Here is a 57,671-nt window from a genome sequence, read left to right as displayed (position 1 = left end):
ATCCGAGAGTTGCTGTTTGAATGTATCGGGCGTGCGTCCAAGCCAATCGACAAAGCCCTGCCGTATCTCTTCAATCTTCGCATTCGCCATCTGTATGGCGTGCCCGTCCCGCACCTTAATCGTCTTGGTCTCTCCTGTTACGGAATCCCTTACCTCCTTGCTCTTGTTGATGTCGGGAATGGTATTGTGCAAGGCGTGCTTCAGCAGGTTGATACCATCGTATCGACGGAACTCACCCCGTACCGCATACTTGTGCCATATATTGGCATTCTTGCGGTCACAGACAATGGAATACTCATCCATATTGGCATGATAAGTAATCCCAATCTCCGCTCCGAAGAACTCTGAAGCAAACTCCCCATAGACCTTGGAAGGAATCCAGCGTTCCCCCAAGTTGAAGTCAAGGTCGGCAAAGGGGATGGGAGTCGGACGAGCTGCCATTAGAGCAGCGAGACTTTGCTTGGCTTCTTCGTGTTCGGGGTGATCTAAAAGCCAAGATGCTATTCGCTCTTCCTTTTCAATGACATTGCCCGATATGAACTTATCCGAAACTTCATAGGCATCTTCTTCGGGATTGTAGTAAATGCGTCCTTCCAAAGCCGAAATGATGTCGCTTTCTTCCATGTCGGGAAGCAGGGAACTCATATAGTCAAGTTCCACTGTTCCATATTTGCTGAGCGATGCTCCGAGTGCCTCCATCGGGTCTGCTGCAACGGTCAGTTCGGTGGAAGAAAATGCCGTCGGGTGGTCAAAGATGTCCGCCTTGATGTACTTGCCATTCTCGGAGCGTTCCAAGAAAAGCATCTCCAATCCTGTGGCATCCATCTTGATGACATCGGTGTTCGCTTTTTGGTTGAAATAACCCCAGCGACCGACATAATCGTCGTAAAGGCGGTTGAGTTTCTTGCGTTCCTCGCTGTCTTCCATATGATTGCCTGCCTCATAGTCATACAGACGATGGTAGCTTTCACGGATCTCGATGTAGGCTTTCAGGCGTGAGAGTTGGGCGTGTGGCAAATCCATCGGATTGAAGGTCGCCTGCCGTTTCAAATCAGAAAGGAAACCTATCTGTCCATTTTGAAAGACAATAGAGCCATCCCTCAGATGTGAGGTTGGCGAGGAGAGAAAGGGACGTGGTGAAGCATCAAACTCTTTCTTGACCTGTTGTATGGGCTGTGGCGCTCTCTGCTCCACCTCTTCCATCATATCAAAAAGAGTGGTTTGATAATACCTCGTTTCAGCCTTCTTCTTGTTTCCTTGCGTGCGTTTCCCACCGGAAACTTTGTTGGATGAAGCCGTTGGAGCAGTTTGTGGAAGAACTTCTTGAGTGGTTTTCTTCGGGCGCTCCTCCTGTTCTTTTATCTCCTGATTGACTCTGGTTACTTCCTGATTCCAGAGATTGTACTCTTCGGGAGCAAACAGAAGGGGTTTGGTTGGGCTGTTATCCGCTCTTGCATCCATCACGGGCACGGGATGATGGTCATCGTCGAAGAAGACCATCTGTCCGTTCATCTTGCGAGGGGCTTCTAAATCGGTACGTATTACAGGCTCTTCCTCCTTGTATTGGCGATGAAGTGTCAGTGTCGGTACACCTTCGGGAGCAGACTCAGAAAAGGAAGGTGTTTGTTCCTGCTTGGGCTTTTCCGACACGACTATTTCCTCTTTAGTAGGAGGTACGTCCGAAAGAGATTTTTCCAAAGCCTCTTTCTCTTGAACTACTATTTGAGGAGTTTCCACAACCGTAACTTCGGGAACTTCTGCAACTACCTCTTTAGTATATAGTCCTTGGACTATCTCTTCCAATTCGGCTATCTCATGCAGCTTGGTGGGAGAGAAGTACAGATCTCGTTCAATGCCCAAGCCATGTATTTTGACTTCCTCCATTTCGTCCAAGGAGATATAACCGAGTTCCCACCCATAACCCATCGTCACGGCACCGAAACCGATACGGGTCTTCGGGTCATACTCCAAGAGATAAGCCGTGTATGCTCCCATCGGAAAGAAATAGCGTGCGTATGCCGTCTTATCGCCAATGAGCTGCTTTTCCGTAGCATAGAGTCTGGGAAGTTGTTTGCGGATGTTGTCGGGCATCAGAATGTAAGCATTCTCGGTTTCTTTATCCTCCGTTGGCTTTTCTTCGTGCAAGTCCACCGTTACACCGAACCCGTGTAGCTCCTTGGCAGCTTTGGCTTGTCGCTCTTCCTCCGTCATCGGTATGCCCGTCTCGTAGAGTTTTCGGTCAAAGTGTTTTCCTACATCTTGCGATAGTTGAATCCGAAGACTGTCCGCAATATCGTCAATGCTACCATCAAAGCGGTATTCCCATGCAGGCTTGCCGTATGGGTCTGTCCCCATCGTGCGTTCCGTTGCAATGGTTCTATGGGAAATCTCGTTCCATTCCCCCTCAAAGAGTGAGTTATGGTTAAAGGCAATGGAAAAGCCATCGCCTTTGGAAACGGCGGTGGTTTGAATAAACTGCTGCTCGATACCCTCTTTGATTTCCTTTCCCGACTGCTTTTGCAGGACTATGAGGTCGCTGCCGACCTCTGTGCCTGCATTCTCGCTGAACATTCCCGATGGCAGGCGGATAGCAGAAATAAGTCGGCTGTTCTGCATCAGATAACGGCGGATGGCTTCGTTCTTCGGGCTGTCCAATCCGCCCTGCGAGGTAATGAAAGCCAAAAGTCCTCCTTCCTTGATGCAGTCCAAGCCTTTCACGAAGAAATAGTTGTGGATGGCTCGTGTGGATTCCCGTTTGAGAATATCCTTTCCTTTGCTGTATTCACGGTCATAGACCATGAAGTCCCCAAAGGGGATGTTGCTGGTTACAAGGTCGTACTTGTCTTTCTCCTCCAATGGAGCAATGGCTTCAAAGGGCTGGTTCTGTACGATGATGTTCCCTTGCCCATAGGGATGTAGGGCTTGGCTGATGCGTGCCGTAAGGAGATCCTTTTCCATGGCATCGACAGCACCGCACTTCCCTGCAAAGGTTTCAGCAAACGCTCCCATACCTGCCGATGGATCCAGACATCGCCTAATATGCACCCCTGACACAGAGAGTGCGTCTGCAATGGCAGACACAATACGGGTGTCGGTATAGAAGGAGGTCAGCACACTCGCCTTGATGCTCTCCCAATACCACTTGGCGGTATTGGCATCGACGGCTTCACGGTAAATCATCTGCTTGAGCCGTTGAGTAGGCTCAAACAGATGCTGTTCCGACGCGCTCCAATAACGGATGTCGTCAGGATTGTCCGTGCGGTTCAATACACACTTCAGACCACCGAAGCCTTGATAACCACGCAACAGGATTTTTTCCGCTTCGGTGGCTTCCCTGCGCTCCTTTTCCAATCGCAAGACCACACGGATGGCTTCCGTATTGGCTTGCAACACTTCTTTCTTATTGTATGCCATAATAGAGACGGTCGGTTAAGGGGATGTCGCTTTCAACTTCCCTGTTTCTTCTTTTTCTGTTCAAACTCAAAGGTGGTGGTACCATCTTCCTGCAAGACCAATCGGGCATTGAATTTCTTTCCAGCCTTACTGGTCAAGCCTTTGAGGATGGGTGTCCGTTTCGTAAAAATCAAATCCCGGATATTGTCTTCAGAGAGGAACGTGCCACACACCTCACGAAAGATGTGGAAATCGCACCCCTCGTTCCTGCACTTGGCTATCTTGGCATAGATACCTACGCTTTCGCTTCCACATTTGGGACAGCAAAAGGTCGGATAGGATTTCTGCACACCGGTAAGCGCGAGCAGTTCCTCACAAATAGTACCCACATAGGCATTGATACCCTGCGTGAATTTCTCTGCCTGCATCTGTCCTGCCTCTATGGCTGCAAGAGTCAGTTCCCACGCTCCCGTCATCTCCGCATTGGCAATCTTCTTATCCTTGACGATCTCATAGACCGACAAGCCCTTGTCCGTAGGAACGATGGACTTCTTTTCCCTGCGGATATAATCACGGAGTATCAGTGTTTCGATGATGTTGGCTCTTGTGGCAGGTGTGCCGATACCGCACTCAGCCATCGCCTTGCGCTTGTCTGCTTCTTCCACCTCTTTTCCTGCATTCTCCATAGCAGACAGTAAGGTTGCTTCAGTATAGAGTGGCTTTGGTTTGGTCTTATGCTCGGTGATTTCAGAGGAGAGTAGCAGTAGCTCTTCACCCTCCTTCAAATCAGGAAGCATCGCAAGGTCTTGCTCTTCATCTTCTGACTTGCCCTCTTTCGTTTCATTCTGCACCGACTTCCAGCCTAAGGAGATGGGACGGCAAGCCTTCCACGTGAAGGTATTGGTGCCATCTGTCAGTTCCACCTGCATACGCTCTTCTTCGGAATCGGGAGAAAAGGCTTCGACAAAGCGGGTTACTACCATATTATATATGGTTGCTTCATCCGCCAACAAGCCGGAAGGTGTTTCACCTGTGGGGATGATGGCGTGGTGGTCGGTTACCTTGGCATTGTCCATCGAATGGCGATTGAGCGGAGTTGGGAGTGTCTCTCCTATCTTGCGGAGCAGGGTGGGTATTTCCTCAAAGACATCCTCGCTGATGTATCGACTGCCTGTGCGGGGATAGGTCGTGATTTTCTTCTCGTAAAGGCTCTGGGCAATGGAGAGGGTCTTGTCGGCAGAAAAGCCGTTGCGTCTATTGGCTTCCTTCTGCAAGGCAGTAAGGTCATACAAGAGTGGTGGCGGTGTGCCGCCCACCTTTCTTGCGACCGATTTTACCGTAAGCCGGCTCTGACGACGAAGTGTAGCGAGAGCAGTCTGTGCCGTGGCTTCATTGTCAAATGCCGTATTTTCCACGGCTTTCAACGATATGCCCTCTTTCTCCGTAATGGCAGATAGTTTCCAATAAGGAACCGAGGTAAAATCACGGTTCTCTATGTACCGACGGCAGACCATCGCAAGGGTCGGGGTTTGTACACGCCCCAAAGAATAACCACCCCCGCGTGCAATGGACAAGGCACGGCTCGCATTGATGCCCACGAGCCAATCGGCTTCTGCTCTCGCTTGGGCAGCGTGATACAGAGAATCGTAAGCCGAACCATTCTTGAGCGTTGCCAAGCCCTCACGGATGGCTTTGTCCGTGAGGGAACTTATCCAAAGACGTTCAAAGGGCTTTCGGCAATTCAGATAGGAATAGATATACCTGAAGATGAGTTCTCCCTCTCGCCCTGCATCGGTGGCGACAATGATACGGTCTGCCCTGTCAAAGCAGGAACGTATCACTTTGAGTTGTTTGAGTGCTGCAGGGTCTGATATATACTCCTTGTCCTTGCGTATTTGGCGAACGATGAGTTGGAAAGGAAGGGGACGGATAGGTAGGTCTTCAGCTTTGTAAGCGGAAAAACCGTATGCTTCGGGCATGGCAAGGGCAATGAGGTGTCCCATTGCCCAAGTAACGATATAGCCGTTACCTTCCAATTGAAAATCGGCGGACGGAGTGGAAGCCAAATATCCGTCCTGCTTGATTGTTGCTCCGACAATGCGGGCAATATCTCGGGCTACCGAGGGTTTCTCGGCAATAATACAAGTTGTCATAATCGGTAAAGGGATTAAAGGCTACATCTTACGTCCACGAGACTTCTTCTGCTTGTTCTCCTCCTGCTTCTGTTGTTGGGCGGCAGTGGGCTGTGTCTGTCCCGTCTTCAGAGGCTCTTTCACGTGCTTGGTGGCTTCATTGGTTTTTCCGTGGTTATTCACGGCTACCTGTGTCTTGTGTTCTTCAGCCACGGCTTCGACCTTGCCATTCTTCTGACTCTTGTCCGGGTTCCATTTATAGAAACGGGGGCGGTTCTGCTCCTTGTCCATACGGACATAGGCATTGAAGGACTTGCCCTCCTTATCGACCATGTTCTTCAAATAGAGCGTGCGGCCACTGTCCAAGGCTTCACGCTGTTTCTCGGAAAGCTCCAGACCGCAGAGCTTATGGGGTGCACCCTGTTGTTGGGTTTGTTGCTGTTGTTCCTTCAATCCGCGACTATTGTCAAAGATGAACTCAATGCCTTTCTTCTCGGCATTGACCTGAAGCGTTGCATCAAAGGACTTGCCACTCTTGGCGGTCATACCTTCCACCTTCACGGCTTTGCCTTCCACAAGGTCTTTGTACTGGGCATCAGAGAGCGTTACGCCCTTGATCTCCTTGGGGATGTTCACTCGGTCGGCACGCAAGGCAATAATCTCATTGGTCTGTGGGTCAATGGAGACGTATGCAGAGAAAGGTTCGCCATTCTTGGGTGTTACCTCGATGGTCTTGCCCAGATTACCCGTAGTGAGGAGTTGCTCCTTCTCTTCGGGAGAGAACTTATAGCCCATATAGGGATAGTCCAGTTGTGGTTCTTTGCGCATGGAGTGGACTGCCAAGCCGATGTTGCCATTCTCGTCCGTGCGGAAAGCAAGACGGGCTTCGGTGTAGATGGTGGTGTCACCAACGGGTACGGCAATCGTCACGAGGTTACTCTTCTGCCAGTTGAGCAGTTTCTCCAGTTCTCTGCTCTGCTCCAATCGCTCACGGGACAGCCCGAGGCTGTCGAGCGTCTTCCAATCCACCTTTTCGGGGTCGATGGCAGTGGCGTTCTTCTGTCGGGGCAGATAGTCCTCAAAGGGTACGCCCATTTCTGCCAGTTGTTGCTTGTTTTCGGGCTTCTCACGGCTTTGGAGCATGGTACGAAGATTGTCCACGCCTTGCTCCACGTTGTTGGATAAGACCTTGTACAGCCCGAAGCGGGTCGGATCGTTGAACTGTTTGAGAAAGTTGTCCATGAAGTTCTTCAGCAGTCCGTCCTTGCTGTTGAACTTCAAGAACGAAGCCTGATTTGTCGCTTTGGCTTCGGTGGTTTTGAGATTGCCCTTCTCGTCAATCCCGGAAACGACGGAGAGCTTACCAGCCTCCTGTCCGTTCTTCACTTCTGTGCGGTCTTCCAAGACCAATACATAGTTGTTCGATTCCATAATTATTTGTTATTGAGTGAGTAATTCATCATCGAACACCAAATATATAGGCGAAAACATTACAAAGTTACAAGTAGAGAGAAGTCAGGGAAAATAAGGATAAGGCAAGAAATTGCAAATGTTGTATGCAAAAACATTAGGGCTCAATAAATTCTATCATGCTAATTATTAGGCAGTTATGATTGTCTCTGAGACAATTCGAGAAAAAATCAGCGTGAAAATTTGGTTATTTAAACCTTAATTTGTACATTACGCTCACGTAAGAGGAGTCTCCGTTTCATTGTGAGACTTTCTCGGAACTAGCCGGAACCCGAAAAGGCGAATAAAAGAGTAGGGAAAATATTTTTTAGTTCTGTGTTATGAAGAAAAATGAATTTGATGGTCTTGTGAAGATCAACAATGAAGGGATGAAAGCTGTGAAGGGAGGTTACACTCTTCACACGGTAACAGTGACTCCAAAAAGTGAGGCCTTAGAGCCCGATGATCCTGATTGCCCTGAACATGGAAATGGTTGTGATGGGGATGATGGTATTCATAATGATTGATTTTACAATAATCAATCTTAAACGTTAAAAGTTGCACAAGGGTGGATGGAAGAATTACTATAGAAGTGTTTTCTGTCTGCTCTTGTGCATTCTTTTTTGTAATTTTCGTTTATGGTATTAATTCTTTCTAATTATGGAGATTACTCCTCGGATATCGTGATGGATCACATCAAGATATTGGGGGGAGAATGCATACGTGTTAATTCCTTTGATTTATTGAACGACTCAATAAAACTTTCCATAAACGATGATTTCTTGGAGTGTAATGGTCGTGTTATTGACCCTCAAAAGATTGGATCTGTTTGGTTCCGAAAGTTTGGATTTTTTAGAAAAAGTCCTCAATATCAGAAACTGCAACGAATTCTTGAGCCAACAGCACAATCGTATATCGCTACTGAGTTCTCAAAAATTATAGAGGCTTTTGAGTATTATTTTAGATCTTCATTTTGGCTAACTGATCCACGGAATATCGCATTGAATAAATTTGTAGTTCTGAAACAGGCACAACGTGTAGGGCTTTTAGTTCCAGCTACATATGTTGTAAATAGGCTAGAAAAACTCATAGAGATTAGAAATATTGAGGGGGATCTTATATCGAAGTCAATTTATGACCCCCTTGTAATTTATTCAAAGGGGAAGAACTATAGTATGTATACAACATTGATAGAGGAAGAAGATCTTTGTAAAATGCCAGATTCATTTCTCCCATCAATGGTTCAAAAAGCCATCCCCAAACAATTTGAAGTTAGGGTGTTTTTTCTTATGGGAGAATGTTTTTCCATGGCTATAATGTCTCAGGATGACGAAAATACAGAAACAGACTATCGAAAGTATAATTTTGACAATCCTAATAGATTTCTTCCATTTCAATTGCCAAAGAATATTGAGGACAAAGTTGTGGATCTTATGGCAGAATTGTCTCTAAATACGGGGTCTATAGATTTCATATTAACACCAGAAAATGAGTATATTTTCCTAGAAGTTAACCCGACAGGTCAGTTTGGAATGGTTGACTATTCCTGTAATTATGGATTACATGAAAAAGTGGCAAATATTCTCATTGCAAAAGATAAGGAATATCATGAAAAGATTTCTTGAGCGGTTTAATTCGGAGAAAGATTTTCTCTCTTCACTTTCTCTGAATGCTCTTCTTGCAGAAGAAATAGATGAAAATAAGGAGGTCTCTGTTATGAAAGTTGAATACAGGTCTTTATCTTGCTCCTACTATAATAACAAAGATCATGTGTCGTTTTCTTACTTCAAAGACATTATAATTCCAGATATAGATTGATCTATTAGGTGTATGTCTCTTTAGTGTATTAAAATACGGATAGACAAGATACTAACTAGGGCGAAATCAGTATAAAAATGAAGGAAAAAAGAGAAACCGTCATATTGGCTCCTTGTTGTGTTATTGTAAAAGGAAGGAATAATTCTTGTATTTACGATCTACAAAGAAATGGGATTTATCGTTTTCCTAATAAATTTCTTTCAGTATTTGAAGATGCTGATAATATGGGAATTTGGAAAATATCAACTGACAATTCTAGTTCTCAAGAGAAGTTTTTCGTAGATGAACTCCAGAAAAATCAATTGTGTATAGTAACCAGCCAAGATTGTTTTTTTCGCCCACTAAGTACAGAACATCATACCGAGAGAGTTTGTGAAAATGCAATCATAGATAGAGGAGCAGATTCCTCTTATTCTATGAAAAGTTTGGCAGAGAAACTCAGTATAGTTTCTTGTGCAGCCGTAAGCCTTAGATATTTTTATCCAGTAAAATTGGATTTTATGGAACCCGATATAATGGCTTTTGCAGATTCAACTGTGAGGTCTATAGAAATTCATTGTAATTGCTTAGATGAATTAAACTCATTGGATTTCAGGGAGTTTAAAAAGCGAAATGGCAGAGTGTGTTCTTTTGTTTTATACTCAGAGAAAGAGAGCAAGGTCTTTAATGTCGGCAGTGATTTAAGCGTCCATTTAAAGAAATTCCCGATGAATGCCTGCAACATGTGTGGTTGTGTTTCTGAAACGAAAATGCGAGCTCAAACTCAATTATATACTGAATCAAAAAATCACAATAATTGTCTATATCGTAAGATTTACATCGGGAAGCAAGGAGAGATCAAAAATTGTCCAGAAATGCCTACTTGTTATGGATTGCTTGACGATTGTGCACTACAACTAAAAAACATACTTAATTCTCCAGAATTTAGGAAATATTGGTCTTTAACCAAGGATATGGTGGACGAATGTCAAGATTGTGAGTTTAGATATGCTTGCCTTGATTGCCGTTGCTTTCTGCATGAACCTGAGAATATATACTCCAAACCATTAAAATGTTCATATAAACCGTAATGAAGTTATGAAGAAATGTGTGATTTTATCGGTCTTTGTGTGCTTACTTGTGGGTATTGTGTCTTCATGTGTAACATACCGAAAATTACTTTTTGCTGAAGGATTTGTTGTAAGGGCAGAAAATAATTCTATTGAAAATAATGAATTACCTATACTGAAAATAAATCCTTCTGCATTGAATCTTAAAGAGAAGAGATTAACCTTTAAAAAAGACCGATTGTCAGAGGAGTTGGAGGTGCATGTTTCCACGATCTTGCAGGAATGCAATTCAGCCCAAAATGTTGTTATTGCAGTTTCACAGGATTTTATCATTGTAAAAAATAAGAACAACTGCCAATTAGATGCTAGATATGTATACCAATTCGATTTCGAATCAGATCAGTGGGTGTGCACGTATCTAGATATTCCAACCAACACGCTTTCACATATGAATGATTCTTGGTCTTTTTCTAGAAGTGTATATGTGGTAAAGCGAAGAAATAGGATGATCATCAAGGACTATTTTGGAGATATTTCTGTTATCTACGTTATACAAGGGAAGGATTACAAAACCCCTTTTTATGCGACTGCCATGTGGAGTCCATCTGATTTCAAAGATTTTATAACAATATCAAATTACATCAACAAGGAGATAAATCCGATCAGCTATAGTATAGCAAGGAGTAAATGATTTGATTAACAACGAATAGCGTCAATTATGAAGAACTTATTAGTTGCAGCATTTTTTTGCTTTATATCTCAACCCTTGGTTTTTTCACAGGTATTGTATTCAGGACAAGTGCTTTCCGAAGAGACTGGAGTTCCTATCGAATTTGCTAATGTGATTATACTATCTCAAGATTCTTCTTTTCTTGCAGGAGGTGTTACTAGCGAAAATGGGATGTATTCTTTTAACTTAGAGCAAAAGAAGATTGAAGGGCAGTTTCCTCAATTGATAAAAGTTACTTCTGTTGGATATGAAAGTCTGATTAAACCATTGGCTTCATATCCCCGAGAAAATGCTCGTTTGTTATTAAAGCCCCATGTTGAACATCTTCAAGAGGTGACGGTCATAGGGAAACGTAGAGTATTCTCGTTGAAGGATGGAGCTTTTATCGCCAATGTTGCGGCTGTTCCTTCGTTGAAGAACAGTGGTTCTATGGACGATTTATTGAATCGGATACCTTTTGTTCAAGGAGGTGGGGGCTCCTATTCTGTTTTGGGGACTGGCGGTGATGCGACACTTTATCTTGATGGACAAAAGGTGCAAGACGCTAGCATTCTACAACAATTACGTTCTCAAGATATTGCAAGTATCGAAGTTATTAATACACCAGGAGTTCAATATAAGGCCTCCACTAAATCTGTGATTAAGATAAATACTATCAAAAAACACAACAGCACAAGTTTATCGGTCTCTCAATATGCCTTAATGCAAAATAAACTTAGCACATATTCGGGGGGCAATGTTTCACAAAGCAACAAGCGAACTTATTGGAACTTTAATGTTGGTTATAGTCATACAGGTATGTCAAATCGAAGTAGCGATTACTATGCTTTGAGTAATGATGGCAGTTTATCAGAAACCTCTAGTACTGCAAATATAATCAACCAGAGTGATTTCCTTATAGGAGGATTTAACTTGAACTTATCCCCATCGAAAGAGACCAATATAGGTGTTATTTCTAATTTCAATATAGGGAATGCGAAATTTGATATCCATTCAAGTGGTCTAATACATTCAGAGAATGGGGTTGAACAATTGAATACTCCATTTTCATCTCAGTTAAACACAAAGCCATATAAATCAACTTCTAGCTTGTATTACAACGGAAAGATTGGGAAAACAAGCGTGAATGTTACTGATGAGTTTCTCTTTGGACGCAGTACCAAACTTTTTTCGTACGATGAAATTGAAACTTCATCATCTATAGAGACTACAGGCAAGCAAAGTTTTGCCATGAACTCTATAATGTTGTCTTTTCAAACCCCAATAAAAAGCGTAATGCTGGGGTATGGTACCGAGATGACGGTTAGCTTCAATAGGAATAGCCTTCTTAAAAATGAAGAGGGATTAACGACAGATGTTGCAAATTCAAATATAAAAAACAAGCAAACCCTTTTGGCTTCATTCTTGGACTTAAGGACTAAATGGAAAAAAATGTCGTTGTATGCAGGGTTACGTTATGAATATGAAATGTCGTCTTACATACAGAACGGCATAAAACCCACCTTTCAAAAGTCCTCTCCTCATTTTGTGAGTCCAACCCTTTCTTTATCCTATTTTGAGAAGGACTTTCAGATGACTCTATCTTATAGGATGAACATCAACAGACCTGCATACTCCTCTTTAAATAATTTTGTGATTATTGAGAATCAATATATTTACCAGCAAGGAAATCCTTTTTTGCTCAATCAAACAAAAGATGTAGTACAACTCATCGGTACGTATAAGAAATTCTCGTTTAATCTGAGCTGTAATTATATACAAAACACCACAGCAACAGTATTGACGAAGCATGAATCCAACGAGAATGTTGTATTGAAGCGTGTGATTAATATCCCCAATTACTCTATGTTTTTTTTCGGTTTAAATTGGAAAGATTCGTTTGGCCCTTATTCTCCATCAATAGGCCTAAACTGTACAAAGCAGTTTGTAGAATATCATGGACATTCATATAACCGCCCAATGATCAGACTTACGAGTGAGCACTATATTGATCTTGGGAGAGGTTGGCGTTCTAGCCTCTTTGCTAGCTATTCTACTAGGAGTAACAATCTCTTCCTAGACCTCTCTAGGAGATGGAATTATAATGTTATGCTTTCAAAAAGCTTTAAGAACTTCACTTTCGATTTTACCCTACAGAATTTGTTCCTTGACAATAAGCTTTATAGATTGAGGGAAATGTCGGGGATAGTTTCCAAAGAAATAGAGGAACAGGATTTTTCAGGAGTGAGTTTGAATATTTCATACCGGTTCAATTCCGTTAGGGCTAGCTATAGAAATAGAAAAACCAGTAATGAGAGCAAGCGTTTTTGACTATTTCTTTCGTAAGAGGGTATATCCCTATCGGCAATATGATTCAATGGATTGTGGTCCAACATGTTTGAAAATAATTGCGAAATACTATGGAAAGGATGTAGATATTGAGACTATTCGGAAGTTTTCAGGTATTGCACGAGACGGAGTCTCACTGTTTGGACTAGACGTGGCAGCTAAAAGGTTGGGGTTTGAAACAACCCCTGGGTTGATTTCTGCGCATGATTTGGTTCATCATCTGGATGGACCGTGTGTTATTCATTGGAACCAAAAACATTTTATGGTTTGCTACAAGATTACATCTAATCGCTCCACCACCGTATTTCATGTTGTTGATCCAGCGCAGGGCCGTTGTAAATTTTCGATGGATGAGTTTCGCTCTTTATTTGAGACCAATGAAGGAAAAGGTGTTGTATTACTCTTGTCTCCAAGCAAAAATTTTACGGAAGGACTCTCACAAAAAGATAAATTAGAGGTATGGAGGACACTTCTTCCATACACACGGAAATACAAGTTGTTCTTTATTCATATTCTTGTTTTCCTCCTTATTACTAGTGTTTTGGGATTTGTGTTTCCCATTCTTACTCAAAAAATTGTTGATAGTGGTATTCAACTAAAGGACAAGAGTTTAATTTGGCTTATCATTCTTGCTCAATTGGGTATTCTCGTATCTCGATTTTCAGTGGATTTTTTGCGTTCTTGGGCTTTGCTCCAAGTTAATTCTCGAATAAATATACTATTTCTCTCTGATTTTCTTCATAAGATAGTACGACTTCCTCTTGCTTTCTTTGATAGTAAGAATGTAGGAGACATTATGCAAAGAATCGAAGACAATTCAAGGATAGAACGATTCCTCACAGGAGAGTCTTTTCTTGCAGTGTTTTCCGTGATTAATATAGCTGTTTTTTCTGCGCTACTAGCTTATTATAAATTACAATTCTTGGTGATATTTATTGTGGGAAATACTGCCTATATTATATGGGTAATGCTTTTCTTAAAATATCGTCATGAGTTGGATAATCGTAGATTTGCTCAAGCATCGGGGGAACAATCTAAATTAATTCAACTTATAACAGGAATAGCAGAACTCAAAATCAACAGAAGTGAAAAAAAAGAGATTTGGGGGTGGGAAAAGCTACAAGCTAATTTATACACAATTGGAGTCAAGAGTCTATTGCTTTTTCAAATTCAAAGAACCGGGGGGCTCTTTTTCGGTCAATTTGTGAATTTGATCATTACTTATCTTGCCGCAATTTCTGTCGTTGACGGTCAATTGACTTTAGGAGAAATGATGTCTATAATGTATGTCATAGGTCAATTGTCTGTTCCAATAGAACAACTCATTCAGTTTGCTCGATCTGCACAAGATGCTGCAATTAGTATTGAAAGGATAAACGAAATTCGAACGATGCAAGACGAATATGACACAAAGAATGTTCTTTTAGATAATCATCAAGAGGATATAAGGGTAAGCAACCTTTCATTTTCGTATAACTATCCAGAAGAAAAAATGGTTATTTGCGGTCTTAACATGGAATTTCCCAAAAAAAAGGTAACTGCAATAGTCGGAGCTAGTGGCAGTGGGAAAACCACTTTAATGAAACTATTGTTAGGCTTTTATACCCCTACATGTGGAAAAATCACAATTGGAGGCAGTGATGTTAGTACCATCAACCCATTCCAATGGAGATCAAGTATTGGTGCCGTATTGCAAGATGGCTTTATTTTTTCAAGCACTATTGCCGAAAATATTGCTCTCTCTGATTTGACTGGAGTTAATTTAGACTTAGTCACTGAAGCTGCAAAGATTGCTTGTATTCATGACTATATAGAGACATTGCCATTGAAATATAACACTCGAATTGGCATGGAAGGGGCGGGATTGAGTCAAGGTCAAAAACAACGAATACTAATAGCTCGTATGGTGTATAAAAATCCTAGTATTATATTTCTTGATGAAGCAACAAATTCTCTTGATGCTAATAATGAAAAGCAAATAATGGAGAATTTAAAGTCATTCTGCAGAGAAAAAACAGCTATTATTATTGCACATAGACTTAGTACCGTAAAAGAAGCTGATAATATAATCGTAATGGAACGTGGTCGTGTAGTTGAACAAGGAACCCATGAGGAACTAATCCGTCTTAGAGGGAATTATTACACGCTCATTAAAAATCAATTGGAGCTAGGAGGCTAATCATCTTTATATCTAAATTCACAAGTCATATACTACTATGGAGCATAGTCCAGAGATCAATCGAATTTTGTCAAAAAAAACGTCATCTTACTATAAAATCGGGGTGTTGTCTATTGGTGTTTTACTCATAGTTTTAACTCCGTGGATCTTATCATTGACAAAAGAACGAAACAGTGATATTGCCAGCCAAATTAGTTTTCATATTGAATTAAAAGATCATGTAAAATTTGTTTCTCATGAAGAGACTTTTTTTTCTTCAGAAAAGATATCTCCAACACAATTTTCACACATGTATATATTGTCCGAGAAGGATAGTGATGGTGGGAATACAAAGAATAACATCAACATTGTGTTAATAAAAAATGGGAAAGCATTTGTTAGTAGTGAATTGTCAAGTAAGGATATTACTATACAGTGCGAGTTTTCTTATCAAGGAAATACAGAATCTATATTTGCTAATTGTGACTCTATTGTGCTGAAATATAATGAACATATAATTCCATTGCTGGTTTCTAGTGTAAAATCCGTATCTGATATGAAGTCAATTATTACAGCTTATTTTGATTTTGCTTATCATTCAAGATTTGTATATATTCCGCCTTATATCCCATTTGCAGAGATTCTAAAAAGAAATTAATTAAAGCGCATATATGACCCAACTAACACAAAAAGAGGAGTTAATTATGGCTACTATTTGGAAAATTGCATCGCCTTTTTCTATAAGAGATATCTCATCTCCTTGGCCATATACAACGGTTGCATCAATCGTTGGAAAACTTCAAAAAAAAGGATACATCTCTAGTACGTCACGTGTAAAAAACAAAGGTAAATATTTATATAGCATTATCATACCCAAAGAAGACTATGTTTTTAACAAGCTTGATAATCTATTTGTCGATATTTGTAATTCCAACTATTCAATGTTTACTGAACTCGTAGCACAGGTTATCTCTGAAGTTAATAAAGAAGTAGATACTTAGGCTGGATATTGTTCTATTCTGCATATTCCATAGATAAATGCAATACTAAGTCAAATTTAGGAAGAAAGATTCAAAAGAGGGGGGATGGTTTAATTTTTTTTCAGGGACTATGGTTTAGTTTATGTTTTATCATAGCAATCTGTTTAGATGTTATATCAATGAAAGAAGAATGTTTCGGTAGATATTGCCGAATGAGTGCATTCAGGTATTCGATGTGTGGTTTGTCCGTAGAAGTGTATGGTCTGGCGAAATACACCGGCACCTTGAGGCGCTTTTTAATCTTATCAAAAGCCATAAACTCTGGTCCGTTGTCCGTTGTGATAGAATGTAGTTGTCCTCTTCGTTTGAGATAGGCCAATCTCTTGACCAGTTCTTTGACTAAGGGCTTTGCTTTGCGTCCGTGAGGAAGTGCCTAAATAATGTCAAAGTCTGTTTTCCGATTAGTGAGCGTTAGGATAGCCTTGCTTCCACCCCTGCCGATAATCAAGTCCATTTCGAAGTCTCCCGTGCGCTCTTGGGTATTAATACTTTGAGCGTATTCTACTACTTTAAACCAATAGACTTAAGATTTACAACCGTGTTTTATGAATTTCCAAACGATTCAGTTTTGAGCAATCTTCTTAGAATATTTAGAGATATTGAGTTGTAAGATAGATTACTCTTTAATTAAGTGGGAAAGAGTAGCATCACCTTTGATACGGGTTACTTCGCTGTTGACTAGAGCAAGGACTTCTTGTTTCACATGTTTATAGTTGGCTTCGATGGTCTCTTTGAGATTGTCGGAGCCATCTTCATTTGTAAAGTCCGCTATCACGGGTATGGGTTGGTAGGCTTTCATCTCGGCAGAGACCTTGGCACTGTCCACCACTATCTCTGCGTGGAAAATCTTTTGGTCGATGCGTTCATCAAAATTGTCAGACACAGCCCCCACGAACATACCTTGCGTGAGGTTGGAGATTTTACTTGCAGGGATAAGGCTATCCATTTGTGTAGAGATAGAGGTGGACTTGTCGTTGCGGTTGATGGTCATCGACTGCCGTTGCTGAAGCACCTTGCCGAAACGTTCGGAGAGTGTCTTGGCTGTTTCGCCAACCACCTGCCCACTAAACATATTTCCTACCGTATTCTGAATTACTTTACTCTCCTTATCGCCATAGTCACGGGTAAGCTGTGAGAAGTCCTGAAAACCCAAACACACCGCCACCTTGTTGCTTCGTGCCGTAGCGATAAGGTTGTCCAGTCCACGAAAGTAGATAGTCGGCAACTCGTCGATAATCACCGAGGATTTGAGTTGTTTCTTCTTGTTGATGAGCTTCACGATACGGCTATTGTAGAGTCCGAGTGCAGCCGAATAGATATTCTGACGGTCTGGGTTGTTGCCCACCACAAGGACTTTCGGCTCATTCGGGTTATTGATATCAAGCGAGAAATCATCGCCTGTCATCACCCAATAAAGAGCAGGTGAAATCATACGGGATAGCGGTATCTTGGCAGAAGCTATCTGTCCCTGCAACTGGTCTTGGGCGCCCCCCTCCCAAGCATCCATGAAAGGAGAAAGGTAATTGGCAAGTTCATCGTAGGAAGTGAGTATTGGGAATATCTGTGCGTAGGGTCGGTTCAGAAACTCAATGGCATGAGGGAAGGTACAATACTTCCCATTCTCATAGATTTTGAGGAACCAGATAATGGCTGCCAGCAAAATGATTGGCGACTCTACGAAGAAGTCCCCTTGCTTCTGTATCCATGAGCGGTTGAGATTAAGCATAATGGTATAGGCACTCTCGTACGCGTCCGATATATCTGTCATAAAGGCTGGGTTAATGGGATTACATCGATGTGACTTCCTCGGATCATCGAAGTTGATCACATAGAACTGTGGCTTTACTTTGTAAGCGTCCAAATGATGGAGCAGGTGATTGTAGGCAATCTCTGAGAGGTCGGGGAACTTGTAATCGTAGATATACATGGCAAAGCCTTTCTCAATTTGCTGCTTGATATAGTTGTTTACGATGGCATACGACTTACCCGACCCCGGAGTACCCAGCACCATCGAGGCACGAAAGGGATTGACCACATTGATCCAGCCCTTGTTCCACTTCTTTTTGTAGTAGAATCGTGTAGGTAGATTAACCGAGTATTCATTTTCCATCAATCGTGTTTCCTGCATAAAGCTCTCGTTCTCTGTATTGAAAACATCGTCCATCAGGTTGTTTTTGAGTAGTCGGCTCATCCATACGCCACCCATCAAGAGACAGATATAGCCCACGGAGAGCGTAAAGATATAGAGCGAAGCGGCACCGACCTTACCGATGGGCAATGCCAGCACCCACCAATTGAGAAAGAAAAAGACGAAGCCTGAGAAAAGCACCGTCCAAATCTTTGGCCACGTGATTTTCTCTTCCTTCACCCCTTTCGTCCCCAAACAAGAAAGGGCAAGGAACACCACACAAAAGAGTTTCGTCCAAAGGATGGACGAGAACAAGCCCGTAGTCCGCTCAAAATTCATCAGTATTTTGTTGATGATGCTCAATGTGAAATGCCATTGCTGGAATGCCTCGTAACAAAACCAATAACAGTTGGCAAGTAGGAATATCACAGAAATCCCCCGCATAAAATCCATAATCTTGCCCAATGCCCTTAAATCATCTTCTTGTGCCATAATCGTATTGTTGTTGTTTAATCGTTGTTTGAATACTATTCGTTTATCGTTTACTTCGTCTGAGTTTGACCTTATTTGCTTTTCGGATCTTGCGTTGCCAAGTCGCCTCCTTCCAATCATCATTACCCGTTGGGGCGAAAGGTTCGCCAACAAGTTCCTCCATGAGTTCATCGACGATATTGTCGCTTTCCTCCGTGTTCGGCTGCATCGGCAAGACAATGTTGGTTTGTTCGGAACGTAAGGACGGATTGCCATACAGCGTTTCGTCCAAGAAGGGATTATGATTAGGATTGTCGAAGTAGGCATTAAACGCATTGGCGGCATATCCCTTGCCCAATCGTGAGCCATTAAGAGCAACGCCCTCTTTATCATCAATGAATGTGATACCATAGATGCGTCCGCTCTCATTCTTTCGGATAACCGTTCGCAAGCCTTGTTCCTCCATTCGTTGTTGCAGAGCTTCCTCTGTTTGAGGGGAAGTACGCATAACTTGCAGGACTTTCTCTCTTACGGCAGGTATCAGCGGTTTGATGCCTTGCTTGGATTTCTGTATCCTATTCTGTAGGGCAGTATAGCCCACACCACGACCGATGTCCGAGGCATGGATGGGTGTGCTTACCTTGTCTCCCTTATCATCGGTTGGAACATAGACCACTCCGTCATACTTCTTTCCACGAAACTCTGTCTTCACCTCTTCTACTGTAATATAGTATTGGGAGAGAATGGCATTGAGTTCGCCCAAAGAACAGAAGCGGTAATGCTTCAGAACCCTGCGGACAACGCTTGCCACTTGCTCCTTGATATTTCCTTTTGTGGTATCTATCTTGGGCGTTTCTATTACCGCTTTCTCATTAACTTTTGAACTTGGAATCAAGTTGTATTTTCGCTCCAAGGCATCAGTAATCAGCTTACTTCTTTTGCCCTCGAACTTGTCATTGATTTTTCTTCTATTACTATCTACCCGAAGCGATACGATATGTATATGCTCACGGGCGATGTCGTTATGCTTGAACACGATGTAGGGTTGCTTGCCATAGCCGAGTGCTTCCATATACTCCTTGGCAATCTGCGCAAGAAGTTCATCAGAGAGTTTCTCGTCCGGATGCGGATTGAGCGAGCAATGAAACACCGTCTTTTTTGTTCGGCACTTCTCCGGGATAAGTGCTTGCATATCGGCAAATACCTCTGCCATCGTATAAGTTCCCTCTTTGTTTTGATACAAGCCTTGGGCAAGAAGAATGCTTGCTTCCTCTTTTTCCACCTTTTTGAAGTTATATCCCAGTGCTCCTCCAAGGTTCTCCGTTGCTGAAATCTTGGCAATCATTTCTTACGGTAGTCTATGGTAAGACTGATAGCTTGTTCCTGCAAAGTGATAATTTGAGCTGATAAATGCTCCAACTTTTCAAGCAGTATCTGTGCAGTTTTTACGCTATGATAGCTGTTGATGGCACGCACAGTCTGGTTATACAGCACGCCAATCTTGTGAATTTGTGCCGTCAGTTCGGACAGTTTTCGATAGTATTCCACGGCGGATTTATCCACCGTAATCACCTTGAAATGCTCTCCAAGAATACGACCACGCACGAAATCCGACTTGGTTTCCGCACCTGATTTATGGAACAAATCAATCGCCCGTTGCTGGTCTTTCGGGTTGGGCAGACGTACATGCCAGTTATCCCATCGAGGCTTTTCAGAGGCTTTTTGCCCATTATTCTTTTCTGTCTGTTTATTCATCTGTTGTTTCTTCTTTTAATTACGACTTTGGAGTAATTCTCTCCCCTTCGGGGCAAGGGTCTTTGTGGTACAAACTGCGGTTTGTGTTACAAAGACACACCTTGCCGGTATCAAGAGTTGATGCGATTGGAGCATCCACCTTTCAGGGTGTCCGCTTCGGGGAGGTTACCTCCATGTTTTCTATCTGCTTGCAAAGTTACGGCAGGAATGTAATTCGCTCACTATAAGCGATATTCATTCTTTTTCCTTCCTTTTCCCTGCACTTCCTTAAGGCTTGTGACCGACTGATTTACTGACTTAATTTGCAGCGGATTTAGGTCAGAAACGACTGACTGACCGACCCATTTTTCGATGATCTAAGTCGGTTAAAGAGTAAATCGGAAGGTTGGTTAGACGGACAGAAAGTAAGAGAGTCCATCACTCAAAGAGTAAGTAAGTCGGCTGGTCAAAAAGTCAGTTGAACAGTAGCTCGGAGAGTCAGCCAATCAATCGGTCAAGACTGACTGATTGACCTCGTAAAACAAAGTTTATAACGCAATGTGCAAATGACAATGAAACAAGAGACAAAAAAACAGCCCATCTTTCTGGGCTTTGCCTCCCAAAAGGGGGGCGTGGGAAAGAGTAGCCTTGCCGAAGTGCTCGCATCCGTTCTCTATTATGAGAAGGGAGTATCCCTTTTGGTCGTGGATTGTGACGGTACGCAAGAGTCGTTCTTCAAACTGCGACAAAGGGAGCGAAGAATCATCGAGGGGAGTGAAGAGCTTACAGCACAGATGGGACAGTTCTTCAGCAAATTTGGCAAACCTGCCTATCCCATCATCCGCTCCACCCCGAAAGAGGCGATTCAAGATGTAGAGGAATACCTGAGTTCGCACAATACGAAAAGAAGCCTTGTCATCTTCGATTTCCCCGGTCATGCAGAGACGGAAGATTTGCTCGAACTCTCCATTGAAGTGGACTATATCATCACGCCCATCGAGGCAGATCCCCAATCCTTGGTCTCCAGCTTTGCCTATGCCAAGGCGATAAGGGACTTGGGAGTCAGTCTCAGCGATGCCCGCATCAAGGATTTGCTTCTGCTGTGGAACAAAATCAATCGTAATGCGAGCACCGTCGTTATGGATTATTACACACAATATGCGAAGGATGAGGAAATCAACCTCTTTGATGCCCGTATCTATCATTCGGTGAGGTTCGCCAGAGAGTTGGGGCAAGGAGGAGTGAAAGGCGTCTTCCGCAGTTCCTATCTCCCTCCTGCACTTGCCTTGCGCCAACCTACAGGTATTGACCTTTGGGTGCAGGAAATGATGGATAAATGTCAGATTAGCCCCGACAGCCTATGAGTTCCATTACTGAAGAACGGCAGAAAATCCTGAAAAAGAAACTCAAGGAGATGGGTAATTACGGTGTACAGGTACGCACACCCGAAGAGTCTCCTTTCTATGACCAGCCCACAGACTACGAGCGGGAATTGGAGCGGATGCAGGTCGAAGAGCCGGAAGAAGAGGAAAGTCATGTCCAACCGTCCAAAGAATCATCTGTGGAAGAAAAAGCAGCAGAGGAGCGTCCAGTAAGAAAGTCAAGAGTCAAAGGAAACAAGGAGGAAGGTATGCCGGTCGGGCTATCTTTTGAGGAGTACCAAGAACGCTACTTTGTCCGCTTGTCAGACCGTAATGGCAAATCCGGATTTACCATCAACAGTGAGATATTGCAACTCCTCAAAGATGTTCTTCGTGATGTCCGTGCCAAGACCACCATCACCTCCTACATCGAGAACATTCTTCTTGAACATCTGAAAGAACATCAAGCCCTGCTGAACAAGACAGCGGCACAGTATAAACGCAATCAAACACTCAACTTATGATGGAAAAGATATTACTGAATATCCTCTTGTTCTTAGGCGTGGTCTGGATGCTCTTGGGCATCGTGTACTTCTGTTTTCAGTGCTTCCCTTTCCGTAAGAAAGGGGAGAAAAGGAAAGAGGTAAGTGCAACTACTCCATTACCACAAAGAGAGCCGAAAAAGGAAGATGACTCCCATATTCTGGTAGGGCGAAGCAAGGCGTTCATTTCCTCTTCCATCCCTCGAGTTCCCGCTGTTTCCTCATCTGAAAAAGCGATTGAAAATCCCAATACTTTTGCGATGCAAAACGCTCAAACAGAGCAACAAACAGCCGATGACACGGAAGTATCGGAAGAAGAGGAAAGCAATATGGAGGAGGGTGAGAATGAGATGCAAGTTGCCTACACGATGGACGAGACGGATGAAGACTCCATTGTCCGAGAGGAACTGCAAATCGCAGACGAGGCTATACCCGAGACAACACCTACCGCCATTCTCTCCCGTGACTTGGCAAGGGTCAGCCGATGGAGCCGAAAAGACGACGCTTTAGATGAGGAGGACGAAGCCGAAGTTCACGAAACGCTCCAATCCATACGGGGTACTGACCTGATGGAGTATATGAAGAAGGTGACGCTCCAGCAAGAACCGGATCATCAGCAACTTCTCGCCGCCATACGCAAGGCAGAAGAAGCGGAACAGGCGGAGGATACGATACCCGCTTCCTCCGAAAAGAGCGGTGAAGACAACGACGAAGATATGGAGGAAAGACCGCTTTCCTACTATCTCTAAGACAACGGATGCGGAGTATCGGAAGGGTGGCAAATAAGTAAAACAATCGTACACGCCCTGAAGCCACCCTTGCCGACTCCGATAAAACGCAATTATTTATTAACAACTCAATAAAGCAATAGTACAATGAACAGAAAGAAAATTGCAATGATGATGCTTCTTGTCCTCGCCACTACCGCAGGAGCATACGCACAGGGAAACGGTATGGCAGGTATCAACGAAGCCACGAAGATGGTCACAAGTTACTTTGACCCGGGCACAAAGCTCATCTATGCCATCGGAGCCGTGGTGGGCTTGATTGGGGGAATAAAGGTGTATAACAAGTTCAGTTCGGGCGACCCCGACACGAGCAAGACGGCAGCCTCTTGGTTTGGTGCTTGTATCTTCCTGATTGTAGCAGCTACCATTCTTCGTTCCTTCTTCTTGTAACAATGGCAGAGTGGGAAATCAATAAAGGTATAGGTCGGACGGTGGAGTTCAAGGGGCTGAAGGCACAGTACCTCTTTCTGTTTGCGGGAGGCTTGCTGGCTGTCTTCATCCTCGTGGTCGTACTCTATCTCTGCGGAGTCAGCCAGATAGCCTGCTTGGTCATAGGCGTAGTGGGTGCCACCCTCGTGGTGTGGCAAACGTTCGCCATGAACCGCAAGTACGGGCAGTATGGACTGATGAAAAAGGGAGCGGTGCGTATGCACCCACGCTACCTTGTAAATCGCCACACGACCTGTCACCTTATCCGTAACCTCAAAAGAAAGAAGAATGAGAAACAACAGTAAGATAACAACCTTGGAGTCGAAGTTCCCCCTGCTCTCCATCGAGCAGGGATATATCGTAAGCAAGGATGCAGACATCACGGTGGCTTTCCGTGTGGCGTTGCCTGAACTTTTCACCGTCACTTCCGCCGAATACAAAGCGATGCACTCCGCTTGGAACAAAGCAGTAAAGGTTTTGCCCGATTACAGCATCGTCCACAAACAGGATTGGTTCATTAGGGAAGACTATCAAGGAAAACTCTCCGATGGCGGACTGAGCTTCCTTGCCCGCTCCTCCGAACGGCATTTTAACGAGCGTCCGTACCTGCACCACTCGGTCTATCTGTTTCTTACCAAGACGAACAAACAGCGATTGGCACAACAGAGCAATTTCTCTTCACTCTGCCGTGGACGTCTTCTGCCTAAGGAGATTGCCAACAAGAACGAAGTGATGAAATTCTTGGAAGCCGTGGGTCAGTTCGAGCGTATCATCAATGATACGGAGCAGATAAGGATTATCCGCATGACGGAGGAAGAATTGGTCGGCACAAAGGAAAGGAGTGGTCTGTTAGACCGCTACTTCTCTCTTTCTGAAGAAGGACATGCCTCGTTGGAAGACATCCGCTTGGGTGCCGACCTCGTGCGTGTAGGCGACAACCTTTTGTGTCTGCACACACTCTCCGATACCGATGATTTACCCACAAGTGTGAACACTGACAGCCGTTATGAGCGACTATCGACAGACAGAAGCGACTGCCGTCTCTCCTTTGCTTCTCCCGTAGGTCTGATGCTCCCCTGCAATCATATCTACAACCAATACCTCTTCATTGAGGATAGCGATGCCAACTTGGAACGCTTCGAGAAGCAGGCAAGAAACATGCACTCGCTGGCACGTTACAGCCGTAGCAACCAGATTAACGAGGAGTGGATACAAGAATACCTGAACATCGCCCACTCGCAAGGGTTGACTTCTATTCGTGCCCATTTCAACGTGCTGGCATGGAGTAATAACAAAGAGGAACTGCGGCAAATCAAGAATGATGTGGGGGCAGCCCTTGCCTTGATGGGGTGTAAGCCTCGCCACAATACCATCGATGCGGCAACGCTCTACTGGGCAGGCATACCCGGCAATGCCGCAGACTTTCCTGCGGAAGAATCGTTCTATACATTCATCGAGCCTGCCCTCTGCTTCTTTACGGCAGAGACCAACTACAAGGACTCGCTCTCTCCCTTCGGCATCAAGATGGCTGACCGTCTTTCGGGCAAGCCTATCCATTTGGATATTTCTGACCTGCCGATGAAGAAAGGTGTGATTACCAACCGAAACAAATTCATCTTGGGTCCTTCGGGAAGTGGCAAGAGTTTCTTTACCAACCACATGGTACGCCAGTATTACGAGCAAGGGGCGCACGTCCTCTTGGTCGATACAGGAAACTCGTATCAGGGATTGTGCGAACTCATCCACCGCAAGACCAAAGGCGAAGATGGGGTTTATTTCACCTACACAAATGAAAGCCCGATTTCCTTTAATCCCTTCTACACCGACGACTATTTCTTCGATGTGGAAAAGAGGGAGAGTATATGCACGCTGTTGCTTACGCTCTGGAAAAGTGCCGATGAGCATATCACCAAGACGGAGGCGGGCGAACTCGGTTCTGCCGTGAACTCGTACATCGAGCTGATATGTGCAGACCATAGTGTTACGCCCTGTTTCAATACCTTCTATGAATACCTGCGAGACGTCTATCGCAAGGATATGGAGAAACGGGACATCAAGGTAACACTCTCGGACTTCAATATCAACAATCTCCTGACAACCCTCAAGCAATACTACCGAGGGGGACGTTACGATTTCCTGCTGAACTCGGACAAGAACATCGACTTGCTCAGTAAACGCTTCATCGTCTTCGAGATTGATCAAGTGAAGGATAACAAAGACCTCTTCCCCGTGGTGACGATTATCATCATGGAAGCCTTCATCAACAAGATGCGAAGACTCAAAGGTATCAGGAAAATGATACTCATTGAAGAAGCGTGGAAAGCCATTGCTTCGGCTAACATGGCAGACTATATAAAATATTTGTACAAGACGGTGAGAAAGTATTTCGGGGAAGCCATTGTCGTGACGCAGGAGGTGGACGACATCATCCAGTCGCCCATCGTCAAGGAAAGTATCATCAACAACTCCGACTGCAAGATACTGCTTGACCAACGCAAGTATATGACCAAGTTCGACGGCATACAGGCGATGCTCGGCTTGTCTGAAAAAGAAAAAAGCCAAATACTCTCCATCAACCAGAACAATGACCCGAACCGACTCTATAAAGAAGTGTGGATAGGCTTGGGTGGTATGCAGAGTGCGGTCTATGCCACAGAGGTGAGTATGGAGGAATACCTAACCTATACCACCGAGGAAACCGAGAAGCTGGAAGTCATGCAGCGTGCTGAATTGCTCGGAGGCGACATCGAGACAGCTATCCGTCAGCTTGCCAATGAGAAAAGAAATAAGAAGAAATAAGTACGAACAATCAAAACATAGCAATAATGAAGAAGTATTTAGTCATGGCTCTCTTCGGATTGAGCCTTTTCGTTCCTAAAGCCCATGCCCAATGGGTAGTGACAGACCCCGGTAATTTTGCGGGCAACATTGCCAATACGGTCAAGGAAATCGCCACCGCCTCAAAGACGGTCAAGAATACCTTGGACGGATTCAAGGAGGTGGAGAAACTCTACAACGACACCAAAAAGTACTACGATGCTCTGAAGAAGGTGAACAACCTTATCGGGGATGCCTATAAGGTCAAGGAGTGCATCCTGATGGTGGGCGACATCTCGGAGATTTACGTGACCTCCTACAAACGTATGCTCTCGGATAAGAATTTCCGTCCCTCTGAACTGGCGGCGATGGCTTCTGGGTATGCCAAGCTGTTACAAGAGAGTGGTGAGAGTCTGAAGGAGTTGAAGTCCGTTGCCAAATCGGGTGTTCTCTCGATGAATGACCACGAGCGTATGCAGACGATTGACCGTATCTATACTACACTTAGAGAATATCGCTCGCTGGTGTCCTACTATACCCGTAAGAATATCTCCGTGAGTTATGTACGTGCCAGAGAGAAGAACGACCTTGCCTCGGTCAAGGCTCTTTACGGCAATATGGAAAGTCGTTATTGGTAAATCTGATACGTTATGGATTTTGCCAGTTTACACGATTTACTCCGCTCGACCTATGAGGAGATGATGCCGCTCTGCTCAGAGATGACGGGGATTGCCAAGGGAATTGCAGGACTCGGAGCACTCTTTTATATCGCCCTGCGTGTATGGGCATCCCTTGCCCGTGCAGAGCCTATTGACGTCTTTCCCTTGCTTCGCCCCTTTCTCTTGGGCTTTTGTATTATGTTCTTTCCGACCATCGTACTGGGAACGATGAATGCCGTCCTCTCGCCCGTGGTGCAGGGTACGGAACGGATGGTGCACAAGCAAGAAAACAACTTGGCGGAGCTGACTGCCAAGAGAGATAAATTGCAGGAGGAAGCCTATCTCAGAAATCCCGAAACGGCTTACTTGGTGTCCAATGAGAAGTTCGACCAGAAGATTGAAGAGATGGGTATCATCGGTCCGGAGGATGCGGTGACAATAGCAGGAATGTACGCAGAGCGTGCTGCCTATCAGACCAAGCAGTGGCTTATGAAACTCATCCACGACCTGATGGAGTTGCTCTTTCATGCGGCAGGACTGATCATCGACACGCTCCGCACTTTTATACTTATAGTTCTCTCAATTCTCGGTCCGATAGTCTTCGGTATCGCAGTGTGGGATGGCTTGTCGGGTTCTCTGACCGCTTGGTTCTCCCGCTATATCTCAGTCTACCTGTGGTTGCCCGTTAGCTCCATCCTGACGGCTCTGCTCACCAAGATACAGGTCTTGATGGTGCAGAAAGATATTGCCGCTCTTAGTGATCCTAACTACCTGCCCGATATGGGGTCGTGGTACTACATCGTCTTCTTCCTCATCGGAATCGTAGGCTACTTCTGCGTACCAACTGTTGCGGGTTGGATTATCGAAGCCGGTGGTGGCATCGGCTCCTATGGTCGCAATGTCAATCAAACGGCACAACGTGGTGCTCAGGGAGCATACACAGGCAGTAAAGCTGTCGCAGGTGGAGCAGGTGCCGTTGCAGGTAATGCTATCGGACGAATCAAGGGAGCATTACTCAAAGGAAAATAATCATCAAAACAGCAAATAAATGGAATTCAAATCACTTAGAAATATCGAAACTTCATTCAAGCAGATACGGCTCTATGCCTTCGTTTTTGCCATCGTATGTATGGCAGTCAGCGGCTATGCCGTCTATGCCTCGTATGCCTTTGCCAAGGAGCAACGGGAGAAAATCTATGTGCTCGACCAAGGGAAGTCGCTGATGTTGGCATTAAGCCAAGATGCAGCGAACAATCGTCCCGTGGAAGCTCGAGAACACGTCCGTCGCTTTCATGAACTCTTCTTCACCATCGCCCCCGACAAGGATGCCATCGAAAAGAATATGGAGCGTGCCTTTCTCTTGTGCGACAAATCGGCTTTTAATTACTACAAGGACTTGGCAGAGAAGGGCTATTACAACCGAGCAATTTCTGGTAATGTCAATCAGCGTGTGGAGATAGACTCCATCCACTGCAACTTTGACCTTCATCCCTACGAGGTGACGACCTATGCAAGGATGTTCATCATCAGACAGAGCAATGTCACGGAACGAAACCTCATCACGACTTGTCGATTGCAAAACTCCGTCCGCTCGGATAGCAATCCACAAGGTTTTCTGATAGAGCACTTTCTCGTGCGAGAAAACAGAGACCTTCAAACCTATAAGCGATAAGACAATGGCAAGGAAAAGAAACTATTTGCTCGCTCGCTACTATCTGAAGCTGCACCTGTGGCTTCGCCATCGGTGCGACAGGCTCACGACCGAGCAGCGCAAGTTCATCATCTACGGGTTAAGTCTTGTCTATTTGGTCTGCTCCGTCTGGATGATTGCGCAGTTCTTTCTTCCCCAAAGGGAGGAAGTGCTGCCCTTCCCCACGAGCGAGGTGGTGGACAGCCCCATACAAACGGACAGCCTTCATCGTATCACAGAAAACATTCATCAATTAGTATGTAAAAACAATGGAAAATAAACAGAAAGAACAACTCAAAAAGGGCTTGGTCTTCGGAGGACTCGGACTGCTCTTTGCCCTTTCGATGTGGTTTATCTTCGCCCCATCGGGCAAGGATAAGACCGCTGCCGAACAGGGCTTGAACGACAGTATCCCACAGGCAACAACCGAGCAACTGACGGGCAATAAGCTCAAAGCCTATGAACTGGGGGACAAGATGCAGCAGGAGGAGCAAGCCCGAGAGGAGTTGGGTAGGCTATCGGACTACTTCGCCGAGAACACCGAGCCTTCTGATGCGGAGCGTGCACAAGCGGCTGCCACGACAGCCAAGATTGAGAACTCGATGCAACGCTACGAGGAGAACACACGCCTCTTGAACTCCTTTTACGCCTCCGACCCTCATGAGGAGGAGCGTGAGGCGATGCGCCAAGAGATTGATAAACTCAAAAAGGAACTGTCTGAGCAGAGCTACAAAGAAGAGGACGAAGAGCGGAAACAACTTGCCCTGATGGAAAAGAGTTACCAAATGGCTGCGAAATACCTGCCTACGACGACCACAAGTGGTATGCCCCCCAACGCTTTCACGACTGCTCAGGAGCGTCCAACAACGGAGGATAAGTCCGGAACAGCGTCCCCCGCTTCCTCTGCCCCCTCCATGGAGGTCTTGGCAGAGCGTAAGCAGGTGGTTTCCTCCCTCGAACGACCAATGACAGACAAAGAATTTATCCAAGAGTACGGCACAAAGCCCCGTAACTTGGGCTTCCATTCGCTCACGACTGCTACATCATCTTCAATACGCAACACACTCAAAGTGGTGGTGGACAGAACGACAGTACTCAAAGAGGGCGACTATGTGGCTCTGCGATTGATGGAAACGGCAAGAATCAAGGATTTACGTATTCCTCGCCAGAGTAAACTCATCGCACAAGCCAAGATAGAGGGCAACCGTATGCACCTTCTCATTAGGCGCATTGAGGTGGACGGGCATATCATAGCTGTCAAGCTCTCGGCATACGATACTGATGGGCAGGAGGGTATCTACATCCCTGGCTCGGAGGACTTGGGCGCTCTCAAAGAGATCGGTGCGAACATCGGTGGCTCGATGGGGACTTCATTTACCTTCGCTTCTTCCGCCAAAGACCAGATTATATCTGAAGCGGCTCGTGGCGTGATGCAGGGGGCAAGTCAGTTGCTCCAAAAGAAACTGCGTACTGTCAAGGTAACGCTCAAAGGGGGCTATCGCCTTTTCTTGGTTCAGACAAAATAAATCGTAAAACAATTAAATCAATAGCAACAATGAAAAAATGGATTTTATCTGTGATGCTCCTTACTTCTGCAATGGGAGCAGCCTTTGCTCAAAACACTGACAGCAATGTTTCTCTCACCCCAAATCGTCCACTCTCTTCGGGCGAACTCTTTCAAGGCATGAGTCGTGCCATCCCTAATGGGCGTGTCGTCCTGCCATACGGCTTAGAGGTCGCCTTTGAGAAAACCGTACATCTTATTTTCCCTGCCCCAATTCGCTACGTGGACTTGGGTAGCAATAACCTGATTGCAGGGAAATCGGAGGATGCGGAAAACGTATTGCGTGTAAAAGCTGCCGTGCAGGACTTTGAAACGGAGACCAATATGAGCGTGATTTGTGAGGACGGCTCCTTCTATGCTTTCAACGTGAAGTATGCTTCCGAACCGGAGAAGCTCAACATCGAGATGAAGGACTTTCTGTCGCCAACAGACGGACGATTACCGAGCAACCGTGCCGACATCTACTTTAAGGAACTCGGTAACGAGTCGCCCGTCTTGGTCAAGCTGATGATGCAGACCATCTATCAGAACGACAAACGTACCATCAAGCACATTGGGACGCAGCAGTTCGGCATGAAGTTCCTGCTGCGTGGCTTGTATGCCCATAACGGCTTGCTCTACTTCCACACCCGTATGGAAAACAGCACGAATATGCCGTACTCGGTTGATTTCATCGCGTTCAAGGTGGTGGATAAGAAGGTGGCAAAACGCACCGCCATTCAGGAGCAGGTGCTTCAGCCTTTGCGTGCCTATCATCAGGTAATGCAGGTAAGAGGTAAGGATAGCGAACATTCCGTATTCGTGTTGGAGCAGTTTGCCCTCTCAGAGGACAAGCAATTGGAAGTAACGCTATATGAGCGAAATGGGGGACGCACGCTGACTTTTTACGTTGAGCAGGAAGATTTACTGCTCGCCAAAAAGATTGATAACCTTAAACTCAAATGGTAATGAAGAAGTTTCTGTTATTAACAATCTGTGTCGTGATGGCGATGGCTTTTGCCGTGCCATCGCACGCACAGCGACTAATCCCGAAGCAAAAAGGGATTGAAGTTGTGGGCAGTGTACCCCTTATCAAGGGAGAGAAACTTTTCGCCAAGGATAACTTCGGAGTGGGGGTATCACTCACTCGTTATCTGAAACGTGAGAACTATGCTTTTGCCTTGGCAGAGTATGAACAGCAGAACATGCCATATAGAGAGTACGAAGTGAAACTCAAAGATGCTCTCTTACAAGTCGGCTATATGCACCCGATACTATCAGACAATGGCAAGAACGTGTTTCTCTATGGCGGCATATCCGCTTTGGGTGGCTATGAAGAACTGAATGAGGACAAGAAACTGCTACCCGACGGAGCTACGTTGCTCGACTGCTCCCATTTCGTTTATGGAGGTGCCGTGCATAGTTCGGTGGAAGTGTTCCTCACGGACAAGATTCTCTTTCTTGTCAAGGCACAGGGACGTTTCCTTTTCGGAACGGATGTCCATCGTTTTCGTCCTGCCCTCTCAGCTGGATTCAGGTTTAATTTTTAAGCAACAAGAACAATGAAGAAAAGAATACTGAATACGATTTGGGTAATGGGGGTACTCTCCCTCGCCGTGTTTTGTCTATCTGCTTGTACTCGGGAGTTGGATGTACAACAGTCTTATGAGTTCACGCTCGAAGCGATGCCCGTTCAGAAGGACGTCGTAAAAGGGCAGACGGCGGAGATACGTTGTACCCTAAAGCGAGGAGGAGACTTTGCCGACACTCGTTACACCATCCGATATTTCCAGTCCGATGGCAAGGGAACGCTGAGAATGGATAATGGTATGGTCTTCAAGCCCAACGACCGCTATCCGCTCAACAAAGATTTGTTTCGTTTGTACTACACTTCACTCTCCACCGACCGCCAGACGATTGATGTGTATGTAGAGGATAATCACGGTAGGATGCAGCAACTGACCTTCAGTTTCAATAATGAAAAGGAGGAGAAATCCGCTGTACCTGCCATACATCGAACAAGCAATGTGGATGGCTAAGCGCTTGATAGGATTTTGTATGTTGTGTATAGTCTGTCAGCCACTCCTTGCCCAGCGCAAGGTGCGGTTGGCAGATTTGCCTCCTTTTGAGAGGGTGGTCGTCTGCGTGAAATACTTTGAGGGACTACACGGGAGAGAGCATTATCCATACGTTGGATATGGGCATAGGCTATTGCCGGGAGAGAACTTTACTATCAATATGACGGAACGGCAGGCGGACGCCCTGCTCCGTGCCGATTTGATGAAGCGATTTGAATACTTCAAAGGGTATGGAAAAGATGCCTTGTTGTTGACCTTGCTATCCTATAATGTAGGTGTCGGTCGTTTGCTCGGTTATGGCAAACATCCTAAGAGCCGACTGCTTCAAAAGATAGAAGCAGGGGACAGGAACTTCTATAAGGAGTATGTTTCGTTCTGCCGATATGAGGGGAAAATCCTGCAAGGGTTGGTGAGACGGAGACAGGTGGAGTTTGCGCTGTTTTACCTCCCATAATTTGAGAATGACCAACTTAAGGAGTATCCTTTCTTTGCGACTTTCTTTTGCTTCTTTTCTTTTGGTCGCCTGGCTTGGTTCAAAGACAAAGAAAAGAAGCCACGCAAACCGAAATTTGCGTGGCTTTTGCCTTTATTCTGCACCTTGTAAACTGTCCTCTTTATAACCTTAAAACTCCACCTTTAATAATCTGTATCTCTTTGGCTCTCCATTGGATACCTTGCGGTGTGTGAGCCAAAAGTGATGTGCGCCATAGCCGTATGCAAAGAACTTATCAAGTTCCGTTTCTTCGGCTATTTTGTTGATAGCCGACCTTAACTCCTCTTTGTTGTCGGATAGGGTTATCGCGTTGATAACCCTGATGAGTATGTGCGGTATCTCGTCCGCCCAATTAATAATAATATTTTCAATCTCGGTTTTCATATCTCTGATAATTTAATGGTTCATACTTTATGCTGTCGCTCTCATTCTTCGGCTTATAAGACCTCGATTGGCATTCACAAGGTTTACTATCTGCTCGTGGTATTCCGTATTTTTATTACATACTCCACGACTTTGCATCACTTGGAGCGTATCCAAATTTACCTCTATCGTTTCTACTCGCTTGCCCTCAATCGTGGCAGAGAGAATAAGCGAGTTCGGTTTGAGGTAGTATTCGTTGGAAAATACGCAATGGTGCATTGATACTCCCTCTTCCAAATGTTCCTGCACACTTTCCAATACTCTCACTTGGATAGTTCCATCCGAAAAGGCTATCCCAAAGAACTTGGATTTGAGTGCTTGGAAGCGTTCCTCGTCCTCGATTGCCTTCTGTCGCTTCCGCTCTATTTCCTCTTTTTCTCGTTGTCTGCGAAGTTCGCTTTCTCGTTTGTTGTGTTCGGCTATAAGGTCGGGAGGGCAAACAAACTTCGGATTGTGCGTGTCTTTGCCCAATCTTTGGAGCATATCCACATAGTCGCACCAAAGGACAATATCGCTTACCTTATAATTGTGGCGAAGCACTAATTTATACACGTCCCAATAGTTATCAATCCCCTTGTTTTGGGAAAGAAAGTACTTCAAATCCTCATATCGTTCGGCTTTCATCAGCGTTTCTACTCGGCAGTCGGAGAGAAGGGCAGGAATAAGTCTTATCGGAGCAATGCCGTGAAAATCGTCCTTAAACCCATTTCTGTGTAGCGTGTCTATTGCCTTGAACTTAGGATATATCGGAGAGTATGATATATGGCGGTAGGCTTCATTATCGTTTCTGACTGCCATAGGAGAGCAATAGGAAAAGGTGTCGATGTATCTGCCCAACACTCTCTGAACGGCAACTATCGTCTTTCGTCCTTGTGCATTCCACCAATATTGACCTATTTCAAAGGTATAATGTTGAGCCTTGCAACCTTTCTCAATTTCTGCGGAAAGGAGGAACATTCTTAGTACTTGATACTCTCCACAAGTGGTTAGAGTAGTGAAATACTGCTTCTGTTTCAATTTACGCTCAAAGGTTTCTTTGACTTGCAACCTTGCCCCGCAATGGGGGCAGGTGCAAGTGTCCGTTGTTTTTTCCATTGTCCAACTATGCCCACAATCCATACAAGTGGTGCGACCTTTGGGCAAGCGGTAGGCGTAATGGAAGATACACTCACGAAATGCCCACTTACATTGTGTCTTGGTTATAGGGCGGAGGTTCTTGCTTTCATCAAGTACCGCTTTTTCAAACTTATTTCTCGGTTTCATAGGCTACAAATCGAATAGTGAGGTTTGCTGTTGGGGTGCTTGGGGCTGTACTTTCTTGGGGCGTTCGTTCCGCTTCTGTATCTTGGCAAGTTCCTCTCGCTGATATTGCTTAATGGCTTCCTGCCGTGCTTCTGCTTTCTCTTCCTCCGTGAGTTCCACTACGTGATTGACTGCCACTTGGCAGTTGATAGGCTTTCCTATCTCTATATTATCCTCATCGTAATAGTGGACTGCCATAGAGTAGATTTCATCGTCATCAAAGCCATTGCAACCGCTTTTCTGTACTTCGTTCAAAATGTAGGTTACACACTCCTCAATGTTCTTGTGGGGTTTCTTCAAGTTGGGTGCAAACAAGGGGTCTGTCATAGCACGCTGGTTCAAGTACTCGGCTATCGTTCGGGTAAAATGTTCTGTTCCTTTCATCGTCCTTTAGTATTTAGGGATTTCTACTATCTGATTGATGCGCCCATATAGGTAGGCTCTTAGGCTGGTGCGGTCGGGAGCGTAATACTCTGACCATTGTCCATACTGATTGACAAGATATTTCTTCAATACATCGAAAAAGTCAAACCTCCATCCTCGTAGTGGTACGGCGGTTCTGAAATAGGTGTTTGAGTTCACCGCTTCACAAAGCCAATCCTTTTCCTCACGGCTCATACGCTCGCCACGATTGAGTTTCGCACGCAGGAGATAAACAGGACCCTCTCTAAGGGTCTCCAATAAAGGTACATCCCACTGCACGAACTTGGTAGCCACCACTTGCTCACTTTCTTTAGCCACAGGGTTAATGCGGTAATGAGAGGAGAAGCTATATCCTTTTTCTTTCATCGAAGATGTTGTATTTACTTTCTGCTTATCCATAGCGACATTTTTTTTATGCGTCCAAAGATCGGAGTATGCTGATTCCTTTTATAGCAATATCAAGGTAGCGGGGTGGGACTGGCACAAGGTTTTGGCGGAAAATACGACCCGCAGGTGTGGAGATTTCCAAACAAACCTTTAGGCTCGACCTTGTGCAGTCCATCATCCCCGTAACTACCTTTGCGAACAAAAAGGAACAGCACTAATCTTGAGCTACACCGCATAATGTGGAGCTGTGGGCTGGAAGCAGAAGTGCTATGCCATAGTAGCAAAAAGAAAAGGTGGCTATCTCCGTGAGAGATAACCACCTGATGAAATAGAATGAAAGCCTTACAGAAACGTGCTATTCAAAGCACACAGAGCAGGATGGCGCAGAGTATCGCCAGCCAGAAAAGAAAGCTCAGAAGCGTAAATGTCACTTTTAGGATTATCCGGACTATAAAGCGCAGTATCAGGAAACCTGCAATGACCGTTACGGCTGTTACGACTTGGGGTGTGACTAACTTGGAGAGAAGATAGACCGCACCGACAATGATAGCGATAAGCAAAGTCAATTCGATAATGCGAGACCATCGTATATGAAGCATAGGTGTCATGGGAGAACCTTGGGGTTCCTCCTTACGAGTATCATTGGATTGTCCTGCCCGAATGAAAGCGGGATTGTGAACGTCTGTATTCATAACTTGTATATCCATATCAGAAGCATTTTAGAGTTTCAAGAGCGTGGACAAGATAGTGCGCGACACAAAGACAAGAGCTTGTCCCTTGTCGTGTGAAGCGGAGTACATATCTTGGCTCTTGATACTGAAACGCTTCCGATGTTGGGTGATTATACGGTATCGTTCCCTCCGCCTATTGTAGGCAGGTGATTGCTTTCGATAAGGAGGACTATCGTGCCTGTCAGTTCGGTGTAGAGGTGTTCGTATTCCGGACTTGCCTCAAAGTCGTCTGTAAGGTCATACTTGGCAAATACGCTTTGTATCGCCTTGTTTTTTAGCAGTATCGGAGCGAGTTTTTCGGGAAGAGGTGACGGCAGTTCCTGCTCGAACTCCCGCTCCAAGACGGAAACAAGGGTATCGTATCGGGAGAAATGCAGCCCTTGATACAGGACTTCGCTTGCCATACTCTCGGCTTCGGGATGAGAGAAGCCTTGTGCCACGGCATCACAGTAGGCAGTCAGCGCTTCATCCGACCGTGCTGTAATGAATGGATTGTTTCCCGACATTTCGGGAAAATGCTCGTTGAGGTAAGTTTCCAACTTCAAACGGAAGTAGGACAGTTCTTTCTTTTCTGTAGATTTCATAATGATGTCTGATTTTATAGTTGTACAATCTGATTAAACGCCCATCGCTGTATTGAACTTTCCGAGCTTGTTCGCAAGCTGCTCCATGTCATGCTCAATCTTCTTGTTGGTGATACGAGCATATATTTGCGTAGTTTTAATATTCGTGTGACCGAGCATCTTACTCACGCTTTCCATCGGTACACCCTTGCTGAGCGACATCGTCGCAAAGGTGTGTCGGGCAAGGTGGAAGGTAAGGTTCTTCTTGATGCTGCAAAGGTCGGCTATCTCTTTGAGGTAAGAGTTTGTTTTCTGATTGCTCAGAATGGGAAAGAGCTTGCCATCGCGATAGGTCTTGTGGTTGTATTTGGCAATGATGCTCTTGGGAATATCCAGTAGAAGGACATTCGTCTCCACGCTCGTCTTCTGCCGTTTGGTCATAATCCACTGCTTGTCGTCAAGCGTAACGATATGCTCGGGCGTAAGGTTGGCCACATCGATGTATGCCAAACCTGTGAAACAAGAGAAGATGAACATATCCCGTACTTGTTCCAACCGTTGGATACCCAGTTCCTTGTTGGCAATCTTCAGTATTTCCTCATCTGTGAGGAAACCTCGGTTTACCGGCTCTAAGTGGAAGCGGTGATTGAGGAATGGGTCGTGCAACAGATACCCACGCTTCTGTGCATAGATAGTTATGGTTTTAAGCGTCTTCATCTTCTTGACCGAGGTGTTATAAGAGCATCCGGCAACGGTACTCAAATATAACTCAAAGTCTTGAACCACGGCAGGTGTGAGTTCTGTCAGATTGATGTCCTTGCGAGCGTACTTATAGGATAGAAACTCCCGAAAGTGTCTTCTAAGGACACTGTACTTCTGCAAGCTGTCTTGACTGATGGTATGCCCAACACGCTGCCTGATGTCATCATTGAACTTGTCGAACACAGGAAGGAAAGTAGTGTATTCTCTGTCTTTTCCGACAAAGTACGAACGGATCTTGTCCAACGACAGGGTTTCATCATTCTCAAACTTGTGGAAAATACTATTCAGTGTAGTGGAAATGGAGTCCAATGCGGCATTGACCGACAAGGCTTCGGTGGTGCGACCTTTAAGACGACTACCTGTGTTATTCCACAATGTTTTGTCCACGAAGATTTTCGTGGAACCGAAATTTGCCATCTCTCCATTCAGAAATACACGGAGCATAACAGGCGACTTCCCTTCTTTATTCTCATAGTTTGAGCGTAGGTAGAAGGATACCTTGAAATTCATTCTCATAATGCATCATTCTTTAGTGTAGCACTCGGCTACAAAGTTACTATCTAAACCATTGAAAGAGAAAGAATTGATGCCGTCAAATTGGTATTCAGAACCTCGTCACTGCTACATTTTTTGTTGCTACAATTTTTCTGTAGCACTATGTGTAGCAGAATATGACCGAGAGATGATTGTCAAAAGTGGATTTATGCCATCAGGCAATGGGGCTATATACAAAGAAAAATCGTTGTAAAACCTTGATTTTACAACGATTATCTGCTTTTTGAAGGCTAATTTGAAGACCCTTGTGAAGACCTTCTGAAACCTTCCAGCGGAGAGAGAGGGATTCGAACCCCCGGTACCTTTCGGTACGGCGGTTTTCAAGACCGCTGTAATCGACCACTCTACCATCTCTCCATAGGTTTTTTGCTTCCAAAAACCTGTGCAAAGATAGTTGTTTTTTTCTGTAGTTTTCTACCGGCAAAATTATTTTTGCACATGCGCAGATTCAAGGATGAAATGCAACAGCGTTTTGCAAAGATGCGAAAGATTTGTTTTTGAGAGATTCGAAGTTTGATTTTTTACACATTTTAATTATATTATACTATATTCCACCTATTTAACCGACGATACACGAAAGAAGCAATATTGCACGGCAGGATAAGCATTGTGCTTTTTTAACACTTCAACTCTTTTGCCGCTTTCCTACATGGATACAATTAACATTGAACACTCTTTTACTATCCGTTTCATTATGCTTATCAAACGTTTCTCTTGAGGATGGATATAGCTTGACAAGTGTGTTTGTCTATTCATTTAATCCTCTTTCCCATAAAAAAGAGAGATTGGTAAAGCAAATCGAACAATAAAACCTTACGTACAGCTTTGCTTGAACAATGTAAAAATTGTGTACCTTTGTCCTTTGGGGTTAAATGATTTTTCTTTTTCATCGGTCAGCACTAAAGTAAAGTTTTTGATCTAAAGATAGAAGGGAAAAACCTTTTATCTTCTTTACTTCGTGTTGCATGTATTAATTTACATTTGAATTTTAAATTGGTTGGGTTTACGTATGCAGGCACTCTTTCCGGATTTCTCTTTTGCGCAGGGTATGGACTCCGATACACAGAAGAAGATCATTGTTTCTGTAGTCATTATCTTATTGGTATGGCTCATACGGATCACCATCCTGAGATTCGTATGGAAGAGCACGAACAATCACAAGAGCCGTTATCTGTGGAAACGGATCATGTCGTTCGCAGCTCCAACGACCGTGATTCTCCTGACCGGTATGGTCTGGGCTAATGTTTTTCATCACGTAGGAACATTTTTAGGATTACTCTCCGCAGGGATCGCCATTGCACTCAAAGACCTGTTGGAGAATATGGCCGGATGGCTCTTTATCATGGTGCGAAAACCTTTTACGGTAGGTGACCGTGTACAGATCGGCGAAGATAAGGGAGATATCATCGACATACGGCTCTTTCAATTCACGATTCTCGAAGTGGGTAACCGTATTGATGCCGAACAAAGTACGGGACGCATCATCCATATTCCCAACCGACGGGTATTCACGATGCCGCAAGCCAACTACGATCAGGGCTTCAAATACATCTGGAACGAGGTACAGGTACGTATCACGTTCGATAGCAACTGGACGAAAACGAAAGAGATTCTTCTGCAAATTCTCAACCAATACGGAGCAGATGTGGTTCAATCGGCCGAAGAAGGGCTTTGTGAGGCAAGCAAAATGTATTATGTGCACTATCAATACCTCACGCCGATTGTGTACCTCACGCTTGTCGAAAACGGTATCCGTCTGACGGGGCGCTATCTCTGTGAACCGCGAAAGATACGAAGCATCGAATCGGCCATCTGGGAAGATATCCTGACGGCCCTCGAAGCACACGACGACATCCGGTGGGCTTACCCCACACAGCGGTTCGTCTCTTATAATATACCCCCGGACATTCCGGCCGATCATCTCGATATCCCTATAAACTAACTTGTATGCTTATGAAATGTAACATATCCGATTTTGAGATCATGGCTCCTGCCGGCTCGTACGAATCACTGATGGCAGCCATTCAGGGCGGAGCCGATTCGGTATATTTCGGCATCGAGGGGCTGAACATGCGTGCCCGCTCGTCGAATAACTTCACCACAGACGACTTGCGCAAGATCGCTTCGATCTGCGATGAACACGGCGTAAAAAGCTACCTGACGGTGAATACCGTGATTTACGACGAAGACCTGCCGCTCATGCGCACCATCATCGACGCGGCGAAGGAAGCCGGCGTTTCCGCGATCATAGCGGCCGATGTAGCGGCGATGGCCTATGCCAACAGCATCGGGCAGGAAGTACACCTCTCGACCCAATTGAACATCTCGAATACGGAGGCGCTGAAATTCTACGCTCGTTTTGCCGATGTCGTCGTGCTTGCACGCGAGTTGAACCTCGAACAGGTACGCACCATCTACGACGCCATCGGCACACAGGGAATTTACGGTCCGAAAGGTGAGCCGATCCGCATCGAGATGTTTTGCCACGGTGCGCTCTGCATGGCCGTTTCGGGCAAATGCTACCTGAGCCTTCACGAGATGAACGCTTCGGCCAATCGTGGCGCCTGCATGCAAATCTGCCGACGCGGGTACACGGTGAAAGATCGGGAAACAAATATCGAACTCGATGTCGAAAATCAATACATCATGTCGCCCAAAGATTTAAAAACGATTCATTTTATGAATAAGATGATGGATGCGGGCGTGCGGGTGTTCAAGCTCGAAGGGCGAGCGCGCGGACCGGAATACGTGCATATCGTCACATCGTGCTACAAGGAAGCCGTGCAGGCATATTGTGAAGAGTCGTTCACCGACGAGAAGATTGCCGCATGGGACGAACGGCTGAAGTCGGTCTTCAACCGTGGCTTTTGGGACGGGTATTACCTTGGGCAGCGGCTCGGTGAATGGAGCAGTCATTACGGATCGAGCGCTACGAAACGCAAAGAGTACGTCGCACGAGGTATCAAGTATTTTACGGGGCTTGGCGTGGCCGAGTTCGAGATGGAGAGCGGAGAGCTGCGTGTGGGCGATGAGGTTCTGATCACCGGCCCTACGACGGGTGCGTTGTTTCAGACGGTTGAAGAGATACGCGTAGACCTGAAACCCGTTCCGTCGACCGGCAAAGGCGAACGCTTCTCGATCAAGACCGCCGAGCGTATTCGCGCCTCGGACAGAATGTATAAGATGGTACAGGCGGAACGAAAAAAATAACCTGCCTCCTTCTTACTTACACCCCTGAAGAGGGTACGTCCAAACACTGCGTTTTGCCCCCCTCGGTGCGGCTGAAGGGACTCGAACCCCCACGCCGTGAAGCATCAGATCCTAAGTCTGACGTGGCTACCAATTACACCACAGCCGCGTTATTCTGCGACAAAGATACGAAAAAACAGGAATAATGATTCCTCCACACAAAAAAATGACGCTGTTTCTTGTTTTCAGAAAAAGGCAGTGAGTCGCAGGCCGATACCTAAATAATCAAACGTCTGCTCGGCTTCAACCCGGAGCACCTCATCTTCCGTTTCCCTCAAACTTTCACTGAGGTTGAAACGGATTGTCGGCCTCGAGTAATTATAATTAGCATAAAACGAAAGCCCCAACTCATCATGAAATTTATAGGTGATTGATGAGCCGGCACATCCTCTCCAGGCCGTATGAGGTTTATAGGAAAGTATCTCTGCTTCTCTCTCTATTCCGGGATACTCTTTTTCCAGTTCATAAAGGATTTTTCCTTTTGCTCCGAAAGCCAATCCGGTCTCAGCCTTAGTCATAAACAGCCATCGACGCCCCAGTTCGAGTGCATAATGAGGACCTATGCCAAGGTTTAGCGTGCCAATGGATTCGGTTTTTAGCTTTACCTTGCCCAGATCGGGAGAATCTTCGTCCAGCAAATCCGATGGACTGACCGGAAAGCTCATAAAAGCAAATTCGCCTCCTATCCCCCAATGCTTGCCGATGAACCAGGCTCCTTCAAATCCGCTTTCGAATCCCGGCTTTGTTCGCGCACCGTTCTCCAGCAATCCCATCAGGTTGCGCATTGCTGTGGCGTTGCCTAACTTGACCGAGAGGTACGAAGGGTGACCGTTTCCTTTGACATGAGACAGCAGCCCGATATAATCACCTTCGTTCCCGTATAGTTTATCGATAAAAAAATAGCCGAGTTGAGTCGACAATATCCCGATTCCCGCACCGGCCAGTATATCGGGCATCCAATGTCTGTTATTCAGGCTGCGTCCCAGAGCCGTAAAAGTCGCCCCCGAATATCCCGCAATGCTGTACAGCGGATTGACGATCCCGTATTCTTTGTGCATGAAGGTGGCATTTGTAAAAGCCATAGCGGTATGTCCCGAAGGGAATGAATTTCGTGTCGATCCGTCAGGCCGTTCCACTTGGGCCGTATACTTGACGGAATTGACAAGTGCTCCCATAATAACCAGACTTGCCCCATGAGAAAGGAGGGTGCGCGACATGCTATTGCGCCCTCGTACTTTTGCAAGTTTCATGCCGTAAACAGCCGCTGCCGGAGCGTATTGCATATAATCATCGAAGACATTCTTAAAGCCCGGGATGTAACGATTCCGTTTTCTCCGAATGCTTTCCCGCTCTCCCCACGTGAGTGCCGAGGCTGTGAAAAATATCGTCGGAGCCAATCCAATCCTGACCGCCTGACGGTCGAAGAATGTTTTTCGTCCTTTCCATATCATGAAGGACAGGGTATCGTCAGCCAGAGATCGGGGTGAGGCAGGAACGGCCTCAAGCGCTACAGGACGAAACGTCTGTTGAGCAAACGTTTCGGACGCACAGAAGCAGCATAGGATCAAAGTAATACTGCATTTAATCAACCGGATTATGATACGATGAAATGTTCGTACTTCGTTCATTATAGAAGTCCATTATAGAGTTGCTCTTATTAAAATAGGCGCCGCAAAGATAGGTGATTTCGAGCATCCGACCATATAAAAAAGTTTGCATTCAACTTTTTCATAACCTAAACCAGATTATGCATGAATGCGTTCGCCTACAATCTCTCGACGATTTTTTCGAGATGCATCCCGTGAGAGCCTTTAATCAGAATATGATAACCGTGTAATGGATTAGTTGTAAGGTAAGCCTCCAACGCTTCGACCGATGGAAAACCGTCATACGTCTTCCCACCGGCGGTCATAAACTGTTCGCCACAAAGAAACACTTTGTCGAAGTGACAGGTTTTCAGCTGTTCGATCACATCGGCATGCAATGCCTGACTTTCTTTGCCCAGTTCACGCATATCGCCGAGGATAACGGCTTTGGGGGCAACATCCCATGCGACAAAGTTTTCAAGCGCCACACGCATGCTGCTCGGATTGGCGTTATACGCATCGATAATCAGGGTATTGTGCGCTGTCTTCTTCCACTGCGATCGGTTGTTTGTCGGCATATATCCGGCAATCGCCCGATTGATTTTCTCCGCAGGCACATCGAACGTACGTCCGGCAGCGATAGCCGCTAATGCGTTCCACAAGTTATAATCACCCACCAGCTGCGTGTTGACGGTATGTAGATATCCGTCCTTTTGCCACCATTGAAACGAGAGGAACGGATGACTCGCGATCACTCGTCCCGCTACGAATGTGTCATCGTGCATTTCGCGACCGTAAGCGATTTTCTCCAGTCCGTGCGCTATTCCCTGCAACCATTCGTTCTCCTGATGAATAAATATCTTTTTGCGTCCCGCACGCATGAAGTCGTACAGTTCGCCTTTTGTTCGCACGACATTTTCGAACGAGCCGAAACCTTCGAGGTGTGCTTGCCCGACGTTCGTAATCAAGCCGTAATCTGGCTGCACAAGCTGTGTCAACGCACGTATTTCGCCCGGGTGATTGGCGCCCATCTCAATCACGGCCACATCATGTTCGTCCGTAAGGCGAAGCAAGGTCAGCGGCACACCGATAGGATTGTTGTAATTCCCGAGCGTATGAAGCGTCTTGTATTTTTCCGAAAGTACCGTGGCGAGTAATTCTTTTGTCGTTGTTTTGCCGTTTGTTCCCGTAATACCGATAATGGGAGTCCCGAGCTTTCGGCGATGAAGCGTTGCAAGGTGTTGCAGGGTACCGAGTACGCTGTCCGTTAAAATCATTCGGTCGCTCTTCTGCTCGGCCGGATTATCGACAATGGCATAAGTGCATCCCGACTCCAAAGCCTGTGCTGCAAAACGGTTCCCGTCGAAGGTATCACCCTTCAACGCAAAGAAGAGGGAGTCCGGAGGACAATTCCGGCTATCGGTCGTAATGCAAGGGTGTTTTCGGAAAAGAGCGTATAAATCATCTAAATTCATCTTCCTGTTCAATTATCACGCAAAAGTAATATTATTTCCGTACTTTTGTGGGGAAACTTTTGAAAAAGGAAGCCTGGATGAAGGAGAAATCAATCAATTTGAACGGACGGCTGTTATCGTTGAAGTCGCCGGTTGTCATGGGGATTCTGAACGTCACGCCCGATTCGTTTTATGCAGGGAGCCGTCAGGCAGACGAGGCAGCCGTAGCACAGCGCATCGAGACGATATTGGCTGAAGGTGGAGCAATCGTCGATATTGGAGGATATTCGTCACGCCCCGATGCGGCAGAGGTTACGGAGGAGGAGGAATGGCAACGGATTAAGCCTGCTCTGAAGCGGATGCAGAGAGACTTTCCCGAGGTTCCCGTTTCGGTCGATACGTTTCGCTCGGCGATTGCGCGACGTGCCGTCGAAGAATACGGGACAGCCATGATCAATGATATCTCGGGCGGTATGCTTGATGCACGGATGTTTGAAACAATTGCGTTACTTCAGGTGCCATATATCTTGATGCATATGCGCGGAACGCCTCAGACTATGCAACAGCATACAGACTATGACGATCTGATGGAAGACATCATGCTCTATTTTGCTCAAAAAGTCAGGGCGCTCCGACAATTGGGGGTGAATGATGTGATTCTCGATCCCGGCTTCGGATTTGCCAAAACCCTTGAACAAAACTATGAACTGATGCGATCGCTATCCGAATTCTCGATCCATTTTGAAACGCCCCTGTTAGTCGGGATATCTCGAAAAAGCATGATATATAAATTATTGAATGCAACTCCCGAGGACAGCTTGAATGGCACGACCGTGTTGAATACGTATGCCCTCCTGAACGGCGCCGACATCCTGCGTGTGCACGATGTAAAGGCCGCTACCGAAACCATAGAAATCGTAAAACGGCTCATGCAATCTTAATCAAGCGTTATGTGGGTCTCTTTCGGAATTAAAGATGCATTGGATGTTTTACTGGTAGCGTTTTTTACATACCAGATTTACAAGTTGATGAAAAGCTCGGGGACACTCACGGTCTTTAGCGGGATTGTATCCGTCGTAATCGTCTGGATCTTGGTCTCTCAGGTGTTGGAGATGCGACTGATGGGAGCTATTCTTGATAAGTTTATCAGTGTAGGCTTCTTAGTATTAGTTATTCTTTTTCAGGATGATATCCGTCGCTTTCTGGTCGCACTCGGTTCGAACCGCGGGTGGAAATTCCTCGCGAAAATATTCTCGCGAAAAGACACGCAAACGGAAGAGCAGCAAAAATATATTGCTCCGGTTGTATTGGCCTGCATGAATTTGGCACGCAAAAAAACGGGAGCGCTGATCGTGATCCAGCGTGAGATGGATTTATCTGCGTATATTCACACCGGCGAAATCTTTACGGCCGATGTCAATACCCGTCTGATCGAAAACATCTTTTTCAAGAACAGCCCGCTGCACGATGGCGCCATGATTATCGGAGACGGGAAAATCAAGGCGGCCGGTTGTATCCTTCCCGTCGTACAGAGCTTGAAGCTATCGAAAGAGATGGGGCTTCGCCATCGTTCCGGCGTCGGGATGTCGAAAGAAACGGATGCCATTGTGATTATTGTTTCCGAAGAGCGGGGAATCATATCGGTAGCGCATAACGGAAAGATCGGTATTAACCTCTCGGCCGAAGATTTGCAACAAATCTTGTCGGGAGACAAAGAGGTTTAAGATGTTAAGAAGAACTTACGTAATAATAATATAAAAGTATTTATTCCATGGATTTAATTCAAAGTATCGTAGAGCGTGCCCGAGCGAACAGGCAACGCATAGTGCTTCCGGAAGGAACGGAAGAACGTACATTGAAAGCCGCCGACCGACTGATTGCCGACGGAGTAGCAGATATTATCCTGATCGGCTCGCCGACAGAGATTCACCGGTTAGCCAGTGATTTCGGGTTGAAGCATATCGATAAGGCGACTGTCGTCGACCCGAAGAATCATGTGAAGAAAGAAGCATATGCAGCGTTACTGCTCGAATTGCGTCGGTCTAAAGGGATGACGCCCGAAAAGGCGGCTCAATGCGTCGAAAATCCGCTATACCTCGGCTGTTTGATGATCAAAGCCGGCGATGCGGACGGTGAAATTGCGGGAGCCCGGAATACGACGGGCGATGTGCTGCGTCCGGCTCTCCAGATCATCCGTACAGTCCCCGGCATCAACTGCGTGTCGGGAGCCTATCTGATGTTCGTCAATGATTCGTCATACGGGAAGGATGGTTTGCTGATCTTCGCCGATTGTGCGGTAATCCCGAATCCGACGGCGCAGGAACTGGCGCAGATTGCAATTTCTTCGGCACAGACGGCGCGTGCCATGGCCGGCGTAGAACCGGCCGTTGCGATGTTAAGCTTCTCGACGAAAGGCAGTGCCTCGCACGAGATGGTTGATAAAGTGGTTGAGGCAACAAGGTTGGCCAAGGAGATGGAGCCGACGCTGAAGATCGACGGAGAGTTGCAGGCCGATGCGGCGCTCGTTCCGGCAGTGGGTGCACATAAAGCGCCGGGTAGCGCGGTAGCCGGAAAAGCCAATGTGCTTGTGTTCCCGTCGCTCGAAGCAGGCAATATTGGGTACAAGCTCGTACAGCGTTTGGGCGGTGCACAAGCCGTCGGACCGATTTTACAGGGTATGGCAGCGCCGGTCAACGACTTGTCGCGCGGCTGCTCGGTTGATGATTTGTATTACATGGCGGCGATTTCGTGCAATCAGGCCATCGCACAAAAGAAGGAGAAAGGCGTATGAAAACATTAGTGCTGAATTGCGGCAGCAGTTCGATCAAGTATAAGCTCTTCGACATGACCTCCGGCGAGGTGATGGCGCAGGGAGGACTCGAAAAAGTAGGTCTCGAAGGTTCGTTCCTGAAGTTTTCGGACAAGAACGAAGAGAAAGTCGTACTCGAAAAAGACATTCCCGACCATGAGGTAGGGATCGAATTTATCCTGAATACATTAACGGATGCTACTTATGGGTGCATTCAGAGCTTCAAGGAGATTGACGCCGTGGGTCACCGTGTCGTGCACGGAGCAGAAGAATTTGCTTCGAGTGTATTGATCACCAAAGAGCTGCTTGCTAAAGTGGTAGAATGTTCCGCTCTTGCTCCGCTCCATAACCCGGCGAATCTGCTCGGTATCGAAGCGATGGAGAAAATCCTCCCGGGTACCCCGCAAGTGGCTGTGTTCGACACCGCTTTTCATCAGACGATGCCCGATTATGCCTATATGTACGCCCTCCCGTACCGCATGTACACGGAATACGGTGTGCGTCGCTACGGCTTTCACGGGACGAGTCACCGATACGTTTCGCGTCGTGCCTGCGAGATCCTCGGCGTACCTTACGAAACCCAGCGCATCATTACGGCACATATCGGCAACGGTGGATCCATCACAGCCGTTAAGAACGGTAAGTCAATCGATACATCGATGGGAATGACGCCGACCGAAGGATTGATGATGGGTACACGTTGCGGTGACGTCGATGCCGGAGCGCTTTCGTTTATCATGAATAAGGAAGGGCTTGATGCCGACGGGCTGTCAACCCTGATAAATAAGAAGAGCGGGGTAGCCGGATTCTCGGAAATGTCGTCCGATATGCGCGATATCGAAAGCGCGATGTATAACGGTGATCCGCGTGCCATCCTGACCCTCAAGATGTACAATTACCGTATCAAGAAATACGTCGGCGCGTATGCGGCGGCGATGGGCGGGCTCGACATCCTTGTATTCACCGGTGGCGTAGGTGAGAATCAATGGTCTACACGTGCCGAGGTTTGCGAAAATATGGAGTTTCTCGGCATCGAATTCGATACGAAGAAGAACGAGAATGAGCGAGGCCGTGAAATCGTTCTCAGCAAGCCGGAGAGCCGGGTGAAGGTCCTTGTCGTCCCGACCGACGAAGAATATATGATTGCGTCGGATACGCAGGCCATTCTCGAAGGTAAACCGGTACGTTGATAATTTTACATACGATAGAGAGGGTGTGCTCAAACGCTGCGTTTAGACACACCCTCTTCTATTTCTCTGGCACTTCCAAAAAGACTTTTAGAAGTTTCCTGCAGGGGTATCCCACCAGAGACGCGTAGCAATATTATCTTTGCCGCCACGCGCTTCAAGGATTTTCACGCCCGAGTCGTAGCCCGGCCTGTTAAAGCTTTTCTCGTTTTGGCAGAACGGCAGACGACGGATACCGAGTGTTGTCAGTTCGGGGAACGCACTTTTGTTCGCTATGATCGGGAAGAGCTTCGGATAGCCTGTGCGACGATATTCACTCCATGCGTTCAATCCTTCAGGGAATCCGGCGATCCACTTCTGCGTGATAATCTGTTGCAGCTTCTGCTCGTTCGTTCCGTCGGTCATAAATTTCACGGGTACATCGTTCATTCCTTTCATATTCAACGCCGGGTTATGCGGATCTATGTAGTCGGCAGCCATTGTGGTGCCTTCAATATAGGCATTATAATCGGCCGAAACCTTATAGTCGTCGAACGAAACACGGACTCCTTCCTTATAGAAGTCCTCGGCTGTTCCTTTCATAGCCCATCCGCGCAGTGCGCCTTCAGCGCGAAGGAAATACGACTCGGCACGTTTCATAATCGGCAGCGGATAGTCGGTGGACATGGGGTCTTTGCCGTCCGTGTTAACCATCGGGATCGAGTACATCTTATATTCACCGGCTGCCGGGACCTCGAATCCGTTCCGAACACCATAGATTTTACCGATCGAGTTCGTTTCCTTTCCGCTTTGATCTTTGATATCTCCCTTATCCATCCATCCTACGGGCAAAGCCATTTTAACCAAACGAGGGTCCTTGTAGCCCTTCAGGATCGACTCGAACGAAGCGCCGATGCTGCAGTCGTTATAATCGCGGCAGATCACCATCAGCGGGTTCCGTGTGTTCTCGTCTTTTACCTCGATATTGACTTTCTCCAACACGCCATAAGGATTAGCTACGGCTGCTTCGGCTTCTTTCTTTGCCAGGTCGGGCGCTACTTTTACCACGCGCATAGCCAAGCGCAGACGAAGCGTATTGGCAAACTGCAACCAGGTGGTGTGGCTCTTGCCGCACATCAGGTCGAAGTTCAGACGGCCGGTCACATCGCCGTTCTTCCGAACAAATGCAGTCAGTCGTTGAATCGCATCGGCCAGGTCTTCGAAAAACGATTTGTAGATCGCCTCCTCCGAGTCGTATTCGATAAAGATTCCTCCTTTGATGGCTTTTGAATAGGGTATCGGGCCATACGTATCGACCGCTTTCGACATACCGGCCACTCTTAATATCTTGGTGATAGCCACGTAATCGTCGGCTGTTTGTGTTTCTAACAAGGCCGCACACGGTTTCATCACATGCAGGAAGTAATCTTTGAATCCCTGATTATTCCATCCGTCCATCATGACGTACTGGCTGTTGTTATTGTTCGAAGCGAACGGGGTCGGGATAGCCAGATAACCGGAGTACAAGTCGGCATTAAGGTTTTGGATCAGTTGATATTCCCAGTTTCCGTTTGTTTGATTGTAATAGATGGAACGCTGTGCTTCCTGCATGAAGGAGCCGACTTGCTGAGCCTGTAAAGAGGTCAGTCCGGTCGGATCCGTATTGAGTTCTTCAAAATTGCTGGTACATGCCGTTGCGCCAAATACCATGACGGCGGCGGCCAGCACACCGTTCTTCAGATTGAATTTATTGATTGTTTTCATATATGATTGCTTTATGTTAGAATGTTGCTTTCAAATTAATACCCAAACTGCGTGTAGCCGGCAGTGCGAAATAGTTCGATCCGGAATAACCGTTCGATGTAGACATTGACACTTCGGGGTCGGACGGTGCATCTTTGTAAAAGAAGAACAAGTTACGCCCGATCAAGCTTACGCCAAGGTCTTTGCCGGCACCGAGCAGATTGCGGAAAGCGTAACCGATCGACAATTCGCGCAGGCGGAAGTTCGTAGCCGAGTACACATAATAGTCTCCCCCTTTCTCTTTTTGTCCGATGGATCGATAGAATGTTCCGGCGTCGACTTTCGTTCCGTTACCGAGGTCTACTCCGCCATTGTCGCGTGCATCGGCCGAGTTTTGGGATACCCCGTAGGCGTCGAGCGTAGCTTGCGTCAAGTCCACAAAGTTCCCGCCGATGCGTCCGTCGATAAGGAAATAGAACTGCATATCTTTATAGTTGAAAGAGTTGCTCCACCCCAAATTCCACTTGGGGTTCACATTCCCAACATATTCTTTATCTTCCGAAACCAAAGTATTCCCCTCTTTATCTACCTGAATAACCCCATTCTTGTCGCGTACAACCGTTTTCGAATACAGGTCTCCATACGATCCGCCTTCTACAAGACGCATGTCATATCCTCTCAAGCTTCCGAGCCCTACGTGAGTCAAACGGTTTTCTTTCGCTACGTCTTGACGGTCGTCCAGTTTTTTAATGACATTGTTGTTGTATGAGAGGTTGAGCGAAGTTTTCCATAAGAAATCAGCAGTAATGGGTTGTCTCCAGCTCATCGTCGTTTCAAAGCCGGAATTCTGGATGTCGCCGGCATTAAAATAGTAATTGCTGTATCCGGTTGCAGCCGAGGCTTCCATGCTGAAGTACTGATTTGTATTGTTTGTCTTGTAATAGGTGAAATCCATCTCGAAGTGGTTATCGAACATCGAGAGATCAAATCCGAACTCCATCGATTTCAGTTTTTCGGGTTTCATTTCGGTAAAAGGAACGCTTGTGTTGAAATCGACCGAACCGTTCCGGAACTTATGCGTCGGGTTTGTGATGTAAGCCGGCATATCGTTACCTACTATGGAGTATGACGCACGCGCCTTCAACAGGTTGAATGCTTCGGGCAGGGTGGTTATCTCGTTGATCAACGCCGTCAATCCGAACGACGGATAGAAATACGATACGTTGGGCGTGTACGAAAGAGTTGACGACCAGTCGTTACGTCCCGTCACGTCGAGATAGAGCATCTCCTTGTATCCGATTTGCGCCGTACCGAACACACTATTGAGACGTTTCTGCGTTTTCGAGCGTTTGTTTTCCGAGCCATTCTTCGAGCCATTGGCAAGATGGAAGAAATTCGGGATGTAGACGTCGCCGCTGCCGGATGCAATGATCCCCGTTTCCTTGAGGTCTGTAAAGCTCGTTCCGACCGAAGCGGTCACGCTCCACACATCGAAGGTCTTGTTGAAGTTCGCCATCAAGTCGCCGTAGAACTGACGGCTGTCATCACGTTCCTGACGATATTCGCCGTTCACGTTATGCAGCGTGGTTGAGGTAGACGCATAAATCTTCCGTTCATAAAGATCGGCAATGCGGTCATAGTTCAAACGTCCCTGAAGGTTCAGATAGTCGGTGATGTTATAGCGGATGCTTGCCGAAGCCATCACGCGATCGCGTTTTTCGGTGTGCGGATTGCGATGCAGCACCCAATACGGGTTAGCGCTGAAATCCTGATTTACGTCGCGATACCATTGTTGAACGGGATAACCTTTCAGATCGTCATACTTTTCAAATTCGTTTTTGTATTGACGGAAGTCACCATTCGCAGGGAACGTATAAAGCCCGGTCAGCGGGTTGCGATATTGTCCCGGTTCATGACGGTTCCGGCCTTTCTGCGTGATATAATTCAGGGAGGCGTTAACCGTTACTTTATTATCAAACAGCTTGAAGGTTTCTTTAGCCATCATGTTATGACGGGTAAACGTATTGGTCGGCATGATACCGTTTGCTGACGTGTTGGCATACGAAACATAGCTTTGGGTCCTTTCCGATCCTCCGCTGATTGAGAGTGAGTTGATCGTGGTCATTCCTGTGCGGAAGAACTCATCGAGGCGGTTCGCTCCTTTGGCTTCGCCGCTGATTTTTTCGCCCCAGCTGTCCTGTGCCAGTGCGCCCGAGCCTGATACGGCGGCACCATACGTGCTTTGCAGTTTCGGAGCGTCTAAGGGCGTTTCGAACGTAGTGTTGCTTGATACATCCACACGCACGCTTCCTGCCGATCCTTTCTTGGTGGTAATCATCACCACGCCGTTGGCAGCCATACTTCCGTACAGCGCTGCGGCCGAAGCACCTTTCAAGACACTGATGCCGGCAATATCGTCGGGGTTGAGGTTCGACAAGGCATCCCCTCCGTCACGTCCGCCAAACTCGCCTTCCATCTGCGTCGTTGTCGAGTTGGCCATCGGAATGCCGTCGATGACGATCAGCGGCTGGTTGTTACCCTGCGCCGATTTGTTTCCGCGGATCAACAGTTTCGACGACCCGCCCGCACCGGTAGAGTTCGGGGTGATGACTAGGCCTGCCGTTTTACCCTGCAAGCTGTTGATCAGGTTCGTCTCCTTGGCACGGGTCAATTCACCGCCGCCTACTTGCTGTGTCGCATAAGTCAAGCTCTTAGCTTTGCGTTCGAGTCCCATGGCCGTAACCACCACTTCGTTAATTTTGACAGACGAAGAGGCCAGCGATACATTGATTACCGTACGTTCTCCTACTGTCTCTTCATGAGTCTCAAGACCCACATAAGCAAACTGCAATACTTCGTTCGCATTGACTTCGATGGCGTAATGACCGTCTAAGTCCGTAATGACACCGTTCGTTGTTCCCTTCACCACAACCGTCGCTCCAATCAGCGGCTCGTTCGTGTCGGCTTCTTTCACGATGCCGCTCACTTTCTTTTGTGCCAACAGCACGTTTGTGCCTAAGAAAAACAGCACAAACATAAATAATAGATGTTTATTCATACGTTTTTTGATCGATTATATGTTCCTGTTTTAAAAAACCGCGCAAAGATAGATTCATTTTTTAATCTTATGTCATTTTGTCTTATCTTTAACAATTGATTCAAAGCGTATAAAACTGGATTTTTGCGACAAAATGTCATTTTGTTTTCAGGAGATTAAAAAAAGTATCAGACTGAAATTTATTCACCTTTTCCCACAGCAATCTGAAAGTATGTTGAAAATTATTCCGGTCAGTAGTCGGTATTCGGTCGTTGCGTAGGGGTGAACCTGTGTGTTCGCCCTCTTGCTCGCCCGTTATGGCATATCGTCTTTATTGTGGAATTTAGGTTTAAGTCTTCCTGCGTGCGAAGAAATTGTTTTCCGAACAATATCTGTCCGGAATTAGTTCGAATTATGTTATTTTTGCATGCCCGGAACAAAAAAGTAAAACATCTTTCAAAACGATTCAACCGGAACAGGTATGCAGTGGAACGAATTAATATCCGGTAAGCGTCTCGGCATCGAGGCTTACCATGAACGGAAGCATGAACGGACAAACTTTCAGCGCGATTATGATCGGCTGATCTTCTCTTCTCCTTTTCGACGGTTACAGAACAAGACGCAGGTCTTTCCTCTACCCGGCAGCATCTTTGTACACAATCGACTGACGCATAGTTTAGAGGTATCGTGTGTTGGGCGATCGCTCGGCACGAATATCGCTACGCGTCTGATACAGAAATACGGAGGTGAGGCGACCAACCTGCAAGAGATCGGATCGATCGTCTCGGCCGCCTGTCTGGCGCACGACATGGGCAATCCTCCGTTCGGGCACTCAGGAGAGCGGGCTATCTCGGCATTCTTCTCCGAAGGTGCGGGCCGACAGCTCGAAGCTCGCGTACGTGCCGAAGGCGGCCGATGGGAAGACTTTGTACACTTTGAAGGCAATGCCAACGCCATACGCTTGCTCACGCACCAGTTTATCGGGCGTCGAAAAGGTGGGTTTGCCCTGACATACAGCACACTTGCTTCCATCGTTAAGTATCCTTATGCCTCGACCCATGCGTCCGCGAAGAAAAAATTCGGCTTCTTCCAGACCGAAGAAGAAACGTATTGCCGCATCGCACGGGAGTTGGGCATTCCCGGACAAGCCGGTGCTTCCGATGCGTATGTCCGTTACCCGTTAGTCTATTTAGTCGAGGCTGCTGACGATATTTGCTATCAGATTATGGATATCGAAGACGCCCATAAGCTGCGTTTGCTGACAAGCGAAGAGGCCATCGGGCTGCTGCTTGGTTTTTTCGAAGGAAGGCGTCTGAACGACATTCGGCAGACGATGGCTATGGTAGACGACACAAATGAGCAGATCGCCTATCTCCGCTCGTGCATCATCGGACTGTTAGTCGATGAATGCACCCGGGTCTTTATCGAGAACGAGGAAAGGTTACTTGACGGAAGCTTCGATGCGCCGCTGATCGACTGTATCAACGAACAGGCGCGTCAGGCATATAAGGCGTGTTCGGAGGTGGCTTACCGGAAAATTTACGTCGCGAATGAGGTGGTCGACGTTGAACTGGCAGGGTATCGTATCTTCGGCTACCTGCTTGAGACGGTGATTGACGCCGTGCTCCATCCCGAGCATGCATACAGCCAACTGCTCCTCCGCCGTGTGCCGGGTCAGTATGACATCAAGGCGTCTACGACGTACGGGAAGATTCAATGTGCGCTCGATTATATTTCGGGCATGACGGACGTCTACGCCCTCGACCTGTATCGCAAGATTACAGGCATGGGTCTGCCGGCTGTCTGAGTAACATCGCTTCAGTAGGCCTCGCGGTATTTCGCGCCGTCCATGTCTTCAAGGATGTTGAGGTAACTTTTGTAGCGCGACCGACTGATAGAATGCGCTTCGATGGCCTCGCGTACCGCACATCCCGGTTCATGAGTGTGTGTGCAGTTGCTAAACCGGCAGTCGGCCGAGTGTTTGAATATCTCCGGAAAATAGTGCGCCACTTCGCCTCCTTGCATCTCAATCGTGCCGAAGCCTTTGATGCCGGGCGTATCGATCAGATAGCCTCCGTTCGGAAGCGGAATCATTTCGGAGAATGTCGTAGTATGAACGCCTGTTTGGTGATATTCGGAGATATCTTTCGTTCGGAGCTTGGCATGCGGCAGCAGTTTGTTGATAATCGTCGATTTGCCAACGCCCGAGTGGCCGGACAGCAGCGTAATCCTGTTGCTGATCTTGTCCGACAACGCGTCGATTCCTTCGCCCGACGTAGCGCAAAGTTTCATGCAATCGTACCCGATGGTGCGATAGAGTGTCATCAGCTCTTCTACATATTCAAGCTCATCAGCATCATACCGGTCTGTTTTATTGAAGACGAGCAAGGCAGGAATCCCGTAGGCCTCGGCAGTGGCAAGGAAACGATCGATAAAAGTCGTTGTCGTCTGCGGATAATGAATCGTGACGACGAGCAGTGCCAAGTCGATATTCGCCGCAAGGATATGTGACTCCTTTGAGAGGTTCGATGCCCTCCGGATCATATAGTTGCGGCGGGCATCGATCGCTGTGATGCACGCGCTGCCTTCGCGGTTCTCTTCGATTTCGACCCGGTCGCCGATGGTGACCGGATTTGTACTCCGGATGCCTTTCAACCGGAATGAGCCCTTGATCTTACAATCGACAGACCGTCCGTCGTCGGTATGAACCGTATACCGGCTGCCGGTGTTTTTTACGACAAGACCGTGCATCAAACGGTCATGATTTCTTTTTCTTTCGCCGCATACAGCTCGTCCACTTGCTTGACGTACTTATCGTGAATCTTCTGCACGGTAGCCTCGGCATCTTTTCCCGCATCTTCGGGCACTCCCTCCTTAATGGCTTTCTTGAGCAGCTCGATCACCTCCCGGCGCGTGTTACGGATGCTGATCTTTGCCGTTTCGGCATGTTGTTTGGCGCCCTTGGCCAATGAACGGCGACGTTCTTCGGTGAGCGGCGGGATGCCAAGGCGGATCACTTCACCGTTATTCTCGGGGGTAATGCCTACTTCGGACGAGAGGATCGCCTTCTCAATCTCCTTCAACATCGGTTTTTCCCATGGAGTGATGATCATCGTTTTGGCATCGGGTGTCGTGATAGATGAAACATTGGCGAGCGGTGTCATACTACCGTAATAAGACACTTTGACATTGTCTAAAATACGCGGGCTTGCTTTGCCGGCGCGAATGCGTGCCAGCTCATCGTCTAAATAACGAATAGCCGACGACATCTTCGTTTCGGCCTCTGTGATGATTTGGTGGATGTCTGCTAACATAACTTTTTATTTTTTATTTTTCACAAAGATAGTTCCTTTTCGCATATATGCAAAATGTGGGTAAGCAAGATCGTAATCGTGATGAAGTCAAACAAAAACGAGAGACACAGGCTCACCTTATAACCAAACCTCGGAAAGGCTGAATGCTAACGAACGATTATGAATTATGAATGCAGAATGCTGACAACTGAATGCTATATAGCCATTAACAACCGACAATTGACGATTTAAAAACAGCCCCGCAGGGGTACATTAGTTCAGCCCCATGCGGAGCGTGTTAGGAAAAACGTTCAAGCTGTTTACAACAAAGCCCGGATAGCTTTCTCCACCTCGTCCATGCCGGCGGTGGGCTCGAAGCGAGCCACCACGTTCCCTTGCTTATCGACCAGAAACTTCGTGAAGTTCCATTTGATATCGGGCTTGCTTGCGTAGTCTTTGTCTTTCTTCTTGAGCATGGCATTCATGGCATCGGCTCGTTCACCGGTAAAACCTTCGAAGCCTTTTTGGCTCTTCAGATACGTATAGAGCGGCGATTCGTTCTCGCCGTTCACCTCGATTTTCTCAAACAATGGAAACTTCGTTCCGTACTTCAGGGTGCAGAAGTCCTTAATCTCTTCTATCGTACCCGGTGCCTGCTCGCCAAACTGGTTGCAGGGAAAGTCGAGGACAACAAAGCCTTGTTCCCTGTATTGCTCATAAAGCTTTTCCAAGGCTTCGTATTGAGGCGTAAAACCACACCCTGTCGCCGTATTTACAATCAGCAGCGTCTTACCCTCGTACTCTTTCAGCAAGACCTCTTTCCCTTCGGCATCCTTGACGGTGATGTCATAAATCCCGCTCTGCGCCATAGCTGTCCATACAAAACAAAGCGACAGCAGCGCTAACATTGTTCTTTTCATAAAATGATCTATTTAAATTATTGATACTGTTTGCCCGTTCAACAGAAATCCGGAGATGTAAAAACGGATTGATTCTCCTGACCGGACGACAAAGATAGTTAATTTTATCACTTTTCCCATCCACCCACATTCCGCAACGGAGATTTCCCACCCGATGCCGATATGCCGTGTGGAGGCAAATAAAAGGGAAATCCCCCGTACGGACATGCCGCACAAGGGGATTTCCAACGATAAAACTTGCGATCTCTAAAAAACGTTATTTCACGATCACCTTATGCACCGTGCCGTCTTTGAGTGTCACCACATATACACCGCGTTGCATCGGGACGGACGTATCGCCTTCGGACAGTTCGATTCTCCGAACTAACTGGCCGGCTACCGAGTAGATGCTCGCGATATCTTTACGCTCTACGCGGATATAGATCGTCTCGCCGTGCG

The 57,671-nt window shown here is 46.3% G+C and carries 51 protein-coding genes, 2 tRNA genes and 1 pseudogene (1 of these 54 running past the window's edge); 30 read left to right on the top strand and 24 right to left on the bottom strand.

Annotated features, from left to right (window positions below; translation table 11 throughout):
- The 3 genes in view from Tanf_RS06490 to Tanf_RS06480 are tightly spaced (at most 32 nt apart) and all read right to left on the bottom strand, a layout consistent with a single transcriptional unit that may run on beyond the window.
- On the bottom strand, positions 1-3,414 hold the 5' portion of the coding sequence (locus Tanf_RS06490) for a helicase-like domain-containing protein (protein WP_046825302.1). Its footprint begins 2,817 nt before the window's first position; 3,414 of the gene's 6,231 nt are visible here — the first part of the coding sequence; it begins with the start codon at positions 3,412-3,414; its stop codon lies off the left edge, out of view.
- 32 nt (positions 3,415-3,446) lie between these two features.
- A complete protein-coding gene (locus tag Tanf_RS06485) occupies positions 3,447-5,546 on the bottom strand; it encodes a type IA DNA topoisomerase (protein WP_004584872.1) in 2,100 nt (699 codons plus the stop codon).
- A gap of 21 nt (positions 5,547-5,567) precedes the next feature.
- Entirely contained in the window at positions 5,568-6,956 is a 1,389-nt protein-coding gene (locus Tanf_RS06480; protein WP_004584871.1) for a DUF3945 domain-containing protein, read from the bottom strand.
- 359 nt (positions 6,957-7,315) lie between these two features.
- On the opposite strand from Tanf_RS06480, the gene Tanf_RS06475 reads away from it, so the two are divergent.
- From Tanf_RS06475 to Tanf_RS06435, 8 genes are all read left to right on the top strand, one after another.
- Positions 7,316-7,501 carry a hypothetical protein gene (locus Tanf_RS06475; protein ID WP_004584870.1) on the top strand — a complete coding sequence of 62 codons (186 nt, stop codon included), beginning with the start codon at positions 7,316-7,318 and terminating at the stop codon, positions 7,499-7,501.
- Positions 7,502-7,612: 111 nt separating this feature from the next.
- Positions 7,613-8,599, top strand: coding sequence for a grasp-with-spasm system ATP-grasp peptide maturase (gene gwsG / locus Tanf_RS06470; RefSeq protein WP_046825301.1), 987 nt, complete (start codon positions 7,613-7,615; stop codon positions 8,597-8,599).
- Between the two features lie 270 nt (positions 8,600-8,869).
- The gene (gene gwsS / locus Tanf_RS06460; protein WP_004584867.1) at positions 8,870-9,862 is read left to right on the top strand and encodes a grasp-with-spasm system SPASM domain peptide maturase; all 993 of its coding nucleotides are present in this window, start codon (positions 8,870-8,872) and stop codon (positions 9,860-9,862) included.
- Positions 9,863-9,869: 7 nt separating this feature from the next.
- Entirely contained in the window at positions 9,870-10,532 is a 663-nt protein-coding gene (locus Tanf_RS06455; RefSeq protein ID WP_004584866.1) for a hypothetical protein, read from the top strand.
- Positions 10,533-10,559: 27 nt separating this feature from the next.
- Positions 10,560-12,881, top strand: a complete 2,322-nt coding sequence (locus Tanf_RS06450) for an outer membrane beta-barrel protein (protein ID WP_046825299.1) — start codon at positions 10,560-10,562, stop codon at positions 12,879-12,881.
- Positions 12,862-15,078 (top strand): peptidase domain-containing ABC transporter, encoded by a 2,217-nt coding sequence (locus Tanf_RS06445; protein WP_004584864.1) that lies wholly within the window; start codon positions 12,862-12,864, stop codon positions 15,076-15,078. Before Tanf_RS06450 ends, Tanf_RS06445 begins: the two co-directional genes overlap by 20 nt.
- Before the next feature lie 37 nt (positions 15,079-15,115).
- The gene (locus Tanf_RS06440; protein WP_043898414.1) at positions 15,116-15,715 is read left to right on the top strand and encodes a hypothetical protein; all 600 of its coding nucleotides are present in this window, start codon (positions 15,116-15,118) and stop codon (positions 15,713-15,715) included.
- 13 nt (positions 15,716-15,728) lie between these two features.
- A complete protein-coding gene (locus Tanf_RS06435; protein WP_043898413.1) occupies positions 15,729-16,058 on the top strand; it encodes a BlaI/MecI/CopY family transcriptional regulator in 330 nt (109 codons plus the stop codon).
- A 100-nt stretch (positions 16,059-16,158) separates the two neighbouring features.
- On the opposite strand, the pseudogene Tanf_RS16130 reads toward Tanf_RS06435, so the two are convergent.
- The 4 genes and pseudogenes from Tanf_RS16130 to Tanf_RS06420 all read right to left on the bottom strand — a co-directional run.
- Positions 16,159-16,446, bottom strand: a pseudogene (locus tag Tanf_RS16130) (IS30 family transposase); the annotation flags it as partial.
- 267 nt (positions 16,447-16,713) lie between these two features.
- Positions 16,714-18,717, bottom strand: coding sequence for a conjugal transfer protein MobC (gene mobC, locus Tanf_RS06430; protein ID WP_004584861.1), 2,004 nt, complete (start codon positions 18,715-18,717; stop codon positions 16,714-16,716).
- 43 nt (positions 18,718-18,760) lie between these two features.
- Positions 18,761-20,041, bottom strand: coding sequence for a conjugal transfer protein MobB (gene mobB, locus Tanf_RS06425; protein ID WP_046825298.1), 1,281 nt, complete (start codon positions 20,039-20,041; stop codon positions 18,761-18,763).
- Positions 20,038-20,451, bottom strand: a complete 414-nt coding sequence (locus tag Tanf_RS06420) for a plasmid mobilization protein (protein ID WP_004584859.1) — start codon at positions 20,449-20,451, stop codon at positions 20,038-20,040. Before Tanf_RS06420 ends, mobB begins: the two co-directional genes overlap by 4 nt.
- A gap of 551 nt (positions 20,452-21,002) precedes the next feature.
- On the opposite strand from Tanf_RS06420, the gene Tanf_RS06415 reads away from it, so the two are divergent.
- The 15 genes from Tanf_RS06415 (at position 21,003) to Tanf_RS06350 (ending at position 32,791) form a co-directional block, all read left to right on the top strand.
- Positions 21,003-21,794 carry a ParA family protein gene (locus Tanf_RS06415; protein WP_043898412.1) on the top strand — a complete coding sequence of 264 codons (792 nt, stop codon included), beginning with the start codon at positions 21,003-21,005 and terminating at the stop codon, positions 21,792-21,794.
- Positions 21,791-22,315: a DUF3408 domain-containing protein gene (locus tag Tanf_RS06410; protein ID WP_004584857.1), complete on the top strand. Its 525-nt coding sequence runs from the start codon at positions 21,791-21,793 to the stop codon at positions 22,313-22,315. Before Tanf_RS06415 ends, Tanf_RS06410 begins: the two co-directional genes overlap by 4 nt.
- Positions 22,315-23,082: a hypothetical protein gene (locus tag Tanf_RS06405; protein WP_046825297.1), complete on the top strand. Its 768-nt coding sequence runs from the start codon at positions 22,315-22,317 to the stop codon at positions 23,080-23,082. The genes Tanf_RS06410 and Tanf_RS06405 overlap by 1 nt, the downstream gene beginning before the upstream one ends.
- A 126-nt stretch (positions 23,083-23,208) precedes the next feature.
- Positions 23,209-23,511, top strand: a complete 303-nt coding sequence (locus tag Tanf_RS06400) for a DUF4134 domain-containing protein (protein ID WP_004584855.1) — start codon at positions 23,209-23,211, stop codon at positions 23,509-23,511.
- Between the two features lie 2 nt (positions 23,512-23,513).
- Complete coding sequence (locus Tanf_RS06395) at positions 23,514-23,855, top strand: DUF4133 domain-containing protein (RefSeq protein ID WP_004584854.1); 342 nt, start codon at positions 23,514-23,516, stop codon at positions 23,853-23,855.
- Complete coding sequence (locus tag Tanf_RS06390) at positions 23,839-26,349, top strand: TraG family conjugative transposon ATPase (protein ID WP_046825296.1); 2,511 nt, start codon at positions 23,839-23,841, stop codon at positions 26,347-26,349. Before Tanf_RS06395 ends, Tanf_RS06390 begins: the two co-directional genes overlap by 17 nt.
- Positions 26,350-26,375: 26 nt before the next feature.
- A complete protein-coding gene (locus tag Tanf_RS06385; RefSeq protein WP_004584852.1) occupies positions 26,376-27,005 on the top strand; it encodes a DUF4141 domain-containing protein in 630 nt (209 codons plus the stop codon).
- Positions 27,006-27,017: 12 nt separating this feature from the next.
- Entirely contained in the window at positions 27,018-28,055 is a 1,038-nt protein-coding gene (traJ, locus tag Tanf_RS06380) for a conjugative transposon protein TraJ (RefSeq protein WP_004584851.1), read from the top strand.
- A 19-nt stretch (positions 28,056-28,074) separates the two neighbouring features.
- Positions 28,075-28,698 carry a conjugative transposon protein TraK gene (traK, locus tag Tanf_RS06375; protein WP_004584850.1) on the top strand — a complete coding sequence of 208 codons (624 nt, stop codon included), beginning with the start codon at positions 28,075-28,077 and terminating at the stop codon, positions 28,696-28,698.
- A 4-nt stretch (positions 28,699-28,702) separates the two neighbouring features.
- The gene (locus Tanf_RS14240) at positions 28,703-28,996 is read left to right on the top strand and encodes a hypothetical protein (RefSeq protein ID WP_004584849.1); all 294 of its coding nucleotides are present in this window, start codon (positions 28,703-28,705) and stop codon (positions 28,994-28,996) included.
- On the top strand, positions 28,986-30,242 hold the full coding sequence (gene traM, locus Tanf_RS06370) for a conjugative transposon protein TraM (protein WP_004584848.1): 1,257 nt from the start codon (positions 28,986-28,988) through the stop codon (positions 30,240-30,242). Before Tanf_RS14240 ends, traM begins: the two co-directional genes overlap by 11 nt.
- 29 nt (positions 30,243-30,271) lie before the next feature.
- Positions 30,272-31,228 (top strand): conjugative transposon protein TraN, encoded by a 957-nt coding sequence (gene traN, locus Tanf_RS06365; RefSeq protein ID WP_004584847.1) that lies wholly within the window; start codon positions 30,272-30,274, stop codon positions 31,226-31,228.
- Entirely contained in the window at positions 31,222-31,809 is a 588-nt protein-coding gene (locus tag Tanf_RS06360; RefSeq protein WP_370573014.1) for a conjugal transfer protein TraO, read from the top strand. The genes traN and Tanf_RS06360 overlap by 7 nt, the downstream gene beginning before the upstream one ends.
- Before the next feature lie 12 nt (positions 31,810-31,821).
- Complete coding sequence (locus Tanf_RS06355) at positions 31,822-32,298, top strand: DUF3872 domain-containing protein (RefSeq protein ID WP_004584845.1); 477 nt, start codon at positions 31,822-31,824, stop codon at positions 32,296-32,298.
- A complete protein-coding gene (locus tag Tanf_RS06350) occupies positions 32,285-32,791 on the top strand; it encodes a glycoside hydrolase family protein (RefSeq protein WP_043898410.1) in 507 nt (168 codons plus the stop codon). Before Tanf_RS06355 ends, Tanf_RS06350 begins: the two co-directional genes overlap by 14 nt.
- 168 nt (positions 32,792-32,959) lie before the next feature.
- On the opposite strand, the gene Tanf_RS06345 is transcribed toward Tanf_RS06350, so the two are convergent.
- The 8 genes from Tanf_RS06345 to Tanf_RS06310 all read right to left on the bottom strand — a co-directional run bounded on the left by Tanf_RS06345 (position 32,960) and on the right by Tanf_RS06310 (position 38,333).
- On the bottom strand, positions 32,960-33,214 hold the full coding sequence (locus Tanf_RS06345) for a DUF8466 domain-containing protein (protein WP_004584843.1): 255 nt from the start codon (positions 33,212-33,214) through the stop codon (positions 32,960-32,962).
- 27 nt (positions 33,215-33,241) lie between these two features.
- Complete coding sequence (locus Tanf_RS06340; RefSeq protein ID WP_004584842.1) at positions 33,242-34,516, bottom strand: PcfJ domain-containing protein; 1,275 nt, start codon at positions 34,514-34,516, stop codon at positions 33,242-33,244.
- 3 nt (positions 34,517-34,519) lie between these two features.
- Positions 34,520-34,939, bottom strand: a complete 420-nt coding sequence (locus Tanf_RS06335) for a PcfK-like family protein (RefSeq protein ID WP_004584841.1) — start codon at positions 34,937-34,939, stop codon at positions 34,520-34,522.
- 6 nt (positions 34,940-34,945) lie between these two features.
- The gene (locus Tanf_RS06330; protein WP_004584840.1) at positions 34,946-35,377 is read right to left on the bottom strand and encodes a hypothetical protein; all 432 of its coding nucleotides are present in this window, start codon (positions 35,375-35,377) and stop codon (positions 34,946-34,948) included.
- A gap of 347 nt (positions 35,378-35,724) precedes the next feature.
- Positions 35,725-36,072, bottom strand: coding sequence for a hypothetical protein (locus Tanf_RS06325; RefSeq protein ID WP_046825295.1), 348 nt, complete (start codon positions 36,070-36,072; stop codon positions 35,725-35,727).
- Between the two features lie 134 nt (positions 36,073-36,206).
- Entirely contained in the window at positions 36,207-36,680 is a 474-nt protein-coding gene (locus Tanf_RS06320; protein ID WP_004584838.1) for a DUF1896 domain-containing protein, read from the bottom strand.
- Between the two features lie 33 nt (positions 36,681-36,713).
- Positions 36,714-37,937 carry a site-specific integrase gene (locus Tanf_RS06315; protein WP_046825294.1) on the bottom strand — a complete coding sequence of 408 codons (1,224 nt, stop codon included), beginning with the start codon at positions 37,935-37,937 and terminating at the stop codon, positions 36,714-36,716.
- 311 nt (positions 37,938-38,248) lie between these two features.
- A tRNA-Ser gene (locus Tanf_RS06310) sits at positions 38,249-38,333 on the bottom strand.
- Between the two features lie 652 nt (positions 38,334-38,985).
- On the opposite strand from Tanf_RS06310, the gene Tanf_RS06305 reads away from it, so the two are divergent.
- A complete protein-coding gene (locus tag Tanf_RS06305) occupies positions 38,986-39,918 on the top strand; it encodes a mechanosensitive ion channel family protein (protein WP_014224718.1) in 933 nt (310 codons plus the stop codon).
- A gap of 5 nt (positions 39,919-39,923) precedes the next feature.
- On the top strand, positions 39,924-41,186 hold the full coding sequence (locus Tanf_RS06300; RefSeq protein WP_046825293.1) for a peptidase U32 family protein: 1,263 nt from the start codon (positions 39,924-39,926) through the stop codon (positions 41,184-41,186).
- A 66-nt stretch (positions 41,187-41,252) separates the two neighbouring features.
- Here the strand turns inward: Tanf_RS06300 and Tanf_RS06295 are convergent.
- The 3 genes from Tanf_RS06295 to Tanf_RS06285 all read right to left on the bottom strand — a co-directional run bounded on the left by Tanf_RS06295 (position 41,253) and on the right by Tanf_RS06285 (position 44,286).
- Positions 41,253-41,334, bottom strand: a tRNA-Leu gene (locus Tanf_RS06295).
- Positions 41,335-41,410: 76 nt separating this feature from the next.
- The gene (locus tag Tanf_RS06290; RefSeq protein WP_080948576.1) at positions 41,411-42,853 is read right to left on the bottom strand and encodes a phosphatase PAP2 family protein; all 1,443 of its coding nucleotides are present in this window, start codon (positions 42,851-42,853) and stop codon (positions 41,411-41,413) included.
- A gap of 137 nt (positions 42,854-42,990) precedes the next feature.
- Positions 42,991-44,286, bottom strand: coding sequence for a UDP-N-acetylmuramoyl-tripeptide--D-alanyl-D-alanine ligase (locus Tanf_RS06285; protein ID WP_046825292.1), 1,296 nt, complete (start codon positions 44,284-44,286; stop codon positions 42,991-42,993).
- A gap of 77 nt (positions 44,287-44,363) precedes the next feature.
- Between Tanf_RS06285 and folP the strand changes: the two genes are divergently transcribed.
- The 4 genes from folP to Tanf_RS06265 are packed head-to-tail and all read left to right on the top strand — an operon-like array spanning position 44,364 to position 48,264.
- Positions 44,364-45,206: a dihydropteroate synthase gene (gene folP / locus Tanf_RS06280; RefSeq protein ID WP_046825304.1), complete on the top strand. Its 843-nt coding sequence runs from the start codon at positions 44,364-44,366 to the stop codon at positions 45,204-45,206.
- A 9-nt stretch (positions 45,207-45,215) separates the two neighbouring features.
- Complete coding sequence (gene cdaA, locus Tanf_RS06275) at positions 45,216-45,989, top strand: diadenylate cyclase CdaA (protein WP_014224713.1); 774 nt, start codon at positions 45,216-45,218, stop codon at positions 45,987-45,989.
- A gap of 47 nt (positions 45,990-46,036) precedes the next feature.
- Positions 46,037-47,056, top strand: coding sequence for a phosphate acetyltransferase (gene pta / locus Tanf_RS06270; RefSeq protein WP_046825291.1), 1,020 nt, complete (start codon positions 46,037-46,039; stop codon positions 47,054-47,056).
- On the top strand, positions 47,053-48,264 hold the full coding sequence (locus tag Tanf_RS06265) for an acetate kinase (protein ID WP_046825290.1): 1,212 nt from the start codon (positions 47,053-47,055) through the stop codon (positions 48,262-48,264). The genes pta and Tanf_RS06265 overlap by 4 nt, the downstream gene beginning before the upstream one ends.
- A gap of 87 nt (positions 48,265-48,351) precedes the next feature.
- Here Tanf_RS06265 and Tanf_RS06260 read toward each other — a convergent pair whose 3' ends face one another.
- Together Tanf_RS06260 and Tanf_RS06255 are read right to left on the bottom strand one after the other, a co-directional pair.
- Complete coding sequence (locus Tanf_RS06260; protein ID WP_014224710.1) at positions 48,352-50,004, bottom strand: SusD/RagB family nutrient-binding outer membrane lipoprotein; 1,653 nt, start codon at positions 50,002-50,004, stop codon at positions 48,352-48,354.
- Positions 50,005-50,020: 16 nt separating this feature from the next.
- Positions 50,021-53,041, bottom strand: coding sequence for a SusC/RagA family TonB-linked outer membrane protein (locus tag Tanf_RS06255; RefSeq protein WP_046825289.1), 3,021 nt, complete (start codon positions 53,039-53,041; stop codon positions 50,021-50,023).
- Positions 53,042-53,501: 460 nt separating this feature from the next.
- On the opposite strand from Tanf_RS06255, the gene dgt reads away from it, so the two are divergent.
- Positions 53,502-54,827 carry a dGTP triphosphohydrolase gene (dgt, locus tag Tanf_RS06250; protein ID WP_014224709.1) on the top strand — a complete coding sequence of 442 codons (1,326 nt, stop codon included), beginning with the start codon at positions 53,502-53,504 and terminating at the stop codon, positions 54,825-54,827.
- An 11-nt stretch (positions 54,828-54,838) separates the two neighbouring features.
- Here the strand turns inward: dgt and rsgA are convergent, their stop codons facing one another.
- The 4 genes from rsgA to Tanf_RS06230 form a co-directional block, all read right to left on the bottom strand.
- Positions 54,839-55,771: a ribosome small subunit-dependent GTPase A gene (rsgA, locus tag Tanf_RS06245; RefSeq protein ID WP_046825288.1), complete on the bottom strand. Its 933-nt coding sequence runs from the start codon at positions 55,769-55,771 to the stop codon at positions 54,839-54,841.
- On the bottom strand, positions 55,771-56,334 hold the full coding sequence (gene frr, locus Tanf_RS06240) for a ribosome recycling factor (RefSeq protein ID WP_014224707.1): 564 nt from the start codon (positions 56,332-56,334) through the stop codon (positions 55,771-55,773). The genes rsgA and frr overlap by 1 nt, the downstream gene beginning before the upstream one ends.
- A gap of 299 nt (positions 56,335-56,633) precedes the next feature.
- Positions 56,634-57,233 carry a glutathione peroxidase gene (locus tag Tanf_RS06235; protein ID WP_014224706.1) on the bottom strand — a complete coding sequence of 200 codons (600 nt, stop codon included), beginning with the start codon at positions 57,231-57,233 and terminating at the stop codon, positions 56,634-56,636.
- A 256-nt stretch (positions 57,234-57,489) separates the two neighbouring features.
- A partial coding sequence (locus tag Tanf_RS06230) for a T9SS type A sorting domain-containing protein (RefSeq protein WP_046825287.1) occupies positions 57,490-57,671 on the bottom strand: 182 nt, incomplete at its 5' end.

The sequence above is a fragment of the Tannerella forsythia genome, assembly GCF_001006485.1.
GTDB lineage: Bacteria > Bacteroidota > Bacteroidia > Bacteroidales > Tannerellaceae > Tannerella > Tannerella forsythia.
The sequence above is the reverse complement of the archived record's forward strand: the minus strand, read 5'-3'. Positions and strand labels throughout refer to the sequence as shown.

Coding starts and splice junctions, on each gene's coding strand:
- traK (WP_004584850.1), top strand. CDS start 28,075: ATGGAATTCAAATCACTTAGAAATATCGAAACTTCATTCAAGCAGATA.
- Tanf_RS06475 (WP_004584870.1), top strand. CDS start 7,316: ATGAAGAAAAATGAATTTGATGGTCTTGTGAAGATCAACAATGAAGGG.
- Tanf_RS06315 (WP_046825294.1), bottom strand. CDS start 37,937: ATGAGAATGAATTTCAAGGTATCCTTCTACCTACGCTCAAACTATGAG.
- Tanf_RS06285 (WP_046825292.1), bottom strand. CDS start 44,286: ATGAATTTAGATGATTTATACGCTCTTTTCCGAAAACACCCTTGCATT.
- Tanf_RS06290 (WP_080948576.1), bottom strand. CDS start 42,853: ATGAACGAAGTACGAACATTTCATCGTATCATAATCCGGTTGATTAAA.
- pta (WP_046825291.1), top strand. CDS start 46,037: ATGGATTTAATTCAAAGTATCGTAGAGCGTGCCCGAGCGAACAGGCAA.
- Tanf_RS06455 (WP_004584866.1), top strand. CDS start 9,870: ATGAAGAAATGTGTGATTTTATCGGTCTTTGTGTGCTTACTTGTGGGT.
- Tanf_RS06415 (WP_043898412.1), top strand. CDS start 21,003: ATGAAACAAGAGACAAAAAAACAGCCCATCTTTCTGGGCTTTGCCTCC.
- Tanf_RS06265 (WP_046825290.1), top strand. CDS start 47,053: ATGAAAACATTAGTGCTGAATTGCGGCAGCAGTTCGATCAAGTATAAG.
- traJ (WP_004584851.1), top strand. CDS start 27,018: ATGGATTTTGCCAGTTTACACGATTTACTCCGCTCGACCTATGAGGAG.
- Tanf_RS06340 (WP_004584842.1), bottom strand. CDS start 34,516: ATGAAACCGAGAAATAAGTTTGAAAAAGCGGTACTTGATGAAAGCAAG.
- rsgA (WP_046825288.1), bottom strand. CDS start 55,771: ATGCACGGTCTTGTCGTAAAAAACACCGGCAGCCGGTATACGGTTCAT.
- Tanf_RS06395 (WP_004584854.1), top strand. CDS start 23,514: ATGGCAGAGTGGGAAATCAATAAAGGTATAGGTCGGACGGTGGAGTTC.
- Tanf_RS06320 (WP_004584838.1), bottom strand. CDS start 36,680: ATGAAATCTACAGAAAAGAAAGAACTGTCCTACTTCCGTTTGAAGTTG.
- Tanf_RS14240 (WP_004584849.1), top strand. CDS start 28,703: ATGGCAAGGAAAAGAAACTATTTGCTCGCTCGCTACTATCTGAAGCTG.
- Tanf_RS06335 (WP_004584841.1), bottom strand. CDS start 34,939: ATGAAAGGAACAGAACATTTTACCCGAACGATAGCCGAGTACTTGAAC.
- Tanf_RS06330 (WP_004584840.1), bottom strand. CDS start 35,377: ATGGATAAGCAGAAAGTAAATACAACATCTTCGATGAAAGAAAAAGGA.
- Tanf_RS06435 (WP_043898413.1), top strand. CDS start 15,729: ATGACCCAACTAACACAAAAAGAGGAGTTAATTATGGCTACTATTTGG.
- mobC (WP_004584861.1), bottom strand. CDS start 18,717: ATGGCACAAGAAGATGATTTAAGGGCATTGGGCAAGATTATGGATTTT.
- Tanf_RS06405 (WP_046825297.1), top strand. CDS start 22,315: ATGGAAAAGATATTACTGAATATCCTCTTGTTCTTAGGCGTGGTCTGG.
- gwsS (WP_004584867.1), top strand. CDS start 8,870: ATGAAGGAAAAAAGAGAAACCGTCATATTGGCTCCTTGTTGTGTTATT.
- Tanf_RS06420 (WP_004584859.1), bottom strand. CDS start 20,451: ATGAATAAACAGACAGAAAAGAATAATGGGCAAAAAGCCTCTGAAAAG.
- traN (WP_004584847.1), top strand. CDS start 30,272: ATGAAAAAATGGATTTTATCTGTGATGCTCCTTACTTCTGCAATGGGA.
- Tanf_RS06255 (WP_046825289.1), bottom strand. CDS start 53,041: ATGAATAAACATCTATTATTTATGTTTGTGCTGTTTTTCTTAGGCACA.
- Tanf_RS06360 (WP_370573014.1), top strand. CDS start 31,222: ATGGTAATGAAGAAGTTTCTGTTATTAACAATCTGTGTCGTGATGGCG.
- gwsG (WP_046825301.1), top strand. CDS start 7,613: ATGGTATTAATTCTTTCTAATTATGGAGATTACTCCTCGGATATCGTG.
- Tanf_RS06350 (WP_043898410.1), top strand. CDS start 32,285: ATGTGGATGGCTAAGCGCTTGATAGGATTTTGTATGTTGTGTATAGTC.
- Tanf_RS06300 (WP_046825293.1), top strand. CDS start 39,924: ATGCTTATGAAATGTAACATATCCGATTTTGAGATCATGGCTCCTGCC.
- Tanf_RS06345 (WP_004584843.1), bottom strand. CDS start 33,214: ATGAAAACCGAGATTGAAAATATTATTATTAATTGGGCGGACGAGATA.
- Tanf_RS06450 (WP_046825299.1), top strand. CDS start 10,560: ATGAAGAACTTATTAGTTGCAGCATTTTTTTGCTTTATATCTCAACCC.
- cdaA (WP_014224713.1), top strand. CDS start 45,216: ATGTGGGTCTCTTTCGGAATTAAAGATGCATTGGATGTTTTACTGGTA.
- dgt (WP_014224709.1), top strand. CDS start 53,502: ATGCAGTGGAACGAATTAATATCCGGTAAGCGTCTCGGCATCGAGGCT.
- Tanf_RS06325 (WP_046825295.1), bottom strand. CDS start 36,072: ATGGATATACAAGTTATGAATACAGACGTTCACAATCCCGCTTTCATT.
- Tanf_RS06390 (WP_046825296.1), top strand. CDS start 23,839: ATGAGAAACAACAGTAAGATAACAACCTTGGAGTCGAAGTTCCCCCTG.
- Tanf_RS06485 (WP_004584872.1), bottom strand. CDS start 5,546: ATGACAACTTGTATTATTGCCGAGAAACCCTCGGTAGCCCGAGATATT.
- Tanf_RS06260 (WP_014224710.1), bottom strand. CDS start 50,004: ATGAAAACAATCAATAAATTCAATCTGAAGAACGGTGTGCTGGCCGCC.
- Tanf_RS06440 (WP_043898414.1), top strand. CDS start 15,116: ATGGAGCATAGTCCAGAGATCAATCGAATTTTGTCAAAAAAAACGTCA.
- Tanf_RS06235 (WP_014224706.1), bottom strand. CDS start 57,233: ATGAAAAGAACAATGTTAGCGCTGCTGTCGCTTTGTTTTGTATGGACA.
- mobB (WP_046825298.1), bottom strand. CDS start 20,041: ATGATTGCCAAGATTTCAGCAACGGAGAACCTTGGAGGAGCACTGGGA.
- folP (WP_046825304.1), top strand. CDS start 44,364: ATGAAGGAGAAATCAATCAATTTGAACGGACGGCTGTTATCGTTGAAG.
- Tanf_RS06355 (WP_004584845.1), top strand. CDS start 31,822: ATGAAGAAAAGAATACTGAATACGATTTGGGTAATGGGGGTACTCTCC.
- Tanf_RS06305 (WP_014224718.1), top strand. CDS start 38,986: ATGCAGGCACTCTTTCCGGATTTCTCTTTTGCGCAGGGTATGGACTCC.
- Tanf_RS06385 (WP_004584852.1), top strand. CDS start 26,376: ATGAAGAAGTATTTAGTCATGGCTCTCTTCGGATTGAGCCTTTTCGTT.
- Tanf_RS06445 (WP_004584864.1), top strand. CDS start 12,862: ATGAGAGCAAGCGTTTTTGACTATTTCTTTCGTAAGAGGGTATATCCC.
- Tanf_RS06410 (WP_004584857.1), top strand. CDS start 21,791: ATGAGTTCCATTACTGAAGAACGGCAGAAAATCCTGAAAAAGAAACTC.
- Tanf_RS06480 (WP_004584871.1), bottom strand. CDS start 6,956: ATGGAATCGAACAACTATGTATTGGTCTTGGAAGACCGCACAGAAGTG.
- frr (WP_014224707.1), bottom strand. CDS start 56,334: ATGTTAGCAGACATCCACCAAATCATCACAGAGGCCGAAACGAAGATG.
- Tanf_RS06400 (WP_004584855.1), top strand. CDS start 23,209: ATGAACAGAAAGAAAATTGCAATGATGATGCTTCTTGTCCTCGCCACT.
- traM (WP_004584848.1), top strand. CDS start 28,986: ATGGAAAATAAACAGAAAGAACAACTCAAAAAGGGCTTGGTCTTCGGA.